This window comes from Chryseobacterium carnipullorum, from assembly GCF_900142785.1.
Taxonomy (GTDB): domain Bacteria; phylum Bacteroidota; class Bacteroidia; order Flavobacteriales; family Weeksellaceae; genus Chryseobacterium; species Chryseobacterium carnipullorum.
Window position 1 is genome coordinate 1 of sequence record NZ_FRCD01000009.1, and the last position, 57,671, is coordinate 57,671.

The 57,671-nt window shown below is 38.0% G+C and carries 48 protein-coding genes, 1 pseudogene and 1 riboswitch (1 of these 50 running past the window's edge); of the genes and pseudogenes, 26 read left to right on the forward strand and 23 right to left on the reverse strand.

Features of this window, described 5'->3' with window-relative positions; genetic code table 11:
- Positions 1–99: 99 nt before the first annotated feature.
- Both BUC06_RS11185 and BUC06_RS11190 read right to left on the reverse strand, forming a co-directional pair.
- Positions 100–1,677 (reverse strand): T9SS type A sorting domain-containing protein, encoded by a 1,578-nt coding sequence (locus BUC06_RS11185; RefSeq protein WP_167367417.1) that lies wholly within the window; start codon positions 1,675–1,677, stop codon positions 100–102.
- Positions 1,678–1,855: 178 nt separating this feature from the next.
- The gene (locus BUC06_RS11190) at positions 1,856–2,755 is read right to left on the reverse strand and encodes a DUF808 domain-containing protein (protein WP_073333869.1); all 900 of its coding nucleotides are present in this window, start codon (positions 2,753–2,755) and stop codon (positions 1,856–1,858) included.
- A 158-nt stretch (positions 2,756–2,913) separates the two neighbouring features.
- Here BUC06_RS11190 and BUC06_RS11195 point away from each other — a divergent pair, with 158 nt between their 5' ends.
- From BUC06_RS11195 to BUC06_RS11205, 3 genes and pseudogenes are all read left to right on the forward strand, one after another.
- Complete coding sequence (locus tag BUC06_RS11195) at positions 2,914–4,305, forward strand: serine hydrolase (RefSeq protein ID WP_167367418.1); 1,392 nt, start codon at positions 2,914–2,916, stop codon at positions 4,303–4,305.
- Positions 4,306–4,470: 165 nt separating this feature from the next.
- Positions 4,471–4,725: pseudogene (locus tag BUC06_RS24490) on the forward strand (thrombospondin type 3 repeat-containing protein); the annotation flags it as partial.
- A 720-nt stretch (positions 4,726–5,445) separates the two neighbouring features.
- Positions 5,446–6,315, forward strand: a complete 870-nt coding sequence (locus BUC06_RS11205; protein ID WP_073333874.1) for an alpha/beta hydrolase — start codon at positions 5,446–5,448, stop codon at positions 6,313–6,315.
- A 43-nt stretch (positions 6,316–6,358) separates the two neighbouring features.
- On the opposite strand, the gene BUC06_RS11210 is transcribed toward BUC06_RS11205, so the two are convergent.
- Both BUC06_RS11210 and prfB read right to left on the reverse strand, forming a co-directional pair.
- Entirely contained in the window at positions 6,359–7,054 is a 696-nt protein-coding gene (locus BUC06_RS11210) for a DedA family protein (protein WP_073333877.1), read from the reverse strand.
- 87 nt (positions 7,055–7,141) lie between these two features.
- Positions 7,142–8,254, reverse strand: coding sequence for a peptide chain release factor 2 (gene prfB / locus BUC06_RS11215; RefSeq protein WP_073333879.1), 1,113 nt, complete (start codon positions 8,252–8,254; stop codon positions 7,142–7,144).
- Between the two features lie 319 nt (positions 8,255–8,573).
- Between prfB and BUC06_RS11220 the strand changes: the two genes are divergently transcribed.
- Positions 8,574–8,777, forward strand: a complete 204-nt coding sequence (locus tag BUC06_RS11220) for a hypothetical protein (RefSeq protein ID WP_139263349.1) — start codon at positions 8,574–8,576, stop codon at positions 8,775–8,777.
- 4 nt (positions 8,778–8,781) lie between these two features.
- Here BUC06_RS11220 and BUC06_RS11225 read toward each other — a convergent pair whose 3' ends face one another.
- From BUC06_RS11225 to BUC06_RS23805, 5 genes are all read right to left on the reverse strand, one after another.
- A complete protein-coding gene (locus BUC06_RS11225; protein WP_073333884.1) occupies positions 8,782–9,264 on the reverse strand; it encodes a hypothetical protein in 483 nt (160 codons plus the stop codon).
- 17 nt (positions 9,265–9,281) lie between these two features.
- The gene (locus tag BUC06_RS11230; RefSeq protein ID WP_073333887.1) at positions 9,282–10,388 is read right to left on the reverse strand and encodes an NAD(P)/FAD-dependent oxidoreductase; all 1,107 of its coding nucleotides are present in this window, start codon (positions 10,386–10,388) and stop codon (positions 9,282–9,284) included.
- A 185-nt stretch (positions 10,389–10,573) separates the two neighbouring features.
- Complete coding sequence (locus BUC06_RS11235) at positions 10,574–11,938, reverse strand: AAA family ATPase (RefSeq protein WP_073333889.1); 1,365 nt, start codon at positions 11,936–11,938, stop codon at positions 10,574–10,576.
- 138 nt (positions 11,939–12,076) lie between these two features.
- Entirely contained in the window at positions 12,077–12,916 is an 840-nt protein-coding gene (locus tag BUC06_RS11240) for an alpha/beta fold hydrolase (RefSeq protein WP_139263350.1), read from the reverse strand.
- Positions 12,870–13,070 carry a hypothetical protein gene (locus BUC06_RS23805; RefSeq protein ID WP_167367419.1) on the reverse strand — a complete coding sequence of 67 codons (201 nt, stop codon included), beginning with the start codon at positions 13,068–13,070 and terminating at the stop codon, positions 12,870–12,872. Before BUC06_RS23805 ends, BUC06_RS11240 begins: the two co-directional genes overlap by 47 nt.
- Positions 13,071–13,283: 213 nt before the next feature.
- Between BUC06_RS23805 and BUC06_RS11245 the strand changes: the two genes are divergently transcribed.
- The 3 genes from BUC06_RS11245 to BUC06_RS11255 all read left to right on the forward strand — a co-directional run bounded on the left by BUC06_RS11245 (position 13,284) and on the right by BUC06_RS11255 (position 15,808).
- The gene (locus BUC06_RS11245; protein ID WP_073333894.1) at positions 13,284–14,195 is read left to right on the forward strand and encodes an ABC transporter ATP-binding protein; all 912 of its coding nucleotides are present in this window, start codon (positions 13,284–13,286) and stop codon (positions 14,193–14,195) included.
- Positions 14,188–15,033, forward strand: a complete 846-nt coding sequence (locus BUC06_RS11250) for an ABC transporter permease (protein WP_073333897.1) — start codon at positions 14,188–14,190, stop codon at positions 15,031–15,033. The genes BUC06_RS11245 and BUC06_RS11250 overlap by 8 nt, the downstream gene beginning before the upstream one ends.
- Before the next feature lie 160 nt (positions 15,034–15,193).
- Positions 15,194–15,808, forward strand: coding sequence for a hypothetical protein (locus BUC06_RS11255; RefSeq protein WP_073334190.1), 615 nt, complete (start codon positions 15,194–15,196; stop codon positions 15,806–15,808).
- A gap of 96 nt (positions 15,809–15,904) precedes the next feature.
- On the opposite strand, the gene msrB is transcribed toward BUC06_RS11255, so the two are convergent.
- From msrB to BUC06_RS11275, 4 genes are all read right to left on the reverse strand, one after another.
- Entirely contained in the window at positions 15,905–17,002 is a 1,098-nt protein-coding gene (gene msrB, locus BUC06_RS11260) for a peptide-methionine (R)-S-oxide reductase MsrB (protein ID WP_073334191.1), read from the reverse strand.
- A gap of 20 nt (positions 17,003–17,022) precedes the next feature.
- Positions 17,023–17,469 (reverse strand): DUF417 family protein, encoded by a 447-nt coding sequence (locus tag BUC06_RS11265; protein ID WP_073333899.1) that lies wholly within the window; start codon positions 17,467–17,469, stop codon positions 17,023–17,025.
- A 79-nt stretch (positions 17,470–17,548) separates the two neighbouring features.
- Complete coding sequence (locus BUC06_RS11270; RefSeq protein WP_073333902.1) at positions 17,549–17,821, reverse strand: hypothetical protein; 273 nt, start codon at positions 17,819–17,821, stop codon at positions 17,549–17,551.
- Between the two features lie 14 nt (positions 17,822–17,835).
- Positions 17,836–18,390 carry a sigma-70 family RNA polymerase sigma factor gene (locus BUC06_RS11275; RefSeq protein ID WP_073333905.1) on the reverse strand — a complete coding sequence of 185 codons (555 nt, stop codon included), beginning with the start codon at positions 18,388–18,390 and terminating at the stop codon, positions 17,836–17,838.
- Between the two features lie 565 nt (positions 18,391–18,955).
- Between BUC06_RS11275 and alaS the strand changes: the two genes are divergently transcribed.
- From alaS to BUC06_RS11305, 6 genes are all read left to right on the forward strand, one after another.
- Complete coding sequence (gene alaS, locus BUC06_RS11280; RefSeq protein ID WP_073333909.1) at positions 18,956–21,559, forward strand: alanine--tRNA ligase; 2,604 nt, start codon at positions 18,956–18,958, stop codon at positions 21,557–21,559.
- 196 nt (positions 21,560–21,755) lie between these two features.
- Entirely contained in the window at positions 21,756–23,237 is a 1,482-nt protein-coding gene (locus BUC06_RS11285) for a hypothetical protein (protein WP_073333912.1), read from the forward strand.
- Positions 23,238–23,303: 66 nt separating this feature from the next.
- Positions 23,304–25,118: a cytochrome-c peroxidase gene (locus tag BUC06_RS11290; RefSeq protein WP_073333916.1), complete on the forward strand. Its 1,815-nt coding sequence runs from the start codon at positions 23,304–23,306 to the stop codon at positions 25,116–25,118.
- A gap of 153 nt (positions 25,119–25,271) precedes the next feature.
- Positions 25,272–27,686 carry a hypothetical protein gene (locus BUC06_RS11295; RefSeq protein ID WP_073333919.1) on the forward strand — a complete coding sequence of 805 codons (2,415 nt, stop codon included), beginning with the start codon at positions 25,272–25,274 and terminating at the stop codon, positions 27,684–27,686.
- 96 nt (positions 27,687–27,782) lie between these two features.
- Positions 27,783–28,019, forward strand: coding sequence for a hypothetical protein (locus BUC06_RS11300; protein WP_073333922.1), 237 nt, complete (start codon positions 27,783–27,785; stop codon positions 28,017–28,019).
- Positions 28,020–28,030: 11 nt separating this feature from the next.
- Entirely contained in the window at positions 28,031–29,500 is a 1,470-nt protein-coding gene (locus BUC06_RS11305) for a M20/M25/M40 family metallo-hydrolase (RefSeq protein ID WP_073333925.1), read from the forward strand.
- A gap of 1,181 nt (positions 29,501–30,681) precedes the next feature.
- On the opposite strand, the gene ilvA is transcribed toward BUC06_RS11305, so the two are convergent.
- The 7 genes from ilvA to folP all read right to left on the reverse strand — a co-directional run bounded on the left by ilvA (position 30,682) and on the right by folP (position 39,081).
- Entirely contained in the window at positions 30,682–31,944 is a 1,263-nt protein-coding gene (gene ilvA, locus BUC06_RS11310; protein ID WP_083564056.1) for a threonine ammonia-lyase IlvA, read from the reverse strand.
- 11 nt (positions 31,945–31,955) lie between these two features.
- Positions 31,956–33,002 (reverse strand): ketol-acid reductoisomerase, encoded by a 1,047-nt coding sequence (gene ilvC / locus BUC06_RS11315; protein WP_073333927.1) that lies wholly within the window; start codon positions 33,000–33,002, stop codon positions 31,956–31,958.
- A gap of 53 nt (positions 33,003–33,055) precedes the next feature.
- Positions 33,056–33,337, reverse strand: coding sequence for an ACT domain-containing protein (locus tag BUC06_RS11320; protein ID WP_073333930.1), 282 nt, complete (start codon positions 33,335–33,337; stop codon positions 33,056–33,058).
- 18 nt (positions 33,338–33,355) lie between these two features.
- Positions 33,356–35,080, reverse strand: coding sequence for a biosynthetic-type acetolactate synthase large subunit (gene ilvB, locus BUC06_RS11325; RefSeq protein WP_073333932.1), 1,725 nt, complete (start codon positions 35,078–35,080; stop codon positions 33,356–33,358).
- An 11-nt stretch (positions 35,081–35,091) separates the two neighbouring features.
- Positions 35,092–36,771, reverse strand: a complete 1,680-nt coding sequence (ilvD, locus tag BUC06_RS11330) for a dihydroxy-acid dehydratase (RefSeq protein ID WP_185116981.1) — start codon at positions 36,769–36,771, stop codon at positions 35,092–35,094.
- 212 nt (positions 36,772–36,983) lie between these two features.
- Positions 36,984–37,856, reverse strand: a complete 873-nt coding sequence (gene ilvE / locus BUC06_RS11335; RefSeq protein WP_073333938.1) for a branched-chain-amino-acid transaminase — start codon at positions 37,854–37,856, stop codon at positions 36,984–36,986.
- Positions 37,857–38,193: 337 nt separating this feature from the next.
- Positions 38,194–39,081: a dihydropteroate synthase gene (gene folP, locus BUC06_RS11340; protein WP_073333940.1), complete on the reverse strand. Its 888-nt coding sequence runs from the start codon at positions 39,079–39,081 to the stop codon at positions 38,194–38,196.
- A gap of 262 nt (positions 39,082–39,343) precedes the next feature.
- On the opposite strand from folP, the gene BUC06_RS11345 reads away from it, so the two are divergent.
- The 6 genes from BUC06_RS11345 (at position 39,344) to tpiA (ending at position 44,901) form a co-directional block, all read left to right on the forward strand.
- A complete protein-coding gene (locus BUC06_RS11345) occupies positions 39,344–39,907 on the forward strand; it encodes a DUF1599 domain-containing protein (protein ID WP_073333943.1) in 564 nt (187 codons plus the stop codon).
- 6 nt (positions 39,908–39,913) lie between these two features.
- Positions 39,914–41,026: a BT_3928 family protein gene (locus tag BUC06_RS11350; protein ID WP_073333946.1), complete on the forward strand. Its 1,113-nt coding sequence runs from the start codon at positions 39,914–39,916 to the stop codon at positions 41,024–41,026.
- Between the two features lie 121 nt (positions 41,027–41,147).
- Positions 41,148–41,498 (forward strand): TerB family tellurite resistance protein, encoded by a 351-nt coding sequence (locus BUC06_RS11355; RefSeq protein ID WP_073333950.1) that lies wholly within the window; start codon positions 41,148–41,150, stop codon positions 41,496–41,498.
- Positions 41,499–41,524: 26 nt separating this feature from the next.
- Positions 41,525–43,651 (forward strand): S9 family peptidase, encoded by a 2,127-nt coding sequence (locus tag BUC06_RS11360; RefSeq protein ID WP_073333952.1) that lies wholly within the window; start codon positions 41,525–41,527, stop codon positions 43,649–43,651.
- 40 nt (positions 43,652–43,691) lie between these two features.
- A complete protein-coding gene (locus BUC06_RS11365) occupies positions 43,692–44,069 on the forward strand; it encodes a GxxExxY protein (protein WP_073333955.1) in 378 nt (125 codons plus the stop codon).
- Positions 44,070–44,139: 70 nt separating this feature from the next.
- Positions 44,140–44,901 (forward strand): triose-phosphate isomerase, encoded by a 762-nt coding sequence (gene tpiA, locus BUC06_RS11370; RefSeq protein WP_073333957.1) that lies wholly within the window; start codon positions 44,140–44,142, stop codon positions 44,899–44,901.
- A 98-nt stretch (positions 44,902–44,999) separates the two neighbouring features.
- Here tpiA and BUC06_RS11375 read toward each other — a convergent pair whose 3' ends face one another.
- A complete protein-coding gene (locus tag BUC06_RS11375; RefSeq protein ID WP_073333959.1) occupies positions 45,000–46,262 on the reverse strand; it encodes an esterase-like activity of phytase family protein in 1,263 nt (420 codons plus the stop codon).
- A gap of 246 nt (positions 46,263–46,508) precedes the next feature.
- A riboswitch (cobalamin riboswitch) is annotated at positions 46,509–46,700 on the forward strand.
- Between the two features lie 83 nt (positions 46,701–46,783).
- Between BUC06_RS11375 and BUC06_RS11380 the strand changes: the two genes are divergently transcribed.
- Complete coding sequence (locus tag BUC06_RS11380; protein ID WP_073333962.1) at positions 46,784–47,908, forward strand: T9SS type A sorting domain-containing protein; 1,125 nt, start codon at positions 46,784–46,786, stop codon at positions 47,906–47,908.
- Between the two features lie 289 nt (positions 47,909–48,197).
- Here BUC06_RS11380 and clpP read toward each other — a convergent pair whose 3' ends face one another.
- Together clpP and dnaG are read right to left on the reverse strand one after the other, a co-directional pair.
- Entirely contained in the window at positions 48,198–48,884 is a 687-nt protein-coding gene (clpP, locus tag BUC06_RS11385; protein ID WP_073333964.1) for an ATP-dependent Clp endopeptidase proteolytic subunit ClpP, read from the reverse strand.
- Between the two features lie 119 nt (positions 48,885–49,003).
- Positions 49,004–50,986: a DNA primase gene (gene dnaG / locus BUC06_RS11390; protein ID WP_073333967.1), complete on the reverse strand. Its 1,983-nt coding sequence runs from the start codon at positions 50,984–50,986 to the stop codon at positions 49,004–49,006.
- Between the two features lie 129 nt (positions 50,987–51,115).
- Between dnaG and BUC06_RS11395 the strand changes: the two genes are divergently transcribed.
- The 6 genes from BUC06_RS11395 to BUC06_RS11420 all read left to right on the forward strand — a co-directional run.
- Complete coding sequence (locus BUC06_RS11395) at positions 51,116–54,085, forward strand: T9SS type A sorting domain-containing protein (RefSeq protein ID WP_073333969.1); 2,970 nt, start codon at positions 51,116–51,118, stop codon at positions 54,083–54,085.
- A gap of 136 nt (positions 54,086–54,221) precedes the next feature.
- Positions 54,222–54,623 carry a tRNA (adenosine(37)-N6)-threonylcarbamoyltransferase complex ATPase subunit type 1 TsaE gene (gene tsaE / locus BUC06_RS11400; protein WP_073333972.1) on the forward strand — a complete coding sequence of 134 codons (402 nt, stop codon included), beginning with the start codon at positions 54,222–54,224 and terminating at the stop codon, positions 54,621–54,623.
- Between the two features lie 69 nt (positions 54,624–54,692).
- Positions 54,693–55,886 (forward strand): alanine dehydrogenase, encoded by a 1,194-nt coding sequence (locus tag BUC06_RS11405; protein ID WP_073333976.1) that lies wholly within the window; start codon positions 54,693–54,695, stop codon positions 55,884–55,886.
- Positions 55,886–56,257: a hypothetical protein gene (locus BUC06_RS11410; protein ID WP_073333979.1), complete on the forward strand. Its 372-nt coding sequence runs from the start codon at positions 55,886–55,888 to the stop codon at positions 56,255–56,257. The genes BUC06_RS11405 and BUC06_RS11410 overlap by 1 nt, the downstream gene beginning before the upstream one ends.
- Positions 56,258–56,308: 51 nt before the next feature.
- Complete coding sequence (locus tag BUC06_RS11415; RefSeq protein ID WP_083564057.1) at positions 56,309–57,082, forward strand: histidine kinase; 774 nt, start codon at positions 56,309–56,311, stop codon at positions 57,080–57,082.
- A protein-coding gene (locus tag BUC06_RS11420) for a LytR/AlgR family response regulator transcription factor (RefSeq protein ID WP_073333982.1) crosses the window boundary here: on the forward strand, positions 57,057–57,671 show its 5' portion. The gene runs 96 nt beyond the window's last position; 615 of the gene's 711 nt are visible here — the first part of the coding sequence; it begins with the start codon at positions 57,057–57,059; its stop codon lies off the right edge, out of view. The genes BUC06_RS11415 and BUC06_RS11420 overlap by 26 nt, the downstream gene beginning before the upstream one ends.

Sequence of the window (57,671 nt, forward strand, 5' to 3'; positions counted from 1 at the left end):
AAATAATAAAAAGTTATTTCCGTAAAATTTTTTGAGCTCTAAGGGCTCAAAATTTTCCAGAATAACTTTTCAACTTACACAGTTAGTGAGACACTACCTTTACTTTTTTATAATCTTTAGAGTCTGATCTTTCTTATCGTATGTCATGCGAATCAGATAGGTTCCGGATACACAGTTTTGAAGATCAATCTTCACTTTATCTCCCTGTCTTACATATTCAAGATTTTTAATGAGCTTTCCATCCATACCGTACAGGGATAAATTTTCCGGTGTAGTTTCAGAATTCACATTAATAAAGAGGAAATCCGTAACAGGATTCGGATAGAATGAGAGTTCTTCTTTTTTCACGGCTTCTCCTATACTTAAAGATTCATTGTTTATAGTAATCCTGGCTAAGGCAAATTGTCTGTCATCATGAGTAGAATCTCCTGAAATGAGGATTTTTCTACTGCTGTCAAATTTCATTGCTGATAATCTTCGAATAGAATTGGAAGTTGAAAGTCTGAATAATCCGTTAGTTCCAAACGATAGGTCGGGAGTTCCGTCATAATTAAATTTGGTCAAAAACATCCAGTCATAATCCAGATAACTTCCTGTGAAATAAAATGTACCTCCTACATAAATCCCATTATCACCTAAAAGTATAGAGTTCGGTACCTCACTTGTTACATTCGGGATGTTGACTACCTTTCGTTTTACAATACCTGAGGTTCCAAAACTATTGACAAACTGGCCTTCAGAATTTATTTTTGCCACCCAGGAGTCCCTGATACCATTATTGAAGGCAGAACCTATTATATAAAAATTTCCGTTGGGATCCTGAATCATACTTCCAAACTCAAAGGGATTCCCTAAGTTGAAAATTAATTTACCATTGGTCCCGAAAGTTGTATCGATGGTTCCGTTCATATTCAATCTTACAACATATACATCACTGGGACCGTTTATATTGTCTGTGGTATCGGTAATTCTTCCTATTCCAGCAATAATTAGCTTATTATTAGCTACCAGAATACTCAGTGCGTTTACTCTTTCCTGAGATACTCCTGTATTTAGGGTAAAATAAAGTTTTCCATTATTGCCAAAGGACGTATCTGCAGAACCATCCTGATTCAATTTTAATAAGCATGCTCTTCTTTTTGGATATCCATATTCAGCCCCACCACACACTATGATTTTTCCATCTGATAATTCTACAGCACTGTAAGCGACATCAATGGTTTCTACATCTGCCGGATACCCCATATTGACAGCAAGCCCGCCTCCAGTTCCAAAAGTTGCATCTAAAGTACCATCTGCATTAAACCTTTCAATAAAAAAATTCTGATTATACGTATGGCCTACACTTCCGATTGTTAAATATTTACCCGAGATTAATTTAATAATTTTATAATGGGCAGATTGACTCTGAGTGATCTGCACCCCTGCAGTCCCAAATGATGTATCCAGATTTCCACTGGAGCTTACTTTATAAATCGCTCTTTTTGATCCGGGACCAACGTTTCCAAGGACAACCATGCTGTTATCCGGCTCGATGAGAAAATCACCAGATTTGTCGAAAACTGTTGACGGATTAGTGAAGTTAAAGCCATTTACACCAAAAGTAGTATCCAAGGTTTGTGCACTTGAAAATAATGAAGAGAATAAAAAGATTCCATAGAATAGTTTTTTTATCATGTTTATTTTTTTTTTTGCAAATATAACTTTTCCTTTACCAAAATCTTTTCCGATCATCTTTATTCAAATGAAATATTGAACAATCTGTTAATTTCTATGTAAAAAGTGTTTAGAAAAGGCATTAAAAAAACCGTATCCACAGATGGGATACGGCTTTGTTTTATCATGTTGTTCAGATTTACTTTTTAATCACAAGTGAATAAGCTTTTTTCCCCATCGTAAATAGGGCTACGGCAAATAAGCCTCCTATCAGTCCGAGAATAATTTCTTTTAAAATAGTAAGCAACTCGTTAGAAGACCAGGAAGGCAAAATATGGTGGAAAAATTCTATTCTATGGGCAAAAATACCGCCGGCTACCATAATCAAAGCAATAGTTCCTATAACACCCAAAGCTTTAATAACAACAGGTAAAGCTTTCACCAAAAAGTGTCCAAGCTTTCCAAAGAAACCCTTGTCATTACTCTTTTTGATTAATTTGAATCCTGCATCATCCATCCTTACGATCAAAGCAACAATTCCGTACACTCCTACTGTAGCTATAAAAGCAACCAGACTGGTTACCAGAATCTGGTTAATAAAAGGATGACTTTCTTCCAAAACCGTTCCCAAAGCAATGATAACAATCTCAACAGATAAAATAAAATCTGTGGTAATGGCTGATTTTACCTTTGCTTTTTCTATTTCCTGATCACTCTTTTCATCTTCTACAATTTCTTCTACCACTTCGTGGCCTTTTTTGTCTTTGTGAAAAAGAAATTCTATGATTTTTTCAACCCCTTCAAAGGCCAGATACAATCCACCCAGAATCAACACATAGTTAATGGCCGGAGCATAGAGCCAGTTGAGAAGGAATACAACAGGAAGAATGATCAGCTTATTGATAAAAGAGCCTTTTGTAATAGCCCATAAAACGGGAATTTCCCGTGAGGAAATGAAGCCTGTCGCTTTTTCTGCATTCACTGCCAGATCATCTCCAAGGATGCCTGCTGTTTTCTGTGTGGCTATTTTACTCGTCACTGCCACATCATCCATCAACGCTGCAATATCATCCAAAATCGCAAAAAAACCAGATGCCATATATTTTAATATTTTTTTAATCTTTGTTAAGTTCAGCAAAAATAATTATTAAAATCTATTTTTATTTGTTTCTGAATATTAATTTTAAATATTTTCTGTGCATGGCTGCTCATCTGAGCGAAACTCTGCTTACTTTTAACTTTTTTAAACAAGATACCATGCGACCTATATATTATAGTCTTTTTTTTGGAGGTCTGACTGTTCTATTCACTATATACTGTTCTCCATTCAAAGCCCAAAATACAACGGATATCAATCTTATAAAGCAGGAAAAAAAGAAGCAGGAAATAGACAGCATCATAAAAGCGTATGCATCTATCAACAAGTTCAACGGAACTGCTCTGGTTCACTACCAGCATACAACATTCTTCGAAAAGTCTTACGGATGGCAGGATGCAGAAAAAAAGCTCCCGAATCAAAACAAAAGTATTTACCAGATAGCTTCTTTAACCAAATCTTTCACCGCACTTACCATCATAAAACTATGCGAAGAAGGAAAGTTATCCGTTAAAGATCCTGTTTCCAAATTTATTCCGGATTATCCGAGAGGAAGTGAAATTACCGTTGAACATCTCCTTACCCACTCTTCGGGAATTTATGAGGCATTGAGGAACAAAGAGTATTTCCGTCTGCTTCACACCACAGAACCCATTACGAAAAGCAGAGAAATCTCATTTTTTAAAGATGAACCGTTAGATTTTAAACCGGGTACGCAATTTTCATATACCAATTCGGGCTATATTCTTCTGGGAATGATCATTGAAAAGATCACAGGCCAAACCTATGAAGAGGCGGTAACAAAAATGATCTTACATCCTCTGAAAATGACTCACACGGGTTTTGATTATCCCTCTTTGAAAAGTCCTTACAAAACAATCCCATACTCTTATCTGTCAAAAACAAAACAGGAAAAAACAGAGATCTGGAATCCGGAATTAACCGGACCTGCAGGACAAATTTACAGTACCGCAGAAGATCTGTACAAATATTACAAAGGGCTCAGGGACTACAGCATTGTTTCTAAAGAAAGCTTTAAAAAAGCCACAACCTCTTATCTAAGTGGCTACGGCTACGGTTGGTTCATCGATGATCTGTATGGAAAAAAACTGATCAATCATGGAGGGAATATAGAAGGTTCTACAAGTTATTTTGCGATGCTTCCTGATGATGACATTTGTATTATACTTCTTAATAATATCACGAGCAAGAAACTGGAGAAAGCAGGTAATACTATTTTGGCGGCAGTTTTAGACCAGCCCTATGACCTTCCCAAACCTAAGAAAGAGATCACTCTGGATGGTTCTGTACTGAAAAAGTATGCAGGCAATTATGAGCTTTCCGAAGATACTGTCATCCATATCTTAAACGAAAACGGACAGCTTTTTATTCAGAATAATAATGATCCTAAGATAAGAATGCTGGCTGAAAAAGAGGATGTATTCTTCCTTCCGGATGATGACACAGAAATCTCTTTCATTTTCAAAAAGGATGAAAAAGATGTTATCATCATCAAAAAAGGACTTTCCTCAAAAACGGCAGAGAAACTATAACCTGAAAAGTACAAAATGGGTCTCCAACCAGATAAGATTAAAAAAGTGAAAAAATATTTTATACTCTTACTATTTTCAGCGCTCTGTTTACATTCACAGGAAATAAAAAACAAAGAAGTGTTCAGAAAATGTAAAAAACAATACTCTAAAAAGATCTGCCTTTCGGATGAAGATCAAGATGGTGTTATTTTCTATCTGGACAAATGCCCGAAAGAAAGCGGCTTTTCAGAAATTTCAGGCTGTCCGTGGCCGGATAATGACGGAGATGGTGTCATTGATAAAGAAGATGCCTGTCCCCATGAAAAAGGCGACGCTCAAAATAACGGCTGTCCCTGGCCTGATACGGACGGCGACGGAATCCAGGATAAGGATGACGCTTGTCCTACGCTCCCCGGAGTTCCGGAGGCCAACGGATGTCCTTCTAATAATTGTGATGAATTTTTCAAAAAGGAAGCTGAAATTTTAAAAGAATTTAAAGAAAAACACATCCTGGAAAAAGAAAAGTTTAAAGCCTTGAGAACAGTGATATTCAACCATATTCCAAGAGAATTATTCCCCAAAAACAATATATCGGTAAGTATACATACCTATACTTTTATTAATGATAACATAAGCAACTGTGCCTCCAAATCTACCTTAGGTTTCAATAAAAGTCTATTTCTTGACCAGCTTTTCTGGACAAAAGATACGTTTGATTATGTTGCAAAAAAATTAAAGAAAAACCTTTTCCCCACTTATGATTTTGGAAAATTGCCGATCGACACTGATCTCTTGAATGACTACAGACAGGGAGGCTATTACGGTTTTATAGCAAGTTTTCCGCAAACTCTTGAACTCAACAGAAATATCATGGTATATTATGATCGTGGCAATAAGGAGAAAGCTGAATTTCATCCCTACAATACCAGGTTAAAAGTAAATTTCGGACTGTATGCGGCTAAGAATAGGGTCAGTGTCGAAATCAGGAATGTTCCCAAAGGCTATTATTCATATACATTCGAATACATCGCCGGACAATGGAAGTTTATAAAAAAGGAGGAACGCTCTTATTAAAAACAACTGGCAGAAAAAGAAAGTTATGATCATAAAAATCATTTTTCCAGCCTTATATAGGCAGATAATATTCCGTAAATTTATCTTATGAAAAAGCTTGTGCTCAGATACCATTTTTTTGTCGTAGGATCTCTAAGCTTCCTGATGCAGTCTTGCCATACAAAATTCAGGGTCTGGGTAGGTACAGGCGGACAGCAGAAAATCTATAATTTGAAATATGGCGAGCATAAAAGGCAGAAGATGGACGTTTTTCTTCCATTGGACTACGCCGAAGATACACCTGTAGTACTGATCGTACATGGCGGTGCCTGGACGCTTGGAAAAAAAGAACACATGATTCAGATTCAGAAAATGCTCTTTGAACATAAGATTCCAAGTATCAGTATGAATTACAGGCTGGTTTCCAAACAAAAAAGCATTACGTATAAGCAGCAGTTGGAAGATATTGGCCTTGCCATTGAAAAATTTAACTCTCTGGCTGAAAAAGCAGAACTTCAGCCGAATAATTATATCCTTTTAGGCGAAAGTGCAGGCGGACATCTGGCTCTTCTATATGGCTACCGACACCCTGAACAAGTCAGAAAGATCATCTCACTGAGCGGTCCTACAGATTTTTACAGCCCGGAATACCTCAATTCATTTTATTCAAAATATACCTCTCCTACTTTCCAGAAGGTAGTTGGAACAAAATTCGACCGTAAGAATATAGCTGAAGCTTTTAAAGAAGCCAGCCCCATCGCTAATATATCCAACGTTCCTACCCTGCTGTTTCAGGGGAACAATGATTTTCTGGTGAATCAGCATCAGGGATTATCCATGGATTCTGCACTCACCAAACAGAATATCCCCCACAAACTGATCTTTATGAAAAGAACAGGTCATGCTCCAAGATTTTTCAGCAAAGTAAAAAGAGACAGCATTATCTATCCCAACATTCTGGAATGGATAAAAAAATAACCTGCCGGAAAGCAGGTTATCAATATGTTTTTGTAATTATGTATTAATCTAAATCTTTGTTCTCGTACTTAGAGTGATCTTCTTTTTTTCCGAAAACAAACTTAATGATCACCGGAAGCGTTGTTACCAGAACGATGATAATGATAATCACTTCAAGTTTCTCTTTCAAATTGATCCCGAACTGCTCCTGAAACAATTTATCTAAATAATGTCCTGCAAAAATCAGGATAAATGACCAGAGAACAGCTCCTATAATATTATCTCTTAAAAACTCTTTCTTATCCATTTTTACAATACCAGCAACAATGGGAGTAAATGTTCTCACTACAGGTAAGAATCTCGCCATAATAATTGCCAGTGCCCCGTGTTTTTCAAAAAAGTCATGAGCCTGATAAAGGTATTTCTTTTTAAACAGCATAGTATCCTGCTTTTTGTATAAGGCAGGACCTGCTTTCACTCCAAAGTAGTACCCTATCTCATTTCCGACAATGGCAGCCAGAGCTACACATGAAGCCAGAATGGTTGTATCCAGGAAGTCGCTCCCTGTGGAGCCAAAAGTCTCTTTGATGATTTCTACAGCGTAAATTCCTGACACGAACAGTAATGAATCTCCGGGCAGGAAAAACCCTACAAAAAGACCTGTTTCAGCAAAAACAATAAATAAAATAAGCCAAAACCCACCCATTTTAATATAAAACTCGGGGTTCAGTAAATCTCTCCAGCTATTGAAATCTTCCATATATAACGATTAACAACAAAAGTAAGCGTAAAATGTGTTAAACAAAAATTAATTATAAGTTTTTAACTAAAATAGATACATGATATTTTACAAGTCCATATCATCGTCTGAAACGGCGGTACCATCGGCCATCAGAAAGGCTTTCAGGAATGGCGTGATATTTCCGTTCATCACAGAATCCACATCTGAAGTTTCGTGAGCAGAACGAACATCTTTTACCAGTTTATATGGATGCATCACGTAATTTCTGATTTGGCTTCCCCACTCTATTTTCATCTTATTGGCTTCAATCTCGGTTCTTGCCTTCATACGGGCTTCAAGTTCCATTTCATAAAGTCTTGAACGAAGGAGTTGCATGGCTTTTTCTTTGTTCTGAAGCTGGGATCGGGATTCGGAGTTCTCAATGATGATTCCCGTTGGTGCGTGGCGAAGACGTACGGCGGTTTCCACCTTGTTCACGTTTTGTCCTCCTGCTCCGGATGATCTCATGGTTTCAAATGAAATATCTGCAGGATTAATGTTGATTTCAATGGTATCATCCACCAAAGGATATACATACACAGAAACAAAACTGGTATGACGCTTCGCATTGCTGTCAAAAGGGGAAATCCTCACCAGTCGGTGTACCCCATTTTCTCCTTTTAAATATCCAAAAGCGTATTCCCCATCAATCTCTAAAGTAACGGTTTTTACTCCGGCAACTTCCCCTTCCTGATAGTTGAGCTCGCGGATCTTATACCCTTGCTTCTCCGCCCACATGGTATACATTCTCATCAGCATGGAAGCCCAGTCACAACTTTCCGTACCTCCTGCTCCGGCAGTAATCTGAAGAACGGCAGAAAGCTCGTCTCCTTCATTGGAAAGCATGTTTTTAAATTCCAGGTCTTCTATTTTTTCCACAAGTTTTGGGAATGTTTCATCCAGTTCTTTTTCAGAGTCCGGATCTTCTCTGGCAAATTCTGCCAGTACCTGCAGGTCTTCAAACTGGGTACTGATCTCTTCATAATCTTCTACCCATCTCTTTTTAGAGCGGAGCTGCTTTAGAAAAACTTCTGCTTCTTTCGGACTATCCCAAAATTCGGGAGCAGCTGTTTTCTCATCATCATTTGATATTTCGATCTTCTTTTTTTCGATCTGAAGATATTTATGTAAGTCTTTGATTCTGGACTGAACTTCTTTTATCTGGTCGTTGTTGATCACGAATTTGTTATTTTATACAAAAATACGGAATTCTTTTGTGAGTTGGTTTCGAGTTTGAGAGTTTACGTGGGAAGAATTTCCGGGATTCGGGTTTGAGAGTTTGAGAGTTGAAGGTTTTGAGTGCTTATTAAATAGCTTTCTTATTCTTAGTCTAAAACTTTGTATGACATACTACTATCTCCTAAAATATTTCATGAATTCCAATTTTACTTTATATTTATGTAATCAAAAAATAAACTGAATGGACAGTGACTATTTCAATACTTTAATTAATGAGCGTAAAAACAATGTCTTGCAATTGGAAAAACTAATTATATCAATGAATATAATCTATGAGATGCATCAGAATTTCTGCGCCTTTCTTGCCGAAAAAGTATTTCAGCAATTAGAAAAAGGATCAGATTCGCAAAAAATACAGAGAATTATAGAAACAGAACTATGTGTGGGATATGGTTTGTATATGCATGAATTCAATTCAGAAAAAATAACCAATAATATTATAAACTGGTGGGAAAATAATTAATTACTTATGCATCTATTATTTCTGATTCAAAGCTTTTCTTCAGGAATTCTTTTGATTCTTTACTTTCAGTTTTGAAACCAAACATCGTTAAAGCATAGACGAATAATAGCATCCCTACAGGAACTAAAAAAAATACGGATATTTTTTGCTGTACTAAACATAAACTTATTAAGAAAAACATAACGAATCCACACCAAAACAGTAAAAAAACAAATACAAACACATGTAATTTCATTGTAACCTCTATTTGAGTTCCGTAGTTCCCCTTTTGAATGGTACCCTTTATTTGCGGAAGAAAAGAATTTCTGTAATTGATCATTCTGTTTATTTCAAAACAGTTATTATTAATGAATCCTTCATATTCTTTTGATGATGTTCTACCAAAACCAAATTTTTTTGGTTCAACAAAACCTGAAAGTCTTGTAATTATTTCCTGTTCGGACAAATTTGTTCTGTAAATAATACGTTCAAAAGGTAAATATTTCATTTCTGCATACTTTGTATTTAAATCATCTCCACCACCATCTCCCCAATTTTCGGAGCCAGTGCCACTCCCATTCCTGAAAGCCTTACGGCACAGAACTGTCTTTCTGAAAGTTGCTTGACAATCGGTGTTTTTTCTGAGCCCATTGCCATAATACCCGACCATCGGAGGGAAATCTTTATCTCCTGATGCGGCAAAATTACTTTTTTCAGGAAACTTTCCAAATGATCCTGTAAAAATTCTGTAGTTTCAAAATCTGTGGTTTCCTCCGTTTTAAAATCCTGATTTCGGCCGCCGCCCAGCAAAACACGATCCCCCAGATTTCTGAAATAGTAAAAACCCTCATCGTAATGAAATGTTCCTTTAAGTTTTAAGCCTTCAACTGGTTCAGTCAAGAGAATCTGTCCCCGTGCAGGAATGATTTCTTCCTTTTCCAGAAATTTTGAGCTGAAAGCATTGGTGCAATAAATAATTTGGTCAGCCTTTAATGAAAGAGTCTCTGAAAGATGAACCTCTGCTTCATTCATTTTTTCATCGATGTCCTTTACTTCTGTTCCAAAAAGAAACTCAACTTTCAGTTCATAACATTTTTCCAGAAGTTTAAGCAGAAGCTTGCCTGAATGTAGACTTCCCTCGCACGGATTTTCAATCAGAAATTCAGATTTTCCCAGACCAAATTCTTTGATTTTTTTCTGATTCAGGAAATAGGTGGTGTCCAGCCCGGTGATTCCTTTCAACTTTGAATTCACCGTATCCAGCTGCTGCAAAGGTTCATTACAATTTAAAATTTCAAACCCTCCATTCAGTTCAAAATCTATTTCATCATTTTTGAAATATCTCCTTATTTTCTGAAGCCCGTCAAACCTCATCTTTACCAATTCCAATGTCTTTTCCCAACCCATTTTCTGAGAATCGGCAATCACTTCCGTAAGACTTCCAAAACAGGCAAATCCTGCATTTCGTGTTGAAGCTCCAAGCGGAATGGTATTTCTTTCAATAATTAAAACAGATTTTTCAGGATATTTTTCCTTAACGGATACCGCAGTCCAAAGTCCCGAAAATCCAGAACCGATGATGACGATATCTCTTTTTCTGTAAAAGGTTTCAAGTTCCCAGATGCTGTTCATTTTATTTAAATGTAAAAGGTATTTGTTAATGAGATGGTAAGAGTAAAGAGCCTAGAATAAAGACTTGAGACTTGAGATTTCAGATCTCAGATTTCAGACTTACTGATATTCAAGTTCTCCTACTCTAAAACTCTTCCACATTATGTGAATGCTGAATCTCGTAACCCGAAAAACCGCACCCCGTTTCACCCCTGTGCACTATCATCTTTTTTTTCACCATTATGGTGAAACCCGATTGCTCTTGCAGGTTTTTCTACAACTCTGTAGGTTTCCAGTTCTTTTTTAAGAGCCTGAATTCTTAATTTAAAATCGTCAAAGTTATTGATAACTGCATCTGCAAGGAATCTTGCCACCTGGTCAAGATATTCTTCGGTAAGCTTTCCGCCTGCATCTCTTAAGGCTGCATTCAGGAGATTCTGATCAATCTTCAGGTTTTCATTTTTGGTTTTCTGATACTGATTTTTAAGACGTTTTTTAAGACTCTGTGTAAAATCAATCAGCATCGTGTTGCTGAATGCCTTCATTCTAGAAGCAATATCCTGCCAGAACGGGACTTTATCCGCTTGGTTCTTTTTAAGGATTTTATAGAGAAGGGAATCTTCTTCAAGATCTCTTGTCATCGCATAAAGGATAATTTCAGAGCGTTCTGCTGCGTTGGGTGGAAATATAGGAATCATGACATCGAATCTTCCCGGAGCAAGAATTTCTTCGTCGATTTCTGAGACCGTATTGGCAGAACCTACCATCAGTAATTCTTCTTTTTCAAATTTCCCGATATAATGAAGGATGAGTTCCTGGGTTTCAAGATTGCAGGAAGCGAGATCTGTTTCAGCTTTTCTCTCCATCATAATTTCATCGAAATCATCCATAAAAAGCAGAACTTTTTTTTCTTTCATCATCGTAAGCAGAAAATCAGTAAAATTGGTTTGATTTCCATCAATAAACGACGTTCCCAGATAATGTTTTTTTACTTCTTTGAACTGATAACCGATAATTTCAGCAATTTTGGTAGCCCAGAAAATTTTGCCGCTTCCCGGAGGTCCGTATAAAATGATTCCTGCTGGTTTATGGATTCCCCAGTCTTTGATTTGCTGCGGATTCAGGAATGGTTCTAAAACCGCTGATATGTAAAAGAAAAGGTCTCTGTACCCAATAAAATCCCGATGTTGCAGGCTGGTTTTATGTCCAAAATAATCATAGACGAACTTATAATTGCCGCCGAGCTTATTATCAATTCCATAGCTTGAAATTGATGAACGGAAAAATCCGTTATCAAAAATATTGGGATTGTCTTCTTTGATGGCCTCTTCTACTTTTTCCTTAGGCTGATTGATTACTTCAGCGATCTGTTCCAGGGTTTTACTTTTGTCCAGATCTTTTTCATATAATTTTAGGAAATCCAGATTTTCACGGGCAAATTTTTCAAAATCTGGCTTCACTTCAAAGTTGGTACTGATACAAACTCCCAGCTCAAGATCAAAATCCTGAATAAACTGTTTAATGGCTTCTGCCGAAACATTAAGCTCTTTTGCTAACTCAATTAACTTCATAAACTACCGATTAATTCTATCAAATTTAATATTTTAATCTTAAAAATCTATTGAAAATTCATTAAAATAAACAGGTAGATGAAGACTTTGTTTAAGGAAGATTTTGCTTGAGCTTTAGATGATAAGTCAGAAGCTTTTTTATTTGGCTGTGATTTTTTTCACCATATCATTCACTGCATCTTCTATAATTTTAGGCTGGTCCTGATTAATGTAATGACCACTTTTCTCTGCTATTATCTGCCTGCTGTCTGTCGATAGATTCAAGAGATCTTTCTGCATTTTGTCCCAGGCTGTCAGTATTTCGTTTTTTATTTTTTGGTCTTTAATGAAACTGTTATATCTTGTCTGATCTCCTGCTGTAATAACAAAAAGAGGAACGGAACCAAAAGAATTGATTTTAGCGGCTTCTGTTTTTATAGATTTCATTTGATCCTGTTCTTCCAGCGTGGCATCGGCACTTTTATAAAGCAATGCAGGCATGAGAGAATTTTGGTATTGATATTGGGCAGTGGCCGGAAACATATTGCTGAACATCAGTCTTGCTGCTCCAAAAGTATTCGCAAATTTTAAAAAGCCAACGGGAAGTCCCTGGTTGACCATAGTGTATAATTCCGGTGACAAATATTTTTCATCAGCCGGATATTGACTGTCTACCAATACTACTCCTGCAACCTCTTCAGGATACTTTTTAACGAAAAATCTCGTCAGCATTCCACCAAAAGAATGTCCTACAAGGATATAAGGTTTGGGTACTTTAGAATTTTCCAGCAATGTGTGAAGTTCTTCTGCTATCTTTTCACCTGTCTTTGCATTAGTTCCTCTTTCGCTCCATAAAATTCCTGACCGGTCGTAGGAAAAGGTAGTGAAGGTTTGGGGAAGGTTCTGCTGGATATGATACCATTGCAAATGGCCCGCCGGATCGAAAGCCGTTTCAAAAACTACGGTCGGCCCGCCCGTTCCTTTCCGTAGATAATGCATTTTGTGGTTGTACCTCCGCCAGCTGACCGTCCGGATGAATTTTTTCAGCTTTTGAACGGGATATTTCCTCAAAAATAAATCCTGTCATTAAGACCAGAATTACAATTAAAAGGAGTAGCATCCCTATTCTTTTTAGCCATTTAGCAATTTTCATAGTTCTATTTTTTGATGGGGTTGAAAAATTTTAAAGCGGAAACTTTGTCAATGGGTCTTTCATCAATACAAATAGTTACACCGATAAAACAATGACCTGGTGAATCTTATTACTTTGAATATAAAGAAAGTTATTTCTATGCGATCTGAAAAATATCAAAAATTTGTAACAATCTCTCAATTACATAGACTACTACTATGTAAAACAAATTACATGGAAAAAATTTTGTCAGTAAAGAATTTAACCAAAAAATTCAAAAGAACAGTAGTCAACAATATCTCCTTTGATGTAGAAAAAGGAAATGTATATGGTTTATTGGGACCGAACGGAAGCGGAAAATCTACCACATTCGGGATGTTGCTGTCTACCATCAATCCTACCAGCGGAGACTGGTATTGGTTTGGAAAGAAAGGAACGGAGCCTGATACGCTGAAAAAAATAGGAGCGATTATTGAACAGCCTAATTTCTATCCTTATCTGGATGCTGAAACGAATCTTAAGATTGTAGCTGAGATCAAAGAAACTCCTTATACAAGAATTGCAGAAGTACTGAAAACAGTAGGTCTTTTTGAAAGAAAAAATGATACTTTCAAAACGTATTCTTTAGGAATGAAACAACGTCTCGCCATTGCTTCGGCGATGCTAAACAATCCTGAGGTGATGATCCTGGATGAACCAACCAACGGCCTGGACCCTGAAGGTATTATCCAAATCAGAGAGATCATCAGTAATATTGCAAAACAGGGCATTACCATTATTATTGCCAGCCATCTTCTGGATGAGATCGAAAAGATCTGCAGCCACGTGATCGTATTGAAAGAAGGAAATGCCATCTACAGCGGAAGAGTGGATGAAATGACGGCCAACAACGGATATTTTGAATTGAAAGCAGACAACAATACTGTACTTTTAAGTACTTTGGAAGAACTTCAATGGTTCAGCGCTGTAAAAATAGATGGAGAAATCATTAAAGCCCAAATCCGCGAAGACGCTTCTATATCTGCTTCGGCTTTGAATCAGAAACTGGCTGAAAAAGGAATTTTTCTATCGCACTTAACGAAGAAAAAACTCTCTCTTGAAACTCAATTCCTTGAACTTGTAAAAAACACGAATACCCATGCTTAAATTACTCAAACTTGAATACTATAAAAACCTGAATTACCGACCGTTCAAGGTTTTCACCATCTTATATTTTGCTATCCTGATCGCCCTTCTGTTCATAGGATTGGTAGATCTGGATATTTTTGGAGGAACCATCAATTTAAAGGAACAGGGAATTTATAACTTCCCTGAAATATGGAATTTCACCACCTGGATTGTCGCACTATTGAAAATTTTTCTGGGGCTGATCATTGTATTTTCGATCTCACAGGAATTTACGAACAGAATGTTTAAACAAAATACGATCGACGGTCTGAGCAGAAAGGAATTTATTGGATCAAAGCTTCTGACTATTACGATATTTACAATTGTTTCCACATTGATTGTATTTATTATCACTATGTTTTTAGGCCACCAATATTCTAAAGTTACCGACTCCGCAAAAGTGTATGAGGAGGTGTACTATATTGGAAATTACTTTGTGAAACTGTTTACTTTCTTTTCTTTCCTGATGTTCCTTTCGGTATTGCTGAGAAAATCAATGTTTGTATTCCTTGGTTTCTTTGCCTACTGGATTGCTGAAAAGATTTTAGCCGGAATTGAAGCTTATCAGAAATTAACCGGAATGCAAGGTGAGCAAAGAAAAGCAGTGCTTGAGAATGATTTCTTCATTACCAACCTTCTGCCTTTGGAAAGCATGTCTAATCTAATCCCAAACCCACTGATGCGATTGAATCTGGTAAAAGTAATGGGCGTAAAATATGAAGCTCATTATCCTACAGAAAGTATGATCGCCTGTATCATCTGGTCTATCGTCTTTATTTTGGGTTCTTACTGGATCCTGAGAAAAAGGGATTGGTAGATATTTGATATTGAAAGATTTAAAGATTTAAGAATTTAAAAGATTAAATAATGAAGTGGTCCTTTGGATCACTTTTTTGTTTTTTACAGCTGCTATGTTAAAAATAGTGGCTAAGCACTAAAGTATTCAATTTTTCATTAATTTTATAAAAATGATGGAAATGAAAAAGATTTATTACTTTCCGGGACTGATCAGCGCTGTATTAATTCCATTTTTATTCTGGTACTATGGAAGCCAGAGGGTACAGCCAAAATATACGGTTCTGGATTTTGCACTTCCTTCAAAAGAAGCCTACAATCCGAGGAATACCTTTGAACCTTTTAGAAATTGGAAGTATAAAAAAATCATTGTAAAGCCTAATACATTCATCCAAAATCAAGGATATTATATTTCTGAATTAAAGAAACTTCAAACAAGAAATGAAAGAGAAACCGGAATTGAGTTCGTCATTGATGATCATAACAGCTATCAGGATTTCATAGGACTCATAAATACCATGCAGCTCGTCAAACAGGAATCTTATGCAATTGATGTAGAGAGAACAGGTCATTTTTTTGCTGTCCATTTTTATAAAGATCCTAATGAAATGGACAGAGCCAATGATAATGTAGGACCAGATCCTTACTATAAAGAAAGAGAAACCATGAATTTTTCAGATCCAGAAAATGTGATAAAAAATCTACCTAAACAGGCATTTTATATTATCTTCGGATTTTTATTTCTACTGAATATCTCAATGTTCAGTATTAAAGAAAGGTTTCAAGTCCATTACTAAAGGTACTAAAACAGCTGCGTTATCTGCGGGATATAATAAGTTGTACATTTGGGTGTAAATAAAAAAAGACCGCCTCTCGGCGGTCTCTCCTTCATATCACTTTTTATCCAACAACGGAAGATAATCTCCGTAGCCTTTTTTCTCCATTTCAGCTTTGGGAACAAACTTCAGTGAAGCACTGTTGATACAGTATCTAAGTCCTCCTTTATCCGCAGGTCCATCGTTGAAAACATGTCCAAGGTGAGCATCTCCGGTTTTACTTCTTACTTCCACCCTGATCATTCCAGCTGATTTATCCATTTTCTCATCGATCAGTTTTTTAGTAATCGGTTTTGAAAAACTTGGCCATCCGCAACCTGATTCAAACTTATCGGTAGAAATAAATAAAGGTTCACCAGTGGTGATGTCTACATAGATTCCTTCACGGGTTTCGTTCCAGTATTCATTTTGGAAAGGTCTTTCTGTTCCATTTTCCTGCGTTACATTGTATTGTTCTGCAGTCAGTTTTTCCTTTAAAGCTTTTTTATCCTGCTTTTGATATTTTGCTTTAGGAAGAGGGTTTGCATTTTTGGCCATTTCAAAAAGTCCCGGCTCGATATGACAGTAGCCGCCTGGATTTTTATCCAGATAATCCTGATGATAATCTTCAGCCTTGTAGAAATTTTTCAAAGCAACGGTTTCCACCACTACAGGTTTTGAGTAATTTTTAGCCAATTTTGAAACCTCATTTTTCACTACTTCTTCATCTGCTTTATTGGAGAAGTAAATTCCGGTTCTGTACTGGTTTCCTCTGTCATTCCCCTGTTGATCAAGAGTCGTAGGATCTATTGTTTTAAAATAAAGATCGATCAGCAGTTTAAGATCAACCTGTTCAGGATCATATTTTACTTTTACCGTTTCCGCAAAACCTGTGGTATGGCTCACCACTTCTTCATAGGTTGGATTTTGAGTATTTCCGTTGGCATATCCTACTTCAGTTCCCACGACTCCGCGGATCTGCTGAAAGAAGTGCTCCGTTCCCCAAAAGCATCCGCCTGCAAAATAGATTTCTCTGACATTTTTATTATCCATAATTTTCTCATTTTCCTTTTCTGTTGTTATTCCCTTGGACTTAGAATTTTTAAATAGCCCCGATCCTGCAGCAAAAACTGCGATACCCAGAATAATTCCGAGTACGATAAATATATTTTTCATTTTTTTCTTTTTATCCATTACTATTTATTGTTTTGAACGATCATCAACCCGAATCCCAATAACATGAGATCTTTCAGAATAAAGAAATCTGTGACAGGAACGCCATCTACTATTTTCCAAATTCCGGGAGTCGTAAACAGATAGCTTAATGTGACCAGAAATGTGACGATCATTCCTATTCCGGCATACTTCTTTAGAAATGCAAATTTCACACTAAACATCAATAATAGGGCAATGATAATTTCTATCACTCCGATAGTATTTGATATCGTCTGCACACTTGCTATTTTATATACGAAGAAAGTAAGAAAATGGTTTTCCAGCAAGGGTTTAATGGCCGCAGCCTCAGTAGGCGTAAATTTGAATATTCCGATCCAGAGCAAAATCAATGCTGCTCCGAAAAGTGAAATATAATATCCTGATTTGTACGTCCCTGATCCGGGGTTAAGTGGTGATGTTCCGTTCATGTCTTTAAGATTTTGAATGATACTTTATTATTTTCAAAAGTATAGTCGGAACAAATTCAAAATCCTGACAGTATTTTATTTAAAGATCCAGTTTTTCCAAAACTTTATTTTTAAACTCCTGAATATCAGAAGTATTAATTTCAGTTTTTTCTTTTTGAGAAAGCTTTCTTTTTAAAATATCATCCAAAATTTTCAGTTTTTCTTCATAAGCACGGCACCATTTACAAATTTTCAAGTGCATAGAAAGCTGCCAGTCTTCCTTCCGGGAGATGAGCTGTGCATTCCTTTTTTCCATCAGCATCGTAGCTTTGCTGCAAGGCAGGAACAAAATATGAATCAATTTTCTCAACATGTTGTATGATACGGTTATAAGTTGGCAAACCAGTTAACATCAAGGCATTCCCTCAGCTGCATTCTGCTTCTCTGAAGGATCTTCCAAAGATTAGTCGCAGAAATATCCAGTTCCTGACTCACTTCCGGTGCTTTTTTTTCCTCAAGATAATACATTTTCAATGGAATTTTCCATCTGGAGGGTAAATCCTGAATACAATCTTCTAACGTTTTATTAAAATCATGATTGTCTAAAAGTTCAGATTCTTTATCTGAAACATTCCAGTCATTCAAAACACCGTCATTTTTCCAGGATCCGGTTTCATCAAAAAAATGGTCCAGACTGATCTGTGGTTCTGATTTGTATTTTCTCCGGTAAAAGTCAGCGGCTTTTCTATTTAAAATAGCCATCAGCCAGGTGAGCGGCTGGCTTTTCCCTTCAAAAGAATCATAGGACGAAAATGCAGCGATAAAAACTTCCTGTACTATATCTTCTGCTTCTGCTCTATCTGAAAGTACATACGCTGCTCTTTTCAGAAGAGGTTCGGAATACTGTTCTACCCAGCTTTTCAGCACTTCATTTTTCGTCATTTCTTATTCTTTACTATGATAAAAACTAATTTTTCCAATGTGTTCAGACAATAATGCAGTCTTTCGAAATCGTAAAATCTATTGAGTCTTTATTCTAATATTAAAACGAATATAAAAAGTTAAATCATAACCTGCAAAAATTTTATTACGCATGCCATTGTGAACCAACGGTGAAAAAAAATATTTACTTATTCCGAGTTCAGATTAAGGGAATTAAAAGAAGCTTAGAAAGTGACAGTATCCTTGTCAAGGTTTAAAACCTTGACAAGGATATAGAAAGTGACAGAAACTTTGTATCGCGGCAGTGAATACTTACGCTTTAATATTTGCTGAAAATCTTCAGTTTTATCGCAACTTAAAAACAGTTTCATATTTAAGAACCTTTGCGCCTTTGCATTAATCGAAGAATTCTCTATCCGATTCAAAATTAGCTGAAATGTCTTTCTATAAAAAATTCAAGTCCTGCCCCATTCAAAACATAGCATAAAATTATTTACAAATCGCTTAAAAACATTAAATTTGCATCTTATCAAAAATTTGATAGTTTTAAAAGCAAAGCAATACTATGACATCACAAGAGATACGTCAAAAATTTTTAGATTATTTTAAAAGTAAAGACCACCTGATCGTTCCTTCAGCACCTATTGTTCTGAAAGACGACCCTACCCTTATGTTTTCCAACTCAGGAATGACGCAGTTCAAAGATTTTTTCTTAGGCTACAAAACGCCTACGGCCCCGAGAATTGCCGATACACAGAAATGTCTTAGAGTTTCAGGGAAGCATAATGACCTGGATGATGTGGGAAGAGATACCTACCACCATACCATGTTTGAAATGTTAGGAAACTGGTCTTTTGGGGATTATTTCAAAAAAGATGCTATTGCTTTTGCCTGGGAATTACTGACTGAAGTATTCGGTGTTCCCAAAGAAAATTTATATGTAACCATTTTCGAAGGGGATGCTTCTGAAAATCTTGAAAGAGATCAGGATGCCTACGACTTCTGGAAATCACATATTTCTGAAGACAGAATTATCAATGGTAATAAGAAAGATAATTTCTGGGAAATGGGGGAAAGCGGACCGTGCGGACCGTGTTCAGAAATCCATATCGACCTGAGAACACCTGAAGAAAAAGCTAAAGTTTCAGGGCTTGACCTGGTTAACAACGATCACCCTCAGGTGGTTGAAGTATGGAACCTGGTTTTCATGGAATTCAACAGAAAGGCAGATAAGAGTTTAGAAAAACTGCCTCAACAGCATGTGGATACAGGAATGGGCTTCGAGCGTCTTTGTATGGCACTTCAGGGCAAATCTTCCAACTATGATACTGACGTTTTCACACCGCTTATTGCTAAAGTGGAAGAACTTTCAGGTAAAAAATATACCGGGATTTTAGAAGACGAAAAAGATATTGCGATCCGTGTTGTGGTAGACCATATCAGAGCGGTTTCATTTGCGATTGCAGATGGACAGCTTCCTTCCAATGGAGGGGCAGGATATGTGATCAGAAGAATTTTAAGAAGAGCCATTTCTTATTCTTACCGATTCCTGGATATGAAAGAACCTTTCCTTTATGAATTGGTGGCTGTTCTTAAAGATCAGATGGGCGCATTTTTCCCTGAATTGGAAAAACAAGGCAACCTGGTAACTGAGGTTATTAAAAGTGAAGAGGATTCATTCTTAAAAACCATTGAAAATGGGTTAATAAGAGTTGAAAAATTAATTGAGCAGACAATTGCAGACGGTTCAAAAGTATTACCAAGCGAAGAAGTTTTCGAATTATATGATACTTATGGATTCCCGGATGATTTAACGAGAATTATCGCAGAGGAAAAAGGTCTTACCATTGATGAAGCTGGGTTCAAAGCTGAAATGGAAAAGCAGAAGCTTCGTTCAAAGGCGGATTCTGCTCAGAAAGTATACGACTGGGTCACTTTAGAAACAAAACCTGAAAACTTTGTAGGCTACGATCAGATCGAATCTGAAACCTATATTACAAGATACAGAAAAGTAGAAAATAAAGACGGAGAATTCTACCAGGTGGTATTGAGCAGTTCTCCTTTCTATCCTGAAGGCGGTGGCCAGGTGGGAGATAAAGGGGTTCTTGAAAATGCTGTTGAAAGCTTTGAGGTTTTAGAAACTAAAAAAGAAAACGGACTGATCATCTCATTGATTAATGGTCTTCCGAAAGATGCAGGAGCTGTTTTCTATGCTAAAGCTAATGCTACCGACAGAAAAAACTCTCAGGCTAACCACTCTGTGACTCACCTTTTACATGAGGCACTAAGAGAGGTTCTAGGAACTCACGTTGAGCAGAAAGGTTCTTACGTAGGTCCTGACTATCTTCGTTTTGACTTCTCTCATTTCAATAAAATGACGGAGGAAGAATTGGCGCTGGTAGAAGAAAAAGTAAACCACAAGATCAAGGAAAGTATTGCTTTACAAGAGTTCAGAAGTATTCCTATTCAGGAGGCTTTGGAGAAGGGAGCAATGGCTTTATTCGGTGAAAAATACGGTGATAGCGTAAGAATGATCCAGTTTGGAAGCTCTAAGGAACTTTGTGGTGGAACTCACGTAAAAAATACCATTGAGATCGGTCATTTCAAAATTACTTCCGAAGGTTCTGCTGCTGCAGGAATCAGAAGAATTGAAGCGATTTCCGGAGACAAGTCTGAAGAATATTTCAAAAACCTGGAAAACCAAATTCACGAGCTTTCTCAATTATTGAAATCTAAAGATGTGGTACGATCTATTGAAAAACTGATGGAAGAAAACGCTTCTTTAAAATCTGAAGTGGAAGCTCTTAAAAAAGAAAAAGCGAAAGGTGAGATCGGCGAATGGAAAAATGCTTACGAGCAAAAAGGAAACAAACAGCTATTGGTGAAGAAAACGTCTCTGGATGCTGGTTCCGTAAAAGATATCGTATTCCAGTTGAAGAAAGAAATCCCGACTTCCGTAACGATCATTCTTTCTGATGCCGATGGAAAACCAATGATTACCGTTGGTGTTTCTGATGATCTTGCAGCAGATTACCAGGCCGGAGCGATCGTAAAAGACCTGGCAAAAGAGATCCAGGGCGGTGGCGGTGGAAATCCGGGCTTCGCCACCGCAGGAGGTAAAAATCTTGACGGTTTGGAAAATGCTTACCAAAAGGCTTTAAATATTTAGGATCAAACGTCCTTTATCATAAAAACAGTAAAAACTCCTGAAAAATTTCAGGAGTTTTTTTATTTATATTCATTCTAATTATTGATCTTATCTTAACAAACCATTACCTAAACTTAAACTATTGGTTTCGTCCTCGTAAAATACAATTCACAATAGACCTTTAGCTTTGCTACTATCGAAATCAATATAAGTAATTATGAAAATTAACAAAACTATTGGAGCTCTGCTGTTTGCTTCTATGGCCTTTCAGGGTTGTAATGACGACAACACCGACCAGCAGGAAACCAATCCTGTCAATCAGAATATCAAGATTGAAAATTTTTCACAGGAACCCGCCTTCGTTTATGGAATGACGGGATTTGAAAATCTGAACATCACGACCCTGATCTCAAGTTCTGATGTACTTTCAGGAACTCCGAATTTTGTTTTCGCAGGACAGCCGGACGGTATGGGAATCATGAAAGATCCTAATTCTGACGGCTACTTAATGATCACCAACCATGAGATCACCCAATCTGTTTCCAGAGTTTATTTAGATAAAACATTTAAGCCTTTCAAAGGAGAATACATCCTGAACGGAATGGGCGGTATGACCAGATTATGCTCTGCTACACTGGCTACCCCTGAAACCCACGGATTCAGCGCTTTTCTTACCGCTGGTGAATCTGGCGAAGAAAGTATGGTACATGCTCTTAATCCATTGGCTCCTGCTTCTCAGGCCTCTGATCAGACACGAGTAAAGCCGGCTTTGGGAAAAGCTTCTATGGAAAACGCAGTTCCGCTTCCTAAAGATATTTCAGGCGGAAAAACATATATTATGATTGGTGAAGATCAGTCTTATTCTTCTTCACACCAGTCTGCAGGACAGCTGATCATGTACGTTTCTACAACGCAGGGTGACCTTGATAACGGGAAACTGTATGCTTTAAAAAGAACCAACAGCAATTATACAGAAACTGATATGGTAAAAGGCAGTTCTTACGATGTTGAATTCGTGGAAATTCCAAATGCTAAAAACCTTACAGGTGCACAAATCAATCAGAAAAATATTGATAATAATGCGATCCGCTTTTCAAGAGTTGAAGATGTAGATTATAGAAAAGGAGCCGGAAAAGGAAGAGAAATTTACTTTACGGCAACGGGAGAATCTTCAGACGGTGTCACGCCAAAGCCGGGATTGACGATGTGGGGAAGAGTCTACAAGCTGGTCCTTAATGAAAATAATATGCTTACCGGAAAACTGGAAGTAGCCGCAGAAGGAGATTCTAATCCTGGTCATAACCTGATCAATCCTGATAATTTATGCGTGACTGAAAACTTTGTCTATATTCAGGAAGACGGCGACTCTTATTATACAGCAGCAGCTCACGATTCTTATATCTGGCAGCTCAACATTGCGACAAAACAATACAAACCATGGCTGAATATGAAACACAACAGATTGGATACAGCCTGGCAGACCGCTTATAATCAATCCGGAACCCTTCAGAAGTTTGGTTCATGGGAATATGGAGCGATGGTGGATATTTCAGATATCATCGGAATTCCAAACACTTTTACCGTTAATATTCATTCGCATACATGGCAGAAGGATAAGTTCAAGAATGCAGACGGTGCAGGCGTAAATACGAACAAGGAAGGCGGCCAGATCGTCATCATCAGAAACGTAGAGAAATAGTTTTTAAATATCCAGTAAATAATAAAGTATCAGCAGGAAAATTCCCGTTGGTACTTTTTCATACCTATGAAAATACTTTCAAAATATCCGGTCCTTATTGTTTTATTCACTGTAATTGTTCTTTTTATTTTTTTTCAATGCAAAAATGACAAACATGCACCCATTAATCAAGATCTGAGTGTTGTAAAAAGTGAAATAGCCAAAACCAATGCTTTATTTGAAAAACAGATCAGTGAGCTGTTGCTTCTTGTGTCAGACAATGCAGAGGAAAAGACGATTCAACAGAAATTTGAAGATCTCAGAATAACGTATAAAAAAATGGAATGGGCGGTAGAATATTTCCTGCCGAATTCTGCCAGATTTATCAACGGTCCTGCTCTTCCTGAAATTGAAATGGATGAGCATACGGAACTTGAGCCGGAAGGCCTTCAGGTTTTGGAAGAACTTTTCTATCCCTACACTCCTCAAAATAAAAATGAAGCTGTACGGTTGCTGAAGAAACTGACCAATAAAAGCAATACGATAAAGGTCAATTTTCAGGCAATCTCTGTGAGTAGAGATCAGGTTTTTGATGCAATAAGACAGGAGATTTTCAGAATTTCGAGTCTGGGAATTTCCGGTTTTGACACCCCCGTATCGGGAACTTTTTTAAGGGAAATGCCTTATTCTCTGGAATCGGTTAAACTGACATTACAACAGATCTCTACGCAACAGCCCCAAGATAAAGTATTAAAAAAAATCAATACTGCAATTGATTCAGCCATTGCTGTTCTAAGGAAAAATACAGACAGAGATCGTTTTGATTATGTCAATTTTATTCCAGATCATCTCAATACAATCTCTTCTTTACTGCTGGAATTTAAAAAGCAGGAAAATATTCCCGATATTGAAGTAACTTCTGCCTTAAGCAAGAATGCTGCAACCTTTTTTTCAAAAAACGCTTTCAATCCGAATGCTTTTGTTCCCGGGAAAGAATTTGCATTCTCTGATGAAAAGGCAGCGCTGGGGAAAAAACTGTTTAACGACAATATTCTTTCCAACAGCAATAACAGAAACTGTGCAACATGTCATATTCCTGAAAAGGCTTTTACAGACGGTCTCGCCAAGTCGATGTCATTGGAGAATGCAGAATTGCATCGAAATGCACCATCGTTAAATTATGCAGGTTTTCAGCACGGACAATTCTGGGATATGCGAAAAGATGATCTGGAAGGCCAGAGTTCAGACGTGATCTCGAATAAAGAGGAAATGCACGGCGACCTGAATCTTATTCTTGGTAAAATCAATCGGGACACCAAATATCTTCCGGAGTTTAAGAAAATCTATAAAACGTCAAAAGCTGAAACCTGGCAGCTTCAGAATGTACTGGCAAGTTACATCCGTTCTCTGGCAAAATTCAATTCTAATTTCGATGAATACATGAGGGGCAACAGATCTGCCATGACGGAAAGCCAGAAAAGAGGGTTTAATCTTTTTGTAGGAAAAGGTCAGTGTGCTTTATGTCATTTCATTCCTTTATTCAATGGAACGGTTCCTCCCAATTTCAAAAAAACAGAACAGGAGGTCCTGGGAACTGCTGTGAATGGTGACAACAAGATGTTTGATCAGGATTTAGGAAGAGGAAAATTCCATGAACTGGTTGAGGCTTTGCAACATTCTTTTAAAACCCCAACTCTTAGAAATATCAGTAAAACAGCTCCCTATATGCATAACGGTGGCTATAAAACACTGAAGGAAGTCATGAATTTTTATAATAAAGGAGGCGGAAAAGGCCTCGGCTTTAAAGTAGAAAACCAAACGCTTTCCGACACCCCTCTACAACTTACCGACAAAGAAACAGATGAAATGATAGATTTCATGCATGCGTTGGATGATCAGTAAAATAATCGTGTTTTTCGCAAGTTATATTGATTATTTTCATCGGTATTTTTACTGCATTTTTCTATCAAAAATTTAGACCAAATCAATGTCACAACATATCATAAAAACTTTCTTAACACAAGAAATATCATTACTTTTGACCTAGTTTTTTACATGAAAAGGTTTTTAGTTTTATTATTTTTACTGATGTATTTCTTTGGTTATTCTCAATCAAAGATCAGGGTTATAGATGAAACTGACCAGAAACCCATATCTCATGCAAAAATCTCCTGTGATGGAAAAGTCATTGGTTTTACAGACATCCAGGGCATACTGGAATTTAAAGCATCATGCAACAGCATAGAAATCCAGGCGGAAAATTACCTGAAAGAAACAGCCACTGCAGAGGCCGAAATGGAAGTTTCGATGCAAAAAAAACCATCAAAAACGACTGATATTGAAGCGGTCGTGATTGAAGACCGCAGTGATCCGAGGGCTTTGGAGATTCTTAAAAAAGTCAATAGATTGTTTAGGGAAAATTCACCCAAAAGCCTGGGATCTTACTCTTTTAAATCTTATGAAAAAATCTCTCTCGATATAGATCAGGACAGCATTACCCAGTTTAACCAGTTTTTTAATACACCTGATTTTTTAAAGAAAAAAAGAGAAAAAGATTCATTAAGCACTATTTCGGCAAAACAAATCTTTTCAAAAAGTAAACTCTTCCTGTGGGAAAGAGCCCAGGAGTTTTTGTATTCTAAACAATATGGCGAGAAGATCAATATTCTGGACAACAGAATTTCCGGTCTTAAGCAGCCTATCTATGAAATGATCGCTGTACAGCAAAGCAACAGGGATAAAATCCCCAACCAGATCAAACAGGAAAACAGAGGCCTTTACCGCTTTTTTCTTTCGGATACCATTGAGGTAAGCGGAAGGAAGACTTACGTCATCCGTTTCCGTGAAGTAAATTACAAAAAGCAGGACAAAAAAAGAAAGTACAACGGTGTTATCTACATAGACACGGAGACCTACGGTATCCAGAAGATCGAAAATTTCAGCAAGACTAAAAACGACGGTATTATCACAAGTACCTGGGTTTTTTATAACAACAAATGGTTTCTGTCTCAGGAAAAAGTAAAACTGAGAATGAGCAAAGTTGCCATGGAAGAGGATACGAAAAAGAAAACGGAAGAGCATCCTGAAAAAAAGGAAAGGACCAGTTTCGGGACCTATGCTTTCCTTACCTCCACCTATTTTGATTTCAAGTCGCCTATCGAAGAAAACCCGAATCATTTTAAAGGCTACACTTTTTCCGTAAAAAATGCTGACGGACATTTGCTTGATCAATACAGAACTGATCCTCTGACAGAAAGAGAGCGGAATACCTACACCATCATCGATAGTTTAGGCAAAAAATACAATATCGACAGCAAGGCAAAAATTCTGACCGGACTTATCAACGGGCAGATCAGAATGGGTATCGTGGATTTTGCGGTAGATGAGATCGTGAATTTCAACTTGTATGAAGGTTTCAGAGTAGGCTTAAAAGCTAAACTGAATGAGACTTTCAATCCTTACTTTTCACCGGATTATTATTTTGCTTACGGTTTCAAGGACGACAAATGGAAGTACGGAATCGGTTTGGATATGAAAACCACACTGGACAAAAATTCATTTTTCAGAATTGAATATTATAATGATGTGACAGCTTCAGGAGAATTCTACAGAAGACTGTGGAATTTCAAGATGAGAACGATGAATTACGGGAACAATATCAACAATGACAAATACTATCAGTACAGAGGGGCTTCCCTATCCTATCTGAATGATGTAACGAATGGACTTACTCTGGTTTTTGCTGCCAAGAGAAATATTGAAGAAGCTAAATTTGATTATCAGTTCAGAGGAAAAGGTGGCCAGTTTGATAATTTCAATACCCTCTTTACTTTAAAGTATTCTCCCAATTCTACCAATATCATGACGCCTCAGGGAAAATCGATCATCGATCAGAAATATCCTGAGCTGTATCTGAACTATGAACAGAGTTATAAAGTTTTAGGCGGAGATTTCAACTACACCCGTTTTGATGCGCTTTTCGTTCATAACTTTAAGACGATGCTAGGAACCACCGGATTCAGATTGTATGGGGGAATCGTGTTGGGGGAAGCTCCTATCTGGAAACATTTTACAATGAACGGGCTGGCGTCTCCGAGCAAGGATTTTAATTTCAACCTTACTTCTTATCTGGGTTTTGCCACACTGGAAGGTGGTAAATATTACAATGATAAGTTTGTAGCCTACTACTTCACTCATAAACTTCCGCTGTATTTCAAAAGTTTCGGACAGAATATCTCCAGCTTCGATTTTGTATTAAGAGGAACCATCGGAGATATGAAGCATCCGGAATACCATGAGTTCAGATTCAGAAAACTGGACCATCTGTATCAGGAAGTCGGCCTTGAATGGAATAATTTCCTTTCCACTTACTTCAATTTAGGACTTTTCTATAGAGTAGGATACTACACCACTCCCAATTTTAAACAGAATTTTGCCATTCAGTTTAAGTTGAAAGTACTAGAATTTTAATTATCGAAACATCAATTCTCTCAAAGAAAAACGAAATTTAAGTAACATCATAAATTCATAAATTCATAAATTCATAAACATATAAAAAAACGGAATATGCAGCGAATAGAAATAAAAGCGGAACAGTTTTTTGAATTATTAAAACTGAAAGACACCCCGATGTGGGAAATTTTCTCCCAAATGATTGATGGTAATGAAAAGGAAATTATATTTCTGGATAATGAAGATAAAGTTCTTTTTAATTATATCCTTCCCGCTAATCAGGAAAAGCTTGAGGAAGACCGAAAGGAATTTTCAAAACAGTTTTCAGATAAATTGGCTAACTTCAATTAATTTTTTTTTAGATGAATAAACGTTACGTATTCTCTCTATTAAGTATTTTCCTTTTCAGCTTCGGGAATGCTCAGAATGATAAAAAACCTCTGGTCTCTGCCATCAAGGAAGCCGACCTGAGAAAAGATATGTATGAACTCGCTGCGGACCAGTTTTGGGGCCGTGAAGCCGGAACCTTAGATGAATTAAAAGTATCCATGTGGCTGGCAGATAAAGCCAAAGAAGCCGGAATGAAACCAGCCGGCGACAACGGTACATTTTTCCAGTTTTTTGATATGTACAGACATCAGGTAATTCCTCAAAGCAGTCTGAAAATCGGAGACAGCAGCCTGAAATTATGGAAAGATTTCCTGGTTGCAGAACCGGTGAATGCCGCTATTGATGCTGAGATTGTTTATGCAGGAACGGCAGAACCTGAAGAAATTTCTAAATTGAATATCAAAGGAAAAGTACTTGCCATCAATGCTTCCGATAAAAATATTGATAAGGAAATGACTCTTTTTGTAAGAAGATATCCAGGATTTGTAAGAACCAAATATTACAACAAAGCCTATGAACTGGGAGCAAAAGCAGTGATCTTTATCACAGACGATATTTCCGAAAAAAGCTGGGTAGAAGTTCTTCCTCAAATGACAAGAGGAACTTACGGTGTAGAAGGTTTGAGAGAAAAAATAACGAATAATATCCCTGTTTTATGGATCAAAAGAGAAAATGCAGGTTGGGTAAAAAATAATTCTAAGATATCGCTGAACGTCATCACGGAAACCTACAAATATCCTTCTGTGAATATTATCGGAAAGATAGAAGGTACAGATCCAAAACTTAAAGAAGAATACGTTTTACTAAGCGGACATCAGGATCATGACGGAATCAGACATCCTGTAAAAAATGACACCATCTACAACGGTGCTGATGATAACGCCAGTACTTGTGTGGCTATGCTTGCCATGGCCAGAGCCTACAAAAAGCAACCCGGAAAAAGAAGTATCCTATTTGTTTTCCATGGAGCCGAAGAAAGAGGATTGCTAGGTTCCAGATGGCACGCAGCGCACCCTGTAGTTCCAAAAGAAAAGATAGTAGCCGTGTTAAACGGTGACATGATCGGAAGAAATGATAATAATAAAGCGGCTCTCCTGGGAGGAAATGCACCCCATAAAAATTCTGAAGAACTGGTAAAAATGGCTGAGGATGCCAATAATGAAAGTACAAAGTTCAAATACCTGAAAGATTGGGATTCTCCTAACCACGCAGAATATTTCTACTTCAGAAGCGATCACCTGCCATATGCAAAAATTGGTATTCCCGCTATATTTTTCACCAGCGTACTGCATGATCAATATCATACCCCTCAGGATGAATCTGAGAATATCAACTATAAAAAGCTTTATAAAATGACGGAATGGATGTACAGAACATCATGGAAAGTAGCCAATGAGGCTGAACGTCCGAAAGTGATTTCGAATTTTACGCTTGAGAGATAAAGGAATCGGCGGCCCGAAGGGCCGCCGATTCTACTTTTTGTCATTGCGAGGAGCGTAGCAACGAAGCAATCTCTTTATTCTTTATTCTTTACTCTCAAGATTACTTCTCATAGCTTCAAACTACATTCTCCCAAATATTCTCTATTCTTCTTTTGTCTTGAAACAAAAGAATCAAAAGTTCAAGACTGGGAAACTTCCGCTAAAAATAAATCCTGTTCTCTAAAAATTCTAAAACTTGCGCGGATTTATTATTTCTTCTTCGTTTCAATTACAGTCCCGCGCTTAGGACAGTAGAATTTTCTTAACGTTCACAGGATTGATTTTTTTGACGCTCCATTTTCCTAGGTCAGATATTTAGGTTGCAAATTCAATTTTCCCCAAACTTTACAATAAATCATTCGTCTTAAACTTAGTATTCTTTGTCATTGCGAGGAGCGGAGCGACGAAGCAATCTCTTTATTCTTTCTTCTTTACTCTCAAGATTACTTCTCATTGCTTCACAAATTCTGCAAATATTCTTTATTCTTCTTTTGTCTTGAAACAAAAGAATCAAAAATTCAAGACTGGGAAACTTCCGCTAAAAATAAATCCTGTTCTCTAAAAATTCTAAAACTTGCGCGGATTTATTATTTCTTCTTCGTTTCAATTACAGTCCCGCGCTTCGGACAGTAGAATTTTCTTAACGTTCACAGGATTGATTTTTTTTGACGCTCCATTTTCCTAGGTCAGATATTTAGGTTGCAAATTCTATTTTTCCCAAACTTTACAATAAATCATCCGTCTTAAACTTAGTATTCTTTGTCATTGCGAGGAGCGTAGCGACGAAGCAATCTCTTTATTCTTTCTTCTTTACTCTCAAGATTACTTCTCACGGCTTCACGAATTCTGCAAATATTCTCTATTCTTCTTTTGTCTTGAAACAAAAGAATCAAAAGTTCAAGACTGGGAAACTTCCGCTAAAAATAAATCCTGTTCTCTAAAAATTCTAAAACTTGCGCAGATTTATTATTTCTTCTTCGTTTCAATTACAGTCCCGCGCTTCGGACAGTAGAATTTTCTTAACGTTCACAGAATTGATTTTTTTGACGCTCCATTTTCCTAAGTCAGATATTTTAGGTTGCAAATTCAATTTTCTCCAAATTTTAGAATTAGATTACCAACCATTGATCATATTCGTTACTTTAAATAAGCAGATTCATTAAAGACGGATCATTATTCAGATAATTGACAAAAAAGTCATATTTCTTCATGTTGTTAAGCAGTGGCGTAAAATCTTCACTATTCCTCAATCCGATACCCAAAACAGCAATACCTTTCTCCTTTGAGTTTTTCTGTGTGTATTCAAAAAAAGTGATATCATCATTGGGACCCAACACATTCATCACAAAGGTTTTCAGGGCTCCCGGGCGCTGCGCAAATCTTACCAGGAAGTAATGTTTTAATCCTGCATGGAGAAGCGCTTTTTCCTTGATCTCTTCCATACGCGTAATGTCATTATTACTTCCACTGATAATACATACCACATTTTTTCCTTCAATCTGATCTTTATATTTCCCTAACGCAGCCACCGAAAGAGCTCCGGCAGGTTCCACCACAATAGCGTCCTTATTGTAGAGGGAAAGAATGGTTTCACAAACCACCCCTTCATCCACTAAAGCCATATCTTTCAATACACTTTTACACAGTTCAAAATTGAGATCACCTACTTTCTGCACCGCAGCACCATCCACAAAACGGCTGATCTTTTCCAGAAGCACCGGCTTTCCATTTTCCAGTGCTTTTTTCATGCTTGCCGCTGCTGAAGGCTCCACTCCAATAATTTTTGTTTGTGGAGACAACTGGCGGAATACTGTACATACGCCAGCAGCCAGTCCTCCTCCTCCAACAGGAACAAAAAGATAATCAATAGGTTCATCCGACTGTTCAAGGATTTCCAGCGCTGCCGTAGCCTGTCCATCAATAATATTCTGATCATCAAAAGGATGAATAAATATTCCTCCGTTGTCGTCACAGAACTTCACGGCTGCATCTTTTGCTTCATCAAAAGTATCCCCGTAAAGAACAATATCTATATAAGTTCCTCCGAACATCTTTACCTGTTCCAGTTTTTGTCCCGGAGTGGGCAAAGGCATAAAAATAGTTCCTTTCACCTGCATCGTACTGCATGCAAAAGCAACTCCCTGAGCGTGGTTTCCGGCACTTGCGCAAACCACACCTTTTGCCAGACTTTCCGGAGACATTACTGCCATTTTATTATAAGCTCCTCTGATTTTGTACGACCTTACTCTTTGCAGGTCTTCTCTTTTAAAGCTTATTCTGGCATTATAAATAGTGGAAAGATTGTTGTTGACGGCCAAAGGGGTCCTTACCACTACATTTCTAAGCCTTTCAGCTGCCTTATAGACACTGTTCAAAACAGATGGATACGTTTCTTCTTTCATCATTTTTATGAGGGTTAATTGTTCTCAGGTCTGAGACTTCGGACGGTCTTCCCGGCTCTCCACATTTCGCTTTCTCTAAGCTCGGTAAGTTCTACTTCCAGTTTTTCTCTGTAATCGGGTTTGCTGTTGCTGTCGATGGAACGTTGCGCTTCATCTCCTTTTGCCACACTGTCGTACAATTCTTCAAACAAAGGCGAAGTGGCGTCTCTGAATCGTTTCCACCAGTCTAATGCTCCTCTCTGGGCTGTCGTGCTGCAATTCGCGTACATCCAGTCCATTCCGTTTTCTGCCACTAATGGCATTAATGATTGGGTCAGTTCTTCAACTGTTTCATTGAAAGCTTCAGAAGGGCTGTGACCGTTTTTTCTCAGGACATCATACTGGGCTGCGAATATTCCCTGTACAGCACCCATCAATGTTCCTCTTTCTCCTGCAAGGTCGCTGAACACTTCCTTTTTAAAATCGGTTTCAAATAAATAACCACTTCCGATAGCTATTCCTAATGCAGTCACTCTTTCCCTTGCTTTTCCGGTGGCATCCTGATATACGGCAAAACTGCTGTTCAGTCCACGATCCTGAAGGAACATTCTTCTTAATGAAGTTCCTGAACCCTTAGGCGCTACAAGAAATACATCAACCTCAGCCGGGGGAATAATTCCGGTACGTTCATTAAAAGTGATTCCAAAACCGTGGGAGAAGTACAATGCTTTTCCAGGGGTAAGATGCTGTTTTACTTTAGGCCAGTATTCGATCTGAGCGGCATCACTCAGCAGATAGCAAATGATCGTTCCTTTTTCTAAAGCTTCTTCTATTTCGAACAATGTTTCTCCGGGTACAAATCCATCTGCAATGGCTTTGTCCCAGGATTTTGAATTTTTCCTCTGACCGACAATGACATTTACCCCATTATCTCTCTGGTTAAGTGCCTGTCCAGGTCCCTGTACTCCATAACCAATTACGGCTACCACCTCATCTTTTAATACTTCCTGAGCTTTCTGTAATGGAAATTCTTCTCTTGTCACTACGTTTTCTTCTACTCCGCCAAAATTCAATTTTGCCATCTTCTTTTAATTTTTATTTGTTGTTAATGATTATATTTTGATTGTCTTTTTATTCAGCTCGCATGTAATACTGCTGTCAGGTATGGATTTCTATGATAATGTACTTCCAGCACATCTACCTGTTTTTCTATTTGTTGGGTGATTTTCTGTACAGATTCTTCCGTTTCTTTAATGACGATTACAAACTTTTTTATTTTCTCCATCTCGGAAGGGCCTACATTGAAATTCACAATTGGGATTCTTCTTCTTGAAAAAATAGCATTGATCCGGCCAATCAACCCCAGATAATCCTCTGTGTAGGCTGTGATGGTGTATTCTTTATTTTCTGGTTTCATCTTTTTTCACTTAATATTTTAAACTTTATTATGAGTCAGTACGATCTCTGAAACACTCTTGCCCTGAGGAATCATCGGGAAAACATTGTGTTCTTTTCCCGTCATTACTTCCAAAAGGAATGCTCCTTGATGATGAAGCATTTCACTAAGACCAGCTTCCAGTTCTTCTCTTTGTACCACTTTTCTTCCCGGAATATGATATCCTTTGGCCACCTGCACAAAATCCGGACTTTGAATATCTACCGAAGAATATCGTTCTTCGTGAAACAGTTCCTGCCACTGTCTTACCATTCCCAGATAACAGTTATTCAAAATCAAAATCTTGATGTCCGGCTGATACTGCATCAATGTTCCCAGCTCCTGAATGTTCATCTGAGCACCGCCATCTCCCATTACCGCTACTACTGTACGCTCAGTTCCATAAGCAGCTCCTATGGCAGCAGGAAGACAAAATCCCATCGTACCCAGCCCGCCGCTTGTGATACTGCTTCTGGTATGTTTAAAATCTGAATATCTGCAGGTGGCCATCTGATGCTGTCCAACATCACTGACAATTACAGCTTCTCCCCGGGTCATTTCATTCAGATTCCGGATGACTTCTCCCATTGTAATTTCTCCTTCAGTAGGATAGAGTTCATGACTTATCAGTTTAAGATTCTCTATTTCATGGCAATCTTTAAACTTCTGATGCCAGTCAGAATGTTGTCTCGGTGCTATCAACTGGGTAAGAAGAGGTAGGGTTTCTTTGCAGTTTCCCAGAACCGGAACTTCCACTTTTACATTTTTATTGATTTCTGCCTTGTCAATATCCAGATGAATGATTCTTGCCTGTTTTGCGTACTGATCCAGCCTCCCGGTCACACGGTCATCAAAGCGCATTCCCACCGCAATCAGAACATCGCATTCATTGGTAAGAATATTGGGGCCATAGTTTCCATGCATTCCCACCATTCCTACAGCTTGTGGATGATTCGTTGGAATTGCACTCATTCCTAAAACGGTCCATGCTACCGGAATTCCTGATTTTTCAGCAAACTGTATAAACTCTTTTTCAGCTTTTCCCAGTATAATTCCCTGTCCTGCAATGATAAATGGTTTTTCTGCATGATTAATGAGTACCGCTGCTTTTTCAATATTTTCCCTATTGGGAACCGGATCAGGTCTGTAACTTCTTAAAGAATCGCACGGTGTATATTCTCTATACAAAACCTTCTGGAGCTGGGCATTTTTTGTCACATCGATCAATACAGGGCCGGGTCTTCCTGATCTTGCGATGTAGAATGCTTTAGCTAATACTTCGGAAAGTTCGTCTGCATCGGTTACCTGATAATTCCACTTTGTAACGGGGCTTGTTACATTCATTACATCTATTTCCTGAAAAGCATCGGTTCCCAAAAGATGTCCAAAAACCTGTCCTGTGATGCATACGACAGGGGTATTATCAAGCAATGCATCTGCTAATCCCGTCACAAGATTGGTTGCACCAGGTCCGCTGGTGGCCAGAACAACTCCCACTTCTCCAGTAACTCTGGCTAACCCCTGTGCCGCATGAACTGCTCCCTGCTCATGTCGGACCAGAATATGCTCCAGCTTATCTTTATAATCGTAAAGGGCATCATAAATAGGGATGATAGCTCCTCCGGGATATCCAAATATTGTTTTTACTCCTTCCTGAAGAAATGCTTCAAGGATGATCCGGCTTCCGCTAATTTCTGTTTCTATGGATACATTAAGATTCTTCATTATATTTTTTATTAAGTGATTTCGTCTGTTACACAACCCTCGGCAGCTGATGACACGGTGAGTGCATATTTGTAAAGCAGTCCTTTTTTAACCTTAAGTTCAGGTTTCTGCCATCCTTTTTTTCTCCGTGCAATTTCTTCATCGGATACTTTCAACTGTATCGTGTTGTTTACTGCATCGATTTCGATAAGATCATCATCCTTTACAAAAGCAATCAGACCACCTTCATAGGCTTCCGGAGTAATGTGTCCCACTACAAAACCATGGGTTCCGCCACTGAACCTTCCATCGGTAATTAAAGCAACACTTCCACCCAGCCCGGCTCCGATCAAAGCGCTGGTGGGTTTTAGCATTTCCGGCATTCCCGGTGCGCCTTTGGGTCCTTCATGTCGGATGACAATAACGTCTCCATGCTGTACTCTACCGTTTTCAATACCTTTGATGAGATCTTTTTCTCCGTCAAACACTCTGGCTTTTCCTGAAAATTTTTCACCTTCCTTTCCTGTGATCTTTGCCACACTTCCCTTTTCGGCCAGGTTACCATACAATATCCTCAGGTGACCTGTTTCCTTGATAGGATTTGATAAGGGTCTGATAATTTTTTGTTTTGTAAAATCAAGACTGGGAACATGTTCAAGGTTTTCAGCGATGGTCTTTCCGGTCACTGTTAAACAGTCGCCGTGCAACAATCCTGCTTCCAGTAAGTATTTCATTACGGCTGGCGTTCCTCCGTGGTTATGAAGATCCTGCATCAGGTATTTTCCGCTTGGCTTAAGATCTGCCAGTACCGGTGTAATGTCGCTCATTTTCTGAAAATCATCCTGAGTTACGGAAACGCCTACGCTTTTGGCCATCGCAATGAAATGTAAAACAGCATTGGTACTTCCTCCAAGGATAATGATCAGACGAAGTGCATTTTCAAAAGCTTTACGGGTCATGATATCTGATGGCTTGATATCTTTTTCGAGCAATATTTTGATATACTTTCCTGCTTCAAGACATTCATTCTGTTTTTCTTTGCTCAGTGCAGGATTAGACGATGAGTACGGAAGGCTCATCCCCAATGCTTCTATCGCTGAAGACATTGTGTTCGCGGTGTACATTCCTCCGCATGCTCCTGCTCCGGGACATGAATTTTTGATAACTCCGTTGAAATCTTCTTCTGAAATTTCACCTGCAATCTTTTTCCCTAGAGCTTCAAAGGCTGAAACAATATTAAGTGGCTCGTCTTTATAACATCCCGGAGCTATTGTTCCTCCATATACCATGATGGACGGTCTGTCCAGTCTTCCCATAGCGATAATAGTTCCCGGCATATTTTTGTCACAGCCCGGTAATGCAATGATTCCATCGTAATACTGTGCCCCGCAGATGGCTTCAATACTGTCTGCGATCACATCACGACTCACCAGTGAATACCGCATTCCGTCTGTCCCGTTGCTCATCCCGTCACTTACGCCTATTGTATTGAATATTAATCCTGCAAGACCGTGATTCCAGGTTCCTTTTTTTACGACTTGGGCGAGATCGTTGAGATGCATATTGCAGGTATTCCCATCGTACCCCATACTGGCTATTCCTATCTGGGCTTTCTGCATATCGTCATCTGTGAAACCTATTCCGTACAGCATTGCTTTTGCGGCGGGCTGTTCTGTGTTCTGTGTGAATGTTTTTGAATATTTATTTAACATATTATCCTGCATTTGCTTTTCTTATCATCACTAAATGTGGTATCAAAAATTTTATTTTTTTCAAAGTTCATCAATGAAGTTTTACTTAATTTTGGTTCAAAACTACAGCTTGTAATCTCTTTTTCATTTTCACTTTTATGAAAATTACAATACTCAACTGTTTAAAAAAAAGATATAATTATCTGATATTAAATCATTTACTTTACTAAAATTTACAATGACCGAACTCTTACCAGTTTCTGATAGGCCTGCTGCACCTTGTCACTCGCTGTATCTTTCCAGTTTTTGGTAAAAGGAACATCATCCAAAGAATCCAGTGCTACGATTTCAGCTGCCGTACCACAGAAAAAAGCGGCATCAGCTCCTCTCATTTCTTCGGGTTTGAAGAAGGTTTCTTTAACGGGTATATCCAGCTCACTGCATATTTCAAAAATGGTCTGTCTGGTGATACCCGGCAGTATGTTTCCTTTTGCAGGCGTAAATAATGTCCCATGTTTTTCGTAGAATATATTAGCGCCTGAACTTTCAGCAACATTACCATTCTCGTCTAACAGTAGTGCTTCATCATAACCTTTGTCTTTGGCATCCTGACAAGCCAGGATAGAATTCACATAATGTCCTCCTACTTTGGCTTCTATCTTAAAAGCTTTGGGATTGGGACGTTGAAAAGGGGACGTCATGATTTTCATTTTGTCTGCGAGATAGCCATTGCTCCATTCCCAGGCAAGCAGAGACAGATATGATTTTTGTCCTTTTGAAAGGGACATATTGGGAGAACAGGTGACCAATGGACGGATATAAGCATCGCTGAATCCGTTACGTTCTAAAAGTTCATAAGTAATATCCGTAAGCTGGCTGACAGAATAATCAAACGGGATGTGCATCAGTTCTGCCGATCTTTTCAATCTTTCATAATGTTCTTCTGCCTTAAAGATTTTGGTGCCGCGATCGGTGCTGTAGGATTTTATACCTTCAAAAACAGAATAACCATAATGAAGTGACTGGCCGTAAAGGTCCATTCCTGCCTCTCCAGCCTTTAAGAAATTTCCATCAAAATAAACGATCGTTTTGTCAGTGTAATACATTGTTTAGGGTTTTTAAATTAACAAATGGGTATAAAAAAAGCCCTCTCACGATGTGAGAGGGCTCAAATATGTATAGTCATACTCTATCCTTCTCACCAAAGCAAGGGAATAATAATGACGATAATAATAACTGTTAATAACTGATTCATAATTTCTGAAATAAAAAAAGCCGCTTCAATATGAAACGGCTTATATAATTTAAATGAAAATATTTTACAATGCCGATTCCTTACTGCTGTTAATGACAACAATAATGCTAGAAATGACAATAATATTTTTTTGATTCGTAAAATTCATATTGCAAATGTATTAATTTTTAGCTACTGAGCAAGTTTTTTTACCACTTTTTATTTTTTTCGCAAAATTCATTGATGGTTACTGCAGTTTCCGCCACATCATGTACTCTCAGAATTTTAGCTCCCTGCTCCAAAACTTTTATATGAAGTTTCTGCGTTTCTTCACTGATGTCCAGAGGAGATTTCCCCAGTGGTTTATAAATAAAAGATTTTCGGGAAATCCCTATCAGTAAAGGAAACTTTTCAAAACCAAAATACTGTGTTTCACCGATCATTTTCATCTGATCTTCTACTGTTTTTCCGAAACCAAAACCGGGATCGAGAATAATATCTTTCACTCCTTTTTCAAGAAGTTCATTGGTCTTTTTAGAAAAATAACGATTAACTTCCAAGGTAATGTCTTTGAACTTGACTTTGTCATGCATGGTATCATAAGACGAGTTGACATGCATCAGAATATAGGGAAGTTTCGTTTCTGCCGCAGCATCAAACATTTGATCATCATACTGCCCTCCGGAAATATCATTGATCAGATCAATCCCCTCATTAAATCCAAATTTTACGGTTTCGGCATAAAATGTATCCAATGAAATTAATGCTTCCGGAAATTCTTTTTTGATTTGGGAAATCATCTTTCCTATTCTTTGAATCTCCTCTTTACTGCTTAAAAAATCAGCATTGGGACGGGTAGACTGCGGTCCGATGTCGATGATTTCTGCCCCCTCTTTCAGAAGTTTTCCGGCATGCTCTAACGCTGATTTTTCACTATTAAACTTTCCGCCATCAGAAAAGGAATCCGGGGTAAGATTAAGAATACCCATGATTTTTGGTTTACTGAGCTCCAACAGCCTTCCGTTGCAGTTGATGGAATGGAAAGGTTTAAAAGTTTGAGGGTCGGAAGGTTTGAGGGTTTGGGAGTTTGAGGACATAGATATAATTGATGATTGATAAGTGATAAGTGATACTGTCCTGCAAAATTAAGATTTATTGTGGAATGTGGAACTTCATGATTTTTGTTTAGTGCTGGTTGGTAGTTGTTAATTTTCCAGACAATAAATCAGCAACTGACAACCATGATAACTCTAAAACCCTCCCACTCTCTAACCCAAACGCCTAAACTCTGACAAAAATCAATTCCTGATTCCTGCTACCTAAAACCTAATTCGTATATTTGGGAGATTAAGAAAATTTATGTCAGAAACATCAGTACAGTTCGGAAAAGTTATTAGTCAGTGTCGTGATCTTTTCAGTAAAAAATTACAGGATTACGGGGCAGCATGGAGGGTTTTGAGACCGAGTTCTATTACGGATCAGATTTATATTAAAGTGAACAGAATCCGTACGCTGCAGATGACAGATAAAAAGATGATAGATGAAAGCGAAGAGGATGAATTCATTGCTATCGTCAACTACTCTATCATCGGACTTATTCAGCTTGAGAAGGGTCTTTCCAATGATTTTAACGAAAATAAAGAGGAAGTTTTGAACCTTTATGATCAATATGCTCAGGCTGCTCAGGCTTTAATGGAAAGAAAAAATCACGATTACGGTGAAGCATGGAGGGATATGAGAATTTCTTCTATTACTGACCTTATTTATCAGAAAGTACTGAGAACAAAGCAGATTGAAGACAATCAGGGAAAAACGATTGTTTCTGAGGGACTGGATGCGAATTATTTCGACATGCTGAACTATGCTGTTTTCTGCCTGATTAAGTTTTCTGAAAAAGAAAATATTTCCGAACCCAAAAAATAATTTACTATGATCAAAGGTGTATTACGCTTTATTATTGCTGTTATCTTCATTCTTTCAGGCTTTGTAAAGGCTGTGGATCTGGTAGGATTTTCTTTCAAAATGGAAGAATATTTTGCTCCGTCCGTTTTCAACATGCCATTCCTGGAGAAATTTGCGCTTCTGTTCTCGATCATTGTGGTCGTCCTGGAGCTTTTCTTAGGGTTTATGCTTTTACTGAAACTGAAGCTTAAATTTACACTTTCAGCGTTAATTGCCCTTTGTATCTTCTTTGGGTTCCTTACTTTTTACTCGGCTTATTTCAATGTGGTAACGGATTGCGGATGTTTTGGAGATGCCGTTAAGTTTACCCCTTGGCAGAGCTTTATTAAAGATATTGTGCTTCTTGTCGGTCTTATTATCGTGTTTATCCTTTACAGAAAGGAATTCCGTAAAAAAGACGTATACAGCAGCGACAATACAAAAGAATCATCTGGTAAGTTCAGATATGCACTTCTGGGCCTTTTTTCTGTGATCATGATCTACATTATGGCTCAAGGAATCATGCATGAACCCATTATTGATTTCCGTGATTATAAAATAGGGACGAATATCAAAACTGAAAAGGAAAAAATCAATAAAAATCCTTCTGAATACAAAACTTTTTACTCGCTTAAAAACCAGAAAACAGGAGAAGTTTTGAAGGTGAATCAGGATGATTATATTAAAGAGACAAAATACTGGGCGGAAGGTTCTCCATGGAAAATTGAGGAAGGAAAAAACGAATCGGTTCTGGTAAAAGAAGGCTATAAATCTGAAATTGTAAAATTCAAAATTGAAGATCCTACAGGCATGGATCTTACCGATGAGATCATCAATGCCCCCAAAGCAGTACTCGTTTTTTCTTATCATCCGAAAGAAGTTCCTGCTGATCTTATGCAGAAAGTTGAGGCTAAAGTGAATACCCAGAAAGGAGCTGTCATCTACGGAGTCTCTACGGATCAGAACACTTTTAAAACCATAAAAAATGCGATGATGGACGGAACTGCTATCAAAACGATAGCGAGAAGCAATCCGTTTGTAGTTATACTGGAGAAAGGAAAAATCGTAGACAAACAGCCTGCAAAAGATTATGTCGATTAGGACGGATATAACGAATGGTCAATGCGTGAATGGTGAATAAAAAAACTCGTCAATTCCCAAACTTATTCCTTGAAATCAAAAATTAAAAATTAAACACTATACTTAAAACATACATTTACCAATGCAAAAATCAAATAAATCAATCGCCGGTTATCATCTTTTAATGATTTTATCTTCTGTAGACGGAGAATTTGCTCCTGAAGAAGGAATGCTGGTTCAGCAATATATGGCAGACGAATTTCCCTTCAGAATGAATCTTGACAATGAACTGGAAACGCTGGCTCTTTTACAACCTGAAGAATGGAAAGATCATTTTGAATTCCATGCAAGATGTTTCCATGATGATTCTACGGAAGATGAACGCGTAAAATTTGCTCAATTTGCTAAAACACTGATTAAAGCTGACAATAAAGTCACTGACGAAGAGCATACTTTCTACAAGCTGTTGAAAAATCTGTGGAATTTAGCATAGAAAAACCACCAAAAACAAAATACATCATGACGAAATTTTATCTTGGACTATTAATTATGAGTGCTTCTACGATACAATCTCAAAAATTCCCTGCTCTTAAAGCTCCCATTGCTGAAAAGCAGGCACACATCCGGGAAATTCACGGGGATAAAGTGAATGATCCCTATTACTGGATGATCGATTATTTTAAAAAAGGAAAAGATTCTACGAAAGTGGTTGATTATCTGAAAGCTGAAAATACCTATTGGGAAGGCATGATGAAAGATACAGAACCTTTCAGAGAAAAACTTTTTCAAGAAATGAAAGCCCGTATTAAGGAAAAAGATGAATCGGTACCTGTCTTTGACAACGGATATTTTTATTATACCCGTACAGAAGCAGGGAAACAATATTTCAAATACTGCAGAAAAAAAGGTAGTCTTACTGCTCCTGAAGAAATCCTTCTGGATGTAGATCAACTTGCGGAAGGGCACCCTTATTATAATGCAACAGGTTTCAGTATCAGCCCGGACAACAGTAAACTGGTATATGGCGTTGATGATGTTTCCAGAAGACAGTATACTTTATTTTTAAAGGACCTGAAGACCGGAAAAACAACCGATCTGGGCATTAAAAACACAGAAGGTTCAGCAGAATGGGCGAATGACAATAAAACCATTTTTTATACAGAGAACAATCCGGTGACTCTTTTGTCCGAAAAAATCAAAAAACATACGCTGGGAACTGATCCAGGCAAAGATGTGACCGTGTATGAGGAGAAGGACCACACCAATTATATTTCGGTATACAAATCTAAAAATCAAAAATTCATTCTCATCTATTCAGGGGCTACGACATCTTCTGAAACAAGATATTTAAATGCTGATGATCCAAACGGAACATTCAAAGTTTTCCAGCCGAGAATGAAGAATGTTCTCTATTCGATCACGCCTTTAGAAGATAAATTCCTGATCAGAACGAATAAGGATGCACTCAATTTTAAAATTGCAGAAACGCCTTTAGATAAAACAGGTGTTGAAAACTGGAAAGATTTCATCCCGCACAGAAGCGATGTTTTAATGCAGTCCGTGAGTGCGTTTAAAAACTATCTTGTGTTCAGTGAAAGACAGAATGGACTTACTCAACTCGTTATTTATGACAGAAAGACGGCTAAAAAGGAAGCGTTGACATTTGATGAACCTGCCTACACCATTTCTTCACTGGAAAACCCTGAATACAACACGGATAATTTCCGTTTTGGCTATACTTCAATGATTACGCCTGTCTCTCAGTTTGAGCAGAATTTAAAGACCGGCAAAAGAACGTTGCTAAAACAACAGGAAGTTCTGGGCGGTTATGCTAAAGATGGATATACTACTGAAAGACTTTTTGCAACAGCGAAAGACGGCACAAAAATTCCGATCTCCATTGTGTATAAAAAAGGATTTAAAAAAGATGGGAACAGTCCGCTGCTTCTTTATGCATATGGTTCTTACGGAAGTTCAATGGATGCGGCTTTCAGCAATACGCGGCTAAGTCTTCTGAACAGAGGTTTTGCTTTTGCTATCGCACACATCCGTGGCGGCCAGGAAATGGGAAGGCAATGGTATGAAGACGGAAAAATGATGAAAAAGAAGAATACCTTCACCGATTTCATCGATGCCGGAGAGTATCTGGTTAAAGAAAAATATACTTCACCCAAACATCTTTATGCTCAGGGCGGAAGCGCAGGAGGACTTTTGATGGGTGCTGTTGCGAATATGAGTCCGAATTTATGGAACGGTATGATTTCACAGGTTCCTTTCGTAGATGTGGTCAATACGATGCTTGACGAAAGTATTCCCCTGACAACCAATGAATATGACGAATGGGGAAATCCAAACAATAAGGAAGCTTATTTCTATATGAAGTCTTATTCTCCATATGAAAATATCGAAAAGAAAAATTATCCTAACCTTTTGGTAACAACAGGGCTTCATGATTCTCAGGTACAATATTTTGAGCCTGCAAAATGGGTCTCCAAACTCAGGGATATGAAAACGGATAAGAATGTATTACTTTTAAAAACGGATATGAATTATGGCCACGGAGGTGCTTCAGGAAGATTTGATTACCTGAAGGATATTGCTTTGGTGTATGCTTTAATGTTTAAACTGGAAGGGATTGATAAATAATTAAATATCACGCAGATTTTGCGAATTTTGCAGATTGACAATGACAGAAAATGAAATTTCATACATTGTTCGAAAATGTATTTTTAATGTTTATAATCAATTAGGTCCTGGCTTGCTTGAATCTATATATCAAAATATACTTATATACGAACTAGAGCAAAATGGATTAAATGTAAAATCAGAAGTTAAACTTCCTGTTTATTACGACAATAAAAAATTTGATTTAAACTTTAAAATCGATATTTTGGTAGAAGAGAAGGTAGTTTTGGAACTAAAATCAGTAAAAGAATTAGAAGCTATTCACTACAAACAACTTTACACTTATTTAAAACTATCTGATAAAAAATTAGGAATACTAATTAATTTTAATACAACAAATATTATAGATAGTATAAAAAGAGTCGTTAATAATCTTTAAATCTGCTAAATCATTAAAATCTGCGCGAAATAAAAATAATAAACAATAATTTACCTAATTATATAAGACTATGAGAAGAAAAATAGTTGCAGGAAACTGGAAAATGAACAAAAATGTCATTGACGCACAACAGTTAATGATTCAATTACTGAGCTATAAAAATAGTAATACCACCCAGTGCGAAGTATGGATCGCGCCGCCTTCTTTATATCTGATGATGGCTAAAGATATTTTCGAAAAAGATGAGATCGGTGTATTCTCTCAGGATATGAGCGAGCATGAAAGCGGTGCCTATACGGGCGAACTTTCTGCTGATATGCTTGAATCTATCGATGCAACTGGTTCATTAATCGGGCACTCTGAAAGAAGACAATATCATGGCGAAACGGATTCTCACTGCAACAGAAAGATCAAATTGGCGCTTGACAAAGGTCTGATCCCAGTATACTGTAACGGTGAAACGCTTGAACAAAGAAAGGCAGGACAACATTTCGAAGTGGTAAAAAACCAGACTGAAGTCGCTCTTTTCACCCTTTCTGCAGAAGAAATCAAAAAAGTAGTAATCGCCTACGAACCAGTTTGGGCGATAGGAACAGGGGAAACAGCTTCTCCGGAGCAGGCTCAGGAGATTCATGCACACATCAGAAGCATCATCGCTGCCAAATACGGACAGGAAGTGGCTGACGAAATTTCTATTCTTTACGGAGGTTCTGTGAAGCCTGATAATGCAAAAGAGATTTTCTCTCAGCCTGATATCGATGGTGGACTGATCGGAGGTGCCGCTTTAAAATTAGAAGATTTTTCTAAAATTATTGAAGGTTTTAATTCATAGTTTTTAGGCTAACGCCTATGCTATTGAATTCATTCAAACGATATACAATCAAAAACGGTGGCATCTTCGATGCCGCCGTTTTCTTAAAAAAAATCTAATTATTGAATATCGACTACATACATCGTTCCTTTGTCAACTTTTCCTGTTTTAGGAAGGATCTTGGCTTTCGGATTTCCGTTTCCGTCATCTAAAATTCCAAAATCATCATCATTGAAGACGGCTAGTTTATTGTTTCCTAAATAAACGATTCCTTCAAATTTGTCATGTTCGTATCCTAGTTTTGCCACCAGATCCACGGCTAAAATTTTGGACACCGGCTTGATGCCTGCATTGGTAATTTCATCCCATGTAGACTGCTCCAAGGCTTTATTATTGATTTTCATTCCATCAACGGCTGTAATATCAGCTCCGTTTACATCTGAAGCTCCGGCTATATTGATTCTGTATACTTTTTTGGTTCCGCCCTGAGAGCCAAAATTGCCATCTCTTTCGATCACAAGGAATTCCGTACTGCTGATGGCTGTGATATCACATACCGAGTCTGAAGCACCGCCATTCTGCTTATACAGATACTGTTTCGTTTGTCCTGTCGCAATATCGAAAGAGACAATTCTGGTTAAAGTGGTATTCGTTGCCAAAGCTTTTGTTGGGACATACATCGTAGACTGTATAGTACCAACCAGCATTTTTCCGTCCGGAGTGATGCATAATCCTTCCATTCCTCTATTGGCTCTTCGTTTTGCCAAAACAGCGGGTAATTTCCTTGGCCCGGTATTAACGCCTATCGGACTTATTCTTTCCAACTCCACTCCTTCTGCACTATAATGAACGATGTGGGGACCATATTCATCAGAAACCCAAAAGGTTCCGTCTGCCGCTGCTACAATGCTTTCGCTATCCAGCCCGTAATTGTCTGTTCCCAAAACATTCCCTGATGCATCGTAGGCTGTTTCTCCTGTACTTCCCATTCCTGCAGGATTGGGAAGACCGGTAATCGGTTGGCCGGAAGGATTTTTAAGCTTAATATATTTAATGATCTCGATATTTCCTTCTGCATTAATTTTAAAATGCATAATGGTTGGGGTAAAATTCGGGGCCGGGAATTTTTTCCCGTTCAGATAGTCTGTATTGGGACCACGGTCTGTGATCACATAAAACTCACCCTTTCTGGTAGGATGTGCCGCTGCACCGGAACCAAACCCACCGTTAATGATATCTACACCATTCACCGTTGCTAATTTGGAAAAAGGAAATTCCTGAGGAAGCTTGGTATAATTGACATCCTGGTTATTCATCTTGTCGTCATCTTTACATGATACAAGCGCTGTGAATATGATGGCCGATAACAGCAGTTTTTTCATAATTACTTTTATGCCGCGAAAGTATACATTGATTGTAAACTGATGTTGAATTTAATAACAATTGTATTTTAACAATAAGATCTTTAAATGAATTTATTTTAAACACCGAAATAACCCGAATATTATCAATCTTTCTTTTAATTCTTTATTAAATCAAAAAATCATCTTTCTAAAAGTCAGACAACCGTTAAACAAAAGACTGAAAAGACACGATAATTCACAAAACGGCTTCAAAAATTTATATAATATATTTGCAACAGTTAAGGCTGAACATCTGTTCATTAACAGGGAATCAAGTGAGAAGAAATTCAATGCTTGGGCTGTACCCGCAACTGTAAGCTGTATCAAACTTTGAGTACATAAGGCCACTGGATCCAAGTCCGGGAAGGCGTACTTTGAGAAGCAAGCCAGGAGACCTGCCTTATCTGCATTCGCTTCAGGAAGAGAAGAATCTGAAAAGAGTTCTGTATTCTTTGTCCTGTGGGAAAGTTTCGGGAATAAAACTTTAATTTAATTATATTATGAAAAAGATCTATCTTTTTTTTCTGCTGCTATGTTTGCAGCTATTTTCAGCGCAGTTTACAGAGAATGACATTAAATTCTGGGTAGGAACGGGCTCCAAAAAGGCTTATTTCATCGCCGATTTTAATGACAGTGACAATCCCACATCGTATGCCTGGGGCTATCGTTATGATGCGAATAATCTCACGATGGAAGACCTCATCAATGCTATCGCTGTAGCAGAACCTAAAATAGAAGCAGAAGTTCCTTCTGGTTTTCTTTACAGTTTCAATTACAACCATCACATTCCAAGTCTGGAAGATTACTGGTCTACGTGGTCCGGCCCAACTGCTGAGAATATGAATCTAAATAATGGGGTCAACAATGATCCATTAGTTAATGGAAAATGGTACGGCCTTTCTTTCGGATATGGATTTACCTCTACTACACCACCACTTTCCCATCCTTCGGCTCCAGTGGCTGCTTATCATTCTGCATGGTATAATGCATCGCAGATTACCAACTGGATCGGAACAGGAAGCAATACAAGTCTTATCGTTATCGATTTTGGAACCAGCAGTTCTGCCGGACAAGCTCATTCTTTTGTTTTTGGAATTAAATATAACGGAAGTTTAACCGCTGAACAAGCTCTTCAGCTGATTCATGCACAAGCTCCTTATTTTAATTTTACATCAGGCAGCAACCAGATCAATGCCCTTTCTCTCAATAACTTCACAGGAAATGCATCCGGAACCAATACCTGGAAGCTTTACAAAGGAAAAGACCTTTCAAGCTGGAGAGGACAGACCAATCTTTCTCAGATTCAGTTGGGGAATAACGACTGGCTGGGCCTTAGCTTCGGACAGAGACTGCCATTTACTCCACGAGAAGCTTCGAACCTGACTTTAGGTGTTTCTGAAAGCAGTAAAAAAGAATTCAGGATCTATCCTAATCCTGCAAGTGATTTTATCAGAATAGAAACTGATGAAGATCTTAAAGAAGTGAATATTTATGCCATATCAGGACAGAAAGTATTGACTGGTAATACAGCAAAGATTAATATTCAGGCATTGAAGGCCGGGATTTATTTAGTGGAAATTAAAACATCGAAGAATACGATGGTTCATAAGATGATTAAAAAATAGTTGAAATGCACTTCCAGTAGAGTGTTTTTTTGAACCACCCCGTCAAAAATTCTTTGAATTTTCGCCACCCCTCCATGGGAGGGGAATTGGAGTCGACGAGTTTTTGTAATTATGAAAACCTAAGATTTTCATACAACTTAAGTGACTTTCTTTTCGTACAGCTTTTAAACTTAAAAATAAACTAAAGTGGTAAAAAAGATTTTGTCTCTTTTGTGATTAAGATAAAAATCAAGCAATAAAAAAACGCACCGAAAATTCGGTGCGTTTTTCAATATTCCTGAAAAGGAAATTATTTTTTCTCTGTAGATCTCTGTAAAACTTCGTCTACCATTCCGTAGCCTTTCGCTTCCTCAGAAGTCATCCAGTAGTCTCTGTCTGAAGACTTCTCTACCCACTCATAAGTTTGTCCTGAGTGATGACCGATGATCTCATAAAGCTCCTGCTTTAATTTAAGCATCTCTCTTAAATTGATCTCCATATCTGAAGCTACTCCCTGAGCACCTCCTGAAGGCTGGTGAATCATTACTCTTGAATGCTTAAGCGCTGAACGCTTTCCTTTTTCTCCTGCTACAAGTAATACCGCTCCCATTGAAGCTGCCATTCCTGTACAGATTGTAGCTACGTCCGGTTTGATGATCTGCATTGTGTCATAGATTCCTAACCCTGCATAAACACTTCCTCCCGGAGAGTTGATGTAGATCTGGATATCCTTGGCAGAATCAGAACTTTCCAAGAATAAAAGCTGAGCAGTTACAATGTTGGCCACCTGATCATCAATTCCTGTTCCCAAGAAGATAATTCTATCCATCATCAGACGTGAAAATACGTCCATCTGGGCAACGTTTAATCTTCTTTCTTCCATGATATATGGCGTAAGATTGGTTGGACCATACATTCCCATATACTGATCGGTAGCAAGACCGTTATTTCCTAAATGTTTTACAGAGAAATCTCTGAATTCTTTTTTAATGTCCATATTTCTATTATGTATTATTAAATATTTTTCGAAGTTTAAATTACAACTTTTATTCCTAAAATTTTATAGGACTTTTTGTCAGAGAATTCCGGCCTGATGATCAGCGGTATGTCTGCAATCTATCTTTTTCTATCTACGTAAATACCTTTGATAGGGGAATATTCAATAATATCGCTCAATCTGATGGAGGCCTGTTTCAGCAGGGTAATCTTTTTGATCAGCTCATAATATTTCACTTCATCCGTTTCACTGTACTGGTCCAGCTGTTTTGCAGTTTCTTTAATAAGATAATCAATATATCTGTATTTGTGCAGCAAAACATCTCCCTGAACCTGTTCCGCTATTTTGTCACCATAATTGGGAGGATAAATATTTCTGGAACCCCAGTTTTCCAGTTCATCCAGAGGAATCAGGGCATCTACTACCTTTGAAGTTATTTCTTCATCCATAAAAGCCACAAAAAAGTTTCCGCTTCTCAGTTCATCCTTTTGAATTCCTTCTTTCACCTGGTTAATGATAATTTCATTGCCTTTTACTAAAAAATTATACTGCTCCTCTTCAAAATGCAGAAGGATTTCTTCAATAACGGTAATCTGATATTCTTCGTTTTTATCGTTGGTTCTTTTTAACACAATATCACCAAACATCAGCATGTGATCGACGAGTTTGCTTTCCATAAACAAAACGTCGTAGAGATAAGGATCTTCTTTTTCCTCGTCCAGAGGTACAATTTCAAGCTTAGCCGGAGTTTTCTCTTTTTGTTGCTGAATGTGCTGGGTTTGATTCTGAGTAATCTGTTTCTGAACATCCAACTCGTTGAAAAGACTCTGTTCGGACAATCCGAATTTATTGGAAACCTCTTTCAGATAGACTTCCCTTTTCAGGGCATTCTGTACGAAAGAAACCGATTTTACAATATTCTGGATGGCTTCGGCTTTTTTTATGGGATCATTTCCGGCATCTTTTAAAAGAATATCTGCTTTAAAGTCAATGAAATCGGTCGCTTCATTTTCGATGAACTTTTCTACATAATCCTGCGGATGCTTTCTGGCAAATGAGTCCGGGTCATCACCTTCCGGGAAAAGCAGGACACGAATATTCATTCCCTCTGTCAAAAGCATATCAATACTTCTGAAACTGGCTTTGATTCCTGCATTATCACCATCAAAAAGAATCGTTACATTTTCCGTCAGCCTTTTGATCAGTTTAATCTGCTCGATGGTCAAAGACGTTCCTGAACTGGCCACTACATTTTCGATCCCTGACATATGAAGCGCGATCACATCCATATAGCCTTCTACAAGAAGGCAGTTGTTTTTTCTGGAAATTGCCTGTTTGCTTTGATTTAACCCATAAAGAACATTGGATTTGTGGTAAATCTCTGTTTCCGGTGAGTTAAGGTATTTGGCCGTCTTGACATTATTCTTAAGAATTCTGGCTCCGAAACCTAAAACCCTGCCCGAAAAACTATGAATAGGAAAAATAACTCTTTCTCTGAAACGGTCGATTCCGGACGGTGTGTTTTCAGGAAATATAGAAAGTCCGGATTTTTCAAGAATATCTTTCGTATAGCCTTTTTCCTCGGCGTAAACAGTGAAGGCATTCTTCTTTTCTACGGAATATCCAAGCTGGAATTTTTTGATGATATCATCTTTCAGCTCACGCTCTCTGAAATAGGCCAAACCAATACTTCTCCCTTCTTCCGAATCCCAAAGAATCTCCTGAAAATACGTGTTGGCAACTTCATGAATTTTATACAGCTGATCTTTTTCGGTCTGTGCATGTTTTGCTTCTTCAGAAAACTCACGCTGATCTTCTTCAATTTCGATCCCGTATTTTTTAGCGGCGTGACGAAGGGCTTCAGGATAGGTAAAATTCTCAATCTCCATCAGGAATGAGATGGCGGTTCCTCCTTTACCTGTTGAGAAGTCTTTCCAAATCTGTTTGCTCGGTGAAACGACGAAACTTGGAGATTTTTCATCGTGAAAAGGACTGAGTCCTTTGAAGTTAGACCCTGCTCTTTTCAGCTGCACGTACTCCCCTACTATCTCTTCTACCCGTATCGTTGAAAAAATTTTATCTATGGTCTGTTTGGAAATCATACGGTAAAATTAAATATTTAGTTTGAACAAAAAAACTTCCGCAAAAAGAATGATTTATATCACCGCTCTTATTTAAATCAATTCTAAATAAAATAATATGTTTGCATTGAAAATTTTTAACCATTAAGCATGATTACAACTCAATTCTTTACATTACTCAAACGGGTAAAACCAGGTATGATCGCGGCTTTCGTGCTGTTCGTGTATACTTCTCTGGATGCACAGGTGATCTCATCTTATTCATTCTCACAAAACCAAGGGACTTATATTCCTATTTCCAATTCCACCAATATTGCAAAAGCTACGGCATCTACAGGTTCAGGAGTCCTGGACGACAATGTCTATCCACTGAATACTGTTATTCCATTTTCATTTCCTTTTAACGGAAGTACATTTAATTCTATAAAGGTCCATGCCAACGGATTCATCAGCTTTGGAAGCCCTGTCACCAGTTCTTCCGACCCTATAGGTTCAGGAACTGCCTACGCAGGAGTTGTTTCACCATTGTCTGCTGACCTTCAATCTCTTTTTAATGTAAACGGCCTGACAGGATCGATAGATTATACAGTTGCCGGTAGTGCTCCCAACCGCGAATTTATTGTTCAGTGGAGTCATTTCAGACCTTATTCATCGACAGCAGCTACGTCTACCTCTCATCATGACTGGAATTTCCAGGCGAGACTGCATGAAAACGGAAGTATCAGGTATGTGTACAGCATGGCTTCTCAGGGATCACCCAACGCATCCAGTGCCAAAGTTGGTCTGAGAGGAGCGACCAACAGTGATTATAATAACAGAGCTGCATCAGGAAATGCTTCCAGCAATTGGAATAATACAGTATCAGGAACAAACTCGTCTGCGGGTATCACAACTAACTACAGTTTTCTTCCAACACAGGGTCTGACGTTTACCTGGATTGCCCCCACTGCCTGTATTGTACCTGTATCACAAGCATCTAATTTAGCTTTAACGAATTCAGGAATGATCATTAACGGAACTTTTACAGCCAGCTCTCCTGCAGCGGATAAATATCTTATTCTGAGAAATGCAAACGGAACATCACCTAACGCACCGGCAAACGGAACGGTCTACACTACCGGCGAAAATGCTTCTCTCAATGCTTATGTAGTGTATTACGGATCTAATACAACTTTTGAAAACAATTATAATCACGGAATCCGTGGAAATAATCAGTATACCTATACTGTTTATACTGTGAATTCAAACTGTATGAACGGGCCTTTGTACAATACACAGAATCCTTTAAGCAGTTCTATCATTAGCTGTCCAGCTTCCGTAAATGATATCACGACCTCCAATGTAAACACCAATTCATTTGATATAACATGGTCCGATTCCGAAAACGGAAACGCATTACCCATCAATACGGTTATTGAAGTGGCTTCGGACAGTAATTTTATGTCAATGGTGGCAGGATCACCTTTTACCCTGGGAGCTTCTGCTTTATCTCAGCCTATTTCGGGACTACAACCGAATACTCAATACTTTATCCGTGGAAAAAGAGTAAGTACCCAATGTCAGAGCTCATATTCCGGAACGGTAAGTATTTATACAACCTGTCCGCCCACGTCTTCATTGTACGAAAACTTTGATTCTGTTTCAGGAACAAATAATCTCCCGAATTGCTGGGGTAAAATCCTGACTTCTAATAATGGTTCTACACCTACCATTAGTTTAACAACCACAGAAGCGAACTCATCACCAAACAGTATCAGTTTTTACGGAAACGGAGCGGCCACAACAGAAGCAGCCACGAAAATCATTCTGGTAAGTCCTGAACTGACGAACATCAGCAGCGGAACACACAGGCTTCGTTTCAAGGCAAAAAGAACTTCAGCAGATATAAAAATTCAAATTGTAGCTTTAACAGGAAATACATCTTCTGCGAATGTTGAAATGATTGAAACACTCCCTTTGACCACAACATACCAGGAATATGTGGTTTATCTGAATAATTACTCCGGAGCCGCCAATCATCTGGGAATAAGAAGAGTAGACGGAAGCACGTGGTCGTACATGTATGTTGATGATGTCATCTGGGAGGCAGCACCGAGCTGTACTGAAATTACTTCAGTGACATTAAATGAAGAAACTTATAACGGGGCGACTATTTCGTGGACTAACGTTAACAATCAGGAGCCCGGATCAGGCTATGAATATTTCGTTTCTGCTGTCAATACACCACCCGCAAATACCAACAGCTTTGTAACCTTAGCGTCAGGAACTCATTCTGTGAACCTATCAGGTCTTTCAAACGGCAGTTATAATTTCTGGATCAGAAGGGCATGTTCACCAGGCGAAAAAAGCCCATGGAAAACGGTAGCCTTTTCTACGGTTCCTACTACTCCGGCTCCGTGGAAAGAAGATTTCTCAACCTCAGCTTTCCCACAGGGCTGGACGAATGGAACGAGCCCGCAATCCTTCATATCAGGAACTGACAGAGGCGCAACAGGACATGGAGCTACAACGAACAACTTATATAAAAACCTTTTTGGAAGTACCGCCTCAGGAACATTCAGCACGGTTAATGTAGGACCATTGAATACCTCCAATTATGAACTAAGCTTTTATTACAAGCAAAGCAGTTACAACAGTCCATTTGCACCATTAGCAGCCTGGGGTAACTTTGACGTACAGATTTCCTCAGATTTCGGAGCTACATGGACTACAATAGGAACCGTAAATAATGAACCCGGTACAGGAAATTATATCAAAAAAACATATTCTCTCGCCGCTTATCAAAACCAGTTTGTAAAAGTTAGAATTAATGCCAACAGGACGGCGGGAGATTTTGATCTTTCTTTTGACAATTTTGAAATTAAAGCAGGTAATCTTTCTACTCTTGAAACCGTAAAAGACAAAATAAGAATCTACCCTAATCCTGCGGTATCTTTTGTCAGGATTGATTCTAAAGAGAAAGTAAAATCTTTTGAACTGTATATGATCTCCGGACAGATTATAAAAACAGGAGGTCAGGTACAGGAAGTAGCTCTCGAAAATTTAGTTTCGGGACTTTATATTCTTAGGGTAGCACTCGATAATGGTCAGACTGTTATCCATAAGATCATTAAACAGTAGTTTTTGTATGATTAATTGATAAGCCCGGCTGAAAGATACTTTCAGCCGGTTTTTTAGGGTCAAATCTTAAAGAGTATTTTAGGTGAAATCATGAACTATTGACAATAATTATATAATTTAGAATTAAATTTGCAGCATGAAAATACAGTCCTTACATGAATGGCAGGAAGTTGTCGATAAGATCATTCCTGACTTAAAGCATAACATCCTTCTTTTAAAAGGAAACCTTGGCGCAGGCAAAACGACATTCACTCAGTTTCTTCTCAAAAATCTGGGAAGTCAGGATGAAGTCAACTCTCCCACCTACTCTATTGTCAACGAATACACTACGCCTGAAGGAAAGATTTACCACTTTGATCTTTACCGTTTAAAAAACATCGAAGAAGTCTATGATATCGGGATTGAAGAATACCTGGATCATGCGTTTCTATGCATCATAGAATGGCCGGAAGTATACGAAGAAGAACTATACGGGCTTAAGTACCACACAATGAGCATCGTGAATACAGGGGATGAAAGAGAAATTTCATTCGAGTAAATATTATGTATCTTTGCTTCATAAATTCAATTGAAAACAACAACCTGTAAGACATAATTTATTTAAAGAATGAGTACTACAAATATTTTTACTCCTTTTACTGAAGAAGAATTGATGCCGAAAGAAGAAAAGTTGGAGGTTATAAAGAAAGGAAAGCAGTTCAGTATTGGAATTCCTAAGGAGACCTGTCTTAACGAAAGGAGAACGTGCATTACTCCCGATGCAGTACAGGTACTGGTAGAACACGGCCATGAACTCATTATAGAAGCAGGTGCCGGAGAAGGTTCTTTTTTTACAGATTTACAGTATTCTGAATCCGGAGCAAAGATCACCAATGATCCTAAAGAAGCATTCGGGCAGGATCTTATTCTTAAAATTAATCCTCCTACAGAAGATGAGATTGATTATATGAAACCTAATACCTATCTGGTTTCAGCTCTTCAGATCAACCTTAGGGATAAGGATTATTTCCTCAAGTTGGCGGAAAGAAAGATCAATGCCATCGCTTTTGAATTTATTGTTGACGAGTACAAACAGCTTGCTCTGGTAAGACTGGTCGGCGAAATTGCAGGAACAGTGTCTGTCTTGTATGCATCTGAACTTCTCGCCTTGTCAAACGGCTTAATGCTGGGTGGTATTACGGGTGTGAGACCTGCAGAAGTTGTTATTTTAGGTGCCGGAATTGTGGGAGAATTTGCCACAAAAGCAGCTATCGGACTTGGAGCCAGCGTAAGGGTTTTTGATAACTCACTCTCAAAACTGAGAAGACTCCATACTCTTGTAGACAGCAGGGTTCCGACCTCTATTATTGATCCGAAAGAATTAAGCAAAGCATTACGACGTGCAGATGTAGTGATCGGGGCACTTCCAAGATTAAATATGACCCCTATCGTTACCGAAGAAATGGTCGCGAAAATGAAGAAGGGAAGCGTAATTATTGATATTACCATAGACAACGGTAAAGTGATCGAAACATCCGAGCTAACAACGATGGAGGATCCTTATATCATCAAACACGGTGTTATCCATTGCGGACTTCCGAATCTTACCTCAAGAATGCCGAGAACTACCACAAAAGCAATTTCCAATTTCTTCCTTTCCTATATTCTGAATTATGATGAAGAAGGCGGTTTTGAAAATATGCTGATCCGCAAAAATGAAATGAAGCAAAGTCTGTATATGTATAAAGGAAGACATACCAAAAAAGTGATATGCGACCGTTTCGGACTTACTTACCATGATATCAATCTTTTAATTTTCTAATGAAAAAGTTTAAATTCTTTTTAATAGGCCTTGTTCCGGGGCTGATTCTTGTATTTTTTATTTTAAACAAAAAAGGCGCGAGCTGCAGCGGATATCTTCCCAACAGCCGTGTGATCGCAGAAACTCTGTCTAAAGAGTTCAAGTACTCTGAAGACGTCAAAAACGGAATGAGCACTTATAAAATTGATGAGAAATTTATAAAAGACAGTATCATTACCAACGGAAAAGTAGATTTCGACAGAAGTCATGCCCAGAAAAAGCCCTGTCCAGACTATGTTATCATCTATCCTGAAAAAAATCCTTCTTATGAGATCACTTTTGAAAAGTGTGAAGAAACCGTTAATATAAACAGTCTTAAAAAACTTAAATAATCCTGAAGATCTTTTACTACATTTGTTTACAGATCATTAACCGTTATTTTTATGGAAGGCAATTACTACATGATCCACGATTATCTGATATTCATTGGAGTTTTTGCTATTTTCTTTCTGCTCACAGTCAGTATCTATCTGTTCAGTCAGAACAGCAGCTTCAGGCAGAAAAATACAAGGCTGTCTGAAACCAATAAGATCATTGAACAGAAGCTGAATGAAGTTCAGCTGGAACATATCGGCACAAAACTGAATCCCCATCTGTTTAAGAATATTCTGAATTCTGTGCAGTCGCACGCCTACCAGACTTATATGTCTCTGGATAAGCTGGCGAATGTCCTGGATTATATTTTATACGAAAGCAATAATAAATTTGTAAGTCCGAAAGAGGAACTGAATTTTGCTTTAAGCCTTATTGAGATCAATAAAATAAAGATCAACCCTCTTTTTGATTTCAGAATCAAGTCCAAAATCAATAAGTCTGATGCGGTGTATGAAGAAAAGGTTTTTGCTCCGCTGATCTCTGTTGACCTTATTGAAAATGCCTTTAAACATACAGATTTTCTCGCTCAGGACTCTTTTATCTCGATCCATCTGGAACTTGAAGACCGTATTTTCACCATGAAAGTCAGCAACAAATCTTCTTTAAAGAATATTCTGGAAAAGGAAAACAGCGGTTTTGGAAGCCAGTCCCTTGATCAAAGGCTTAAAATGATTTACAGCAATCATTACCAGCTTGAGAAAAATTCGAAAAACGGTATCTTCACCGCAGAATTAAAAATCAATTTAGGAGAATTCTATGATAAAATGCGTTATTCTCGATGATGAACTACTGGCGATCAGCTATTTAAAACTTCTATGCGAACAGATCGAAAATGTAGAAGTGGTAAAGGCATTCAATGATCCTAAAATTTTTCTAAGTGAAATAGATAACATCGACTGTAATCTGTGCATTCTTGATATTGAGATGCCGGGAATGACCGGACTTCAGGTAGCAGAAATTATTTCCGGTTCCAAAAAGATCATCTTCACCACCGCTTATAAAGAATATGCAGCAGAAGCTTTTGATCTGAATGTGGTAGACTATGTAAGAAAACCGATCAAAAAAGAAAGGCTGATCCAGGCCTTCGAAAAAGCAAAAGAACTGGTAGACATTTCCCATAAAAAAGATCTGATTGAATGGAATACCAATATCGGAAGGACCGTTATTTTTACAGAACAGATTGCTTACATTAAAACATCGGAGATCGACAGCCGTGACAAAGATATTATTCTGAACGACGGAACAACCATTGTCCTTAAAAATCTCAGTTTTAAAACACTTCTTGAAATGCTTCCTTCCAAAGATTTTGCCCAGGTGAATAAAAAAGAGATCATCGCTCTGGCATCCATCAAAGTATTTTCTACCAACGAA

Bases quoted from the DNA above. Each gene is read 5' to 3' on its own strand.
- ilvD (WP_185116981.1), bottom strand. From the start codon at position 36,771: ATGTTAAATAAATATTCAAAAACATTCACACAGAACACAGAACAGCCC.
- BUC06_RS23805 (WP_167367419.1), bottom strand. From the start codon at position 13,070: ATGAAAATTGCTAAATGGCTAAAAAGAATAGGGATGCTACTCCTTTTA.
- BUC06_RS11225 (WP_073333884.1), bottom strand. From the start codon at position 9,264: ATGAAATATTTACCTTTTGAACGTATTATTTACAGAACAAATTTGTCC.
- BUC06_RS11285 (WP_073333912.1), top strand. From the start codon at position 21,756: ATGAAAATTAACAAAACTATTGGAGCTCTGCTGTTTGCTTCTATGGCC.
- BUC06_RS11265 (WP_073333899.1), bottom strand. From the start codon at position 17,469: ATGAACGGAACATCACCACTTAACCCCGGATCAGGGACGTACAAATCA.
- BUC06_RS11345 (WP_073333943.1), top strand. From the start codon at position 39,344: ATGTCAGAAACATCAGTACAGTTCGGAAAAGTTATTAGTCAGTGTCGT.
- ilvA (WP_083564056.1), bottom strand. From the start codon at position 31,944: ATGATGAAAGAAGAAACGTATCCATCTGTTTTGAACAGTGTCTATAAG.
- BUC06_RS11375 (WP_073333959.1), bottom strand. From the start codon at position 46,262: ATGAAAAAACTGCTGTTATCGGCCATCATATTCACAGCGCTTGTATCA.
- BUC06_RS11245 (WP_073333894.1), top strand. From the start codon at position 13,284: ATGGAAAAAATTTTGTCAGTAAAGAATTTAACCAAAAAATTCAAAAGA.
- BUC06_RS11355 (WP_073333950.1), top strand. From the start codon at position 41,148: ATGCAAAAATCAAATAAATCAATCGCCGGTTATCATCTTTTAATGATT.
- clpP (WP_073333964.1), bottom strand. From the start codon at position 48,884: ATGGACATTAAAAAAGAATTCAGAGATTTCTCTGTAAAACATTTAGGA.
- ilvE (WP_073333938.1), bottom strand. From the start codon at position 37,856: ATGTATTACACTGACAAAACGATCGTTTATTTTGATGGAAATTTCTTA.
- BUC06_RS11305 (WP_073333925.1), top strand. From the start codon at position 28,031: ATGAATAAACGTTACGTATTCTCTCTATTAAGTATTTTCCTTTTCAGC.
- BUC06_RS11255 (WP_073334190.1), top strand. From the start codon at position 15,194: ATGAAAAAGATTTATTACTTTCCGGGACTGATCAGCGCTGTATTAATT.
- BUC06_RS11295 (WP_073333919.1), top strand. From the start codon at position 25,272: ATGAAAAGGTTTTTAGTTTTATTATTTTTACTGATGTATTTCTTTGGT.
- tsaE (WP_073333972.1), top strand. From the start codon at position 54,222: ATGAAAATACAGTCCTTACATGAATGGCAGGAAGTTGTCGATAAGATC.
- BUC06_RS11405 (WP_073333976.1), top strand. From the start codon at position 54,693: ATGAGTACTACAAATATTTTTACTCCTTTTACTGAAGAAGAATTGATG.
- msrB (WP_073334191.1), bottom strand. From the start codon at position 17,002: ATGAAAAATATATTTATCGTACTCGGAATTATTCTGGGTATCGCAGTT.
- BUC06_RS11240 (WP_139263350.1), bottom strand. From the start codon at position 12,916: ATGCATTATCTACGGAAAGGAACGGGCGGGCCGACCGTAGTTTTTGAA.
- BUC06_RS11230 (WP_073333887.1), bottom strand. From the start codon at position 10,388: ATGAACAGCATCTGGGAACTTGAAACCTTTTACAGAAAAAGAGATATC.
- BUC06_RS11360 (WP_073333952.1), top strand. From the start codon at position 41,525: ATGACGAAATTTTATCTTGGACTATTAATTATGAGTGCTTCTACGATA.
- BUC06_RS11235 (WP_073333889.1), bottom strand. From the start codon at position 11,938: ATGAAGTTAATTGAGTTAGCAAAAGAGCTTAATGTTTCGGCAGAAGCC.
- alaS (WP_073333909.1), top strand. From the start codon at position 18,956: ATGACATCACAAGAGATACGTCAAAAATTTTTAGATTATTTTAAAAGT.
- BUC06_RS11270 (WP_073333902.1), bottom strand. From the start codon at position 17,821: ATGTTGAGAAAATTGATTCATATTTTGTTCCTGCCTTGCAGCAAAGCT.
- BUC06_RS11415 (WP_083564057.1), top strand. From the start codon at position 56,309: ATGGAAGGCAATTACTACATGATCCACGATTATCTGATATTCATTGGA.
- ilvC (WP_073333927.1), bottom strand. From the start codon at position 33,002: ATGGCAAAATTGAATTTTGGCGGAGTAGAAGAAAACGTAGTGACAAGA.
- ilvB (WP_073333932.1), bottom strand. From the start codon at position 35,080: ATGAAGAATCTTAATGTATCCATAGAAACAGAAATTAGCGGAAGCCGG.
- BUC06_RS11205 (WP_073333874.1), top strand. From the start codon at position 5,446: ATGAAAAAGCTTGTGCTCAGATACCATTTTTTTGTCGTAGGATCTCTA.
- BUC06_RS11395 (WP_073333969.1), top strand. From the start codon at position 51,116: ATGATTACAACTCAATTCTTTACATTACTCAAACGGGTAAAACCAGGT.
- BUC06_RS11210 (WP_073333877.1), bottom strand. From the start codon at position 7,054: ATGGAAGATTTCAATAGCTGGAGAGATTTACTGAACCCCGAGTTTTAT.
- BUC06_RS11190 (WP_073333869.1), bottom strand. From the start codon at position 2,755: ATGGCATCTGGTTTTTTTGCGATTTTGGATGATATTGCAGCGTTGATG.
- BUC06_RS11320 (WP_073333930.1), bottom strand. From the start codon at position 33,337: ATGAAACCAGAAAATAAAGAATACACCATCACAGCCTACACAGAGGAT.
- BUC06_RS11220 (WP_139263349.1), top strand. From the start codon at position 8,574: ATGAATATAATCTATGAGATGCATCAGAATTTCTGCGCCTTTCTTGCC.
- dnaG (WP_073333967.1), bottom strand. From the start codon at position 50,986: ATGATTTCCAAACAGACCATAGATAAAATTTTTTCAACGATACGGGTA.
- BUC06_RS11185 (WP_167367417.1), bottom strand. From the start codon at position 1,677: ATGATAAAAAAACTATTCTATGGAATCTTTTTATTCTCTTCATTATTT.
- BUC06_RS11380 (WP_073333962.1), top strand. From the start codon at position 46,784: ATGAAAAAGATCTATCTTTTTTTTCTGCTGCTATGTTTGCAGCTATTT.
- BUC06_RS11250 (WP_073333897.1), top strand. From the start codon at position 14,188: ATGCTTAAATTACTCAAACTTGAATACTATAAAAACCTGAATTACCGA.
- folP (WP_073333940.1), bottom strand. From the start codon at position 39,081: ATGTCCTCAAACTCCCAAACCCTCAAACCTTCCGACCCTCAAACTTTT.
- tpiA (WP_073333957.1), top strand. From the start codon at position 44,140: ATGAGAAGAAAAATAGTTGCAGGAAACTGGAAAATGAACAAAAATGTC.
- BUC06_RS11275 (WP_073333905.1), bottom strand. From the start codon at position 18,390: ATGACGAAAAATGAAGTGCTGAAAAGCTGGGTAGAACAGTATTCCGAA.
- BUC06_RS11290 (WP_073333916.1), top strand. From the start codon at position 23,304: ATGAAAATACTTTCAAAATATCCGGTCCTTATTGTTTTATTCACTGTA.
- BUC06_RS11195 (WP_167367418.1), top strand. From the start codon at position 2,914: ATGCGACCTATATATTATAGTCTTTTTTTTGGAGGTCTGACTGTTCTA.
- BUC06_RS11300 (WP_073333922.1), top strand. From the start codon at position 27,783: ATGCAGCGAATAGAAATAAAAGCGGAACAGTTTTTTGAATTATTAAAA.
- BUC06_RS11410 (WP_073333979.1), top strand. From the start codon at position 55,886: ATGAAAAAGTTTAAATTCTTTTTAATAGGCCTTGTTCCGGGGCTGATT.
- BUC06_RS11350 (WP_073333946.1), top strand. From the start codon at position 39,914: ATGATCAAAGGTGTATTACGCTTTATTATTGCTGTTATCTTCATTCTT.
- BUC06_RS11365 (WP_073333955.1), top strand. From the start codon at position 43,692: ATGACAGAAAATGAAATTTCATACATTGTTCGAAAATGTATTTTTAAT.